Origin of the sequence: Ideonella margarita, assembly GCF_038066635.1 — a bacterium.
GTDB classification, from domain to species: Bacteria; Pseudomonadota; Gammaproteobacteria; order Burkholderiales; family Burkholderiaceae_C; genus Ideonella; species Ideonella margarita.
In genome coordinates, this window is sequence record NZ_JBBUTI010000006.1 from 1 (window position 1) to 55449 (window position 55449).

General features: G+C 68.2%; 55 protein-coding genes and 1 pseudogene (1 of these 56 only partly in view). 16 read left to right on the forward strand and 40 right to left on the reverse strand.

Features of this window, described 5'->3' with window-relative positions:
* Positions 1 to 203: pseudogene (locus AACH00_RS09300) on the reverse strand (energy transducer TonB); the annotation flags it as partial.
* Between the two features lie 312 nt (positions 204 to 515).
* Between AACH00_RS09300 and trhA the strand changes: the two are divergent.
* Positions 516 to 1163: a PAQR family membrane homeostasis protein TrhA gene (gene trhA / locus AACH00_RS09305; protein ID WP_341398838.1), complete on the forward strand. Its 648-nt coding sequence runs from the start codon at positions 516 to 518 to the stop codon at positions 1161 to 1163.
* Positions 1164 to 1218: 55 nt separating this feature from the next.
* Positions 1219 to 1776, forward strand: a complete 558-nt coding sequence (locus tag AACH00_RS09310) for a GNAT family N-acetyltransferase (RefSeq protein WP_341398839.1) — start codon at positions 1219 to 1221, stop codon at positions 1774 to 1776.
* On the opposite strand, the gene AACH00_RS09315 is transcribed toward AACH00_RS09310, so the two are convergent.
* The 10 genes from AACH00_RS09315 to glpD form a co-directional block, all read right to left on the reverse strand.
* A complete protein-coding gene (locus AACH00_RS09315; RefSeq protein ID WP_341398840.1) occupies positions 1746 to 3863 on the reverse strand; it encodes a putative bifunctional diguanylate cyclase/phosphodiesterase in 2118 nt (705 codons plus the stop codon). The genes AACH00_RS09310 and AACH00_RS09315 overlap by 31 nt on opposite strands.
* Positions 3863 to 4438, reverse strand: a complete 576-nt coding sequence (locus tag AACH00_RS09320; protein WP_341398841.1) for a YfiR family protein — start codon at positions 4436 to 4438, stop codon at positions 3863 to 3865. The genes AACH00_RS09315 and AACH00_RS09320 overlap by 1 nt, the downstream gene beginning before the upstream one ends.
* Positions 4435 to 6285 carry a TonB-dependent receptor plug domain-containing protein gene (locus AACH00_RS09325; protein WP_341398842.1) on the reverse strand — a complete coding sequence of 617 codons (1851 nt, stop codon included), beginning with the start codon at positions 6283 to 6285 and terminating at the stop codon, positions 4435 to 4437. The genes AACH00_RS09320 and AACH00_RS09325 overlap by 4 nt, the downstream gene beginning before the upstream one ends.
* Positions 6286 to 6503: 218 nt before the next feature.
* A complete protein-coding gene (locus tag AACH00_RS09330; protein WP_341398843.1) occupies positions 6504 to 8237 on the reverse strand; it encodes an ABC transporter substrate-binding protein in 1734 nt (577 codons plus the stop codon).
* Between the two features lie 104 nt (positions 8238 to 8341).
* Positions 8342 to 8650 carry a DUF2160 domain-containing protein gene (locus AACH00_RS09335; protein ID WP_341398844.1) on the reverse strand — a complete coding sequence of 103 codons (309 nt, stop codon included), beginning with the start codon at positions 8648 to 8650 and terminating at the stop codon, positions 8342 to 8344.
* A gap of 126 nt (positions 8651 to 8776) precedes the next feature.
* On the reverse strand, positions 8777 to 9595 hold the full coding sequence (locus tag AACH00_RS09340) for a carbohydrate ABC transporter permease (RefSeq protein WP_341398845.1): 819 nt from the start codon (positions 9593 to 9595) through the stop codon (positions 8777 to 8779).
* Positions 9588 to 10484 carry a carbohydrate ABC transporter permease gene (locus AACH00_RS09345; protein WP_341398846.1) on the reverse strand — a complete coding sequence of 299 codons (897 nt, stop codon included), beginning with the start codon at positions 10482 to 10484 and terminating at the stop codon, positions 9588 to 9590. Before AACH00_RS09345 ends, AACH00_RS09340 begins: the two co-directional genes overlap by 8 nt.
* Positions 10481 to 11551, reverse strand: a complete 1071-nt coding sequence (locus AACH00_RS09350) for an ABC transporter ATP-binding protein (RefSeq protein ID WP_341398847.1) — start codon at positions 11549 to 11551, stop codon at positions 10481 to 10483. The genes AACH00_RS09345 and AACH00_RS09350 overlap by 4 nt, the downstream gene beginning before the upstream one ends.
* Position 11552: 1 nt before the next feature.
* Positions 11553 to 12656 carry an ABC transporter ATP-binding protein gene (locus AACH00_RS09355; RefSeq protein ID WP_341398848.1) on the reverse strand — a complete coding sequence of 368 codons (1104 nt, stop codon included), beginning with the start codon at positions 12654 to 12656 and terminating at the stop codon, positions 11553 to 11555.
* Positions 12647 to 14260 (reverse strand): glycerol-3-phosphate dehydrogenase, encoded by a 1614-nt coding sequence (gene glpD / locus AACH00_RS09360; RefSeq protein WP_341398849.1) that lies wholly within the window; start codon positions 14258 to 14260, stop codon positions 12647 to 12649. The genes AACH00_RS09355 and glpD overlap by 10 nt, the downstream gene beginning before the upstream one ends.
* Before the next feature lie 160 nt (positions 14261 to 14420).
* On the opposite strand from glpD, the gene AACH00_RS09365 reads away from it, so the two are divergent.
* Both AACH00_RS09365 and glpK read left to right on the forward strand, forming a co-directional pair.
* Positions 14421 to 15185: a DeoR/GlpR family DNA-binding transcription regulator gene (locus tag AACH00_RS09365; RefSeq protein ID WP_341398850.1), complete on the forward strand. Its 765-nt coding sequence runs from the start codon at positions 14421 to 14423 to the stop codon at positions 15183 to 15185.
* Positions 15186 to 15235: 50 nt separating this feature from the next.
* Positions 15236 to 16729, forward strand: coding sequence for a glycerol kinase GlpK (glpK, locus tag AACH00_RS09370; protein WP_341398851.1), 1494 nt, complete (start codon positions 15236 to 15238; stop codon positions 16727 to 16729).
* Here the strand turns inward: glpK and AACH00_RS09375 are convergent.
* Entirely contained in the window at positions 16726 to 17193 is a 468-nt protein-coding gene (locus tag AACH00_RS09375; RefSeq protein WP_341398852.1) for an acyl-CoA thioesterase, read from the reverse strand. The two genes, glpK and AACH00_RS09375, sit on opposite strands and share 4 nt — an antisense overlap.
* Positions 17194 to 17356: 163 nt before the next feature.
* Here AACH00_RS09375 and AACH00_RS09380 point away from each other — a divergent pair, with 163 nt between their 5' ends.
* Positions 17357 to 18064 carry a phosphatase PAP2 family protein gene (locus AACH00_RS09380; protein WP_341398853.1) on the forward strand — a complete coding sequence of 236 codons (708 nt, stop codon included), beginning with the start codon at positions 17357 to 17359 and terminating at the stop codon, positions 18062 to 18064.
* Here AACH00_RS09380 and AACH00_RS09385 read toward each other — a convergent pair.
* A complete protein-coding gene (locus AACH00_RS09385) occupies positions 18039 to 19871 on the reverse strand; it encodes an AMP-dependent synthetase/ligase (RefSeq protein ID WP_341398854.1) in 1833 nt (610 codons plus the stop codon). The two genes, AACH00_RS09380 and AACH00_RS09385, sit on opposite strands and share 26 nt — an antisense overlap.
* 173 nt (positions 19872 to 20044) lie before the next feature.
* Between AACH00_RS09385 and dbpA the strand changes: the two genes are divergently transcribed.
* The 4 genes from dbpA (at position 20045) to AACH00_RS09405 (ending at position 24393) form a co-directional block, all read left to right on the forward strand.
* Positions 20045 to 21505, forward strand: a complete 1461-nt coding sequence (gene dbpA / locus AACH00_RS09390) for an ATP-dependent RNA helicase DbpA (protein WP_341398855.1) — start codon at positions 20045 to 20047, stop codon at positions 21503 to 21505.
* Positions 21506 to 21620: 115 nt separating this feature from the next.
* Positions 21621 to 23165, forward strand: coding sequence for a NosD domain-containing protein (locus AACH00_RS09395; RefSeq protein WP_341398856.1), 1545 nt, complete (start codon positions 21621 to 21623; stop codon positions 23163 to 23165).
* 32 nt (positions 23166 to 23197) lie between these two features.
* Positions 23198 to 24115, forward strand: a complete 918-nt coding sequence (locus AACH00_RS09400) for an EamA family transporter (protein WP_341398857.1) — start codon at positions 23198 to 23200, stop codon at positions 24113 to 24115.
* A complete protein-coding gene (locus AACH00_RS09405; RefSeq protein WP_341398858.1) occupies positions 24112 to 24393 on the forward strand; it encodes a hypothetical protein in 282 nt (93 codons plus the stop codon). Before AACH00_RS09400 ends, AACH00_RS09405 begins: the two co-directional genes overlap by 4 nt.
* 9 nt (positions 24394 to 24402) lie before the next feature.
* On the opposite strand, the gene AACH00_RS09410 is transcribed toward AACH00_RS09405, so the two are convergent.
* Genes AACH00_RS09410 through AACH00_RS09425 form a run of 4 tightly spaced genes read right to left on the reverse strand, consistent with a single transcriptional unit; the run spans position 24403 to position 27782 of the window.
* A complete protein-coding gene (locus AACH00_RS09410; protein WP_341398859.1) occupies positions 24403 to 25773 on the reverse strand; it encodes a tetratricopeptide repeat protein in 1371 nt (456 codons plus the stop codon).
* On the reverse strand, positions 25770 to 27185 hold the full coding sequence (locus AACH00_RS09415) for an amidase (RefSeq protein ID WP_341398860.1): 1416 nt from the start codon (positions 27183 to 27185) through the stop codon (positions 25770 to 25772). The genes AACH00_RS09410 and AACH00_RS09415 overlap by 4 nt, the downstream gene beginning before the upstream one ends.
* A gap of 53 nt (positions 27186 to 27238) precedes the next feature.
* On the reverse strand, positions 27239 to 27508 hold the full coding sequence (locus tag AACH00_RS09420) for a hypothetical protein (RefSeq protein WP_341398861.1): 270 nt from the start codon (positions 27506 to 27508) through the stop codon (positions 27239 to 27241).
* Positions 27509 to 27560: 52 nt separating this feature from the next.
* Positions 27561 to 27782: a hypothetical protein gene (locus AACH00_RS09425; RefSeq protein ID WP_341398862.1), complete on the reverse strand. Its 222-nt coding sequence runs from the start codon at positions 27780 to 27782 to the stop codon at positions 27561 to 27563.
* 136 nt (positions 27783 to 27918) lie between these two features.
* On the opposite strand from AACH00_RS09425, the gene AACH00_RS09430 reads away from it, so the two are divergent.
* Positions 27919 to 28887 (forward strand): LysR family transcriptional regulator, encoded by a 969-nt coding sequence (locus tag AACH00_RS09430; RefSeq protein WP_341398863.1) that lies wholly within the window; start codon positions 27919 to 27921, stop codon positions 28885 to 28887.
* 67 nt (positions 28888 to 28954) lie between these two features.
* On the opposite strand, the gene AACH00_RS09435 is transcribed toward AACH00_RS09430, so the two are convergent.
* The 10 genes from AACH00_RS09435 to AACH00_RS09480 all read right to left on the reverse strand — a co-directional run bounded on the left by AACH00_RS09435 (position 28955) and on the right by AACH00_RS09480 (position 37463).
* Positions 28955 to 30319, reverse strand: a complete 1365-nt coding sequence (locus AACH00_RS09435; protein WP_341398864.1) for a histidine kinase dimerization/phospho-acceptor domain-containing protein — start codon at positions 30317 to 30319, stop codon at positions 28955 to 28957.
* Positions 30316 to 30987, reverse strand: a complete 672-nt coding sequence (locus AACH00_RS09440) for a winged helix-turn-helix domain-containing protein (protein WP_341398865.1) — start codon at positions 30985 to 30987, stop codon at positions 30316 to 30318. Before AACH00_RS09440 ends, AACH00_RS09435 begins: the two co-directional genes overlap by 4 nt.
* Before the next feature lie 11 nt (positions 30988 to 30998).
* On the reverse strand, positions 30999 to 31715 hold the full coding sequence (locus AACH00_RS09445) for a cytochrome b/b6 domain-containing protein (protein WP_341398866.1): 717 nt from the start codon (positions 31713 to 31715) through the stop codon (positions 30999 to 31001).
* Positions 31712 to 32179 (reverse strand): diheme cytochrome c, encoded by a 468-nt coding sequence (locus AACH00_RS09450; RefSeq protein ID WP_341398867.1) that lies wholly within the window; start codon positions 32177 to 32179, stop codon positions 31712 to 31714. The genes AACH00_RS09445 and AACH00_RS09450 overlap by 4 nt, the downstream gene beginning before the upstream one ends.
* On the reverse strand, positions 32176 to 32535 hold the full coding sequence (locus tag AACH00_RS09455; RefSeq protein ID WP_423221922.1) for a DUF1924 domain-containing protein: 360 nt from the start codon (positions 32533 to 32535) through the stop codon (positions 32176 to 32178). Before AACH00_RS09455 ends, AACH00_RS09450 begins: the two co-directional genes overlap by 4 nt.
* A 258-nt stretch (positions 32536 to 32793) precedes the next feature.
* Positions 32794 to 33990 (reverse strand): amino acid aminotransferase, encoded by a 1197-nt coding sequence (locus AACH00_RS09460; RefSeq protein WP_341398869.1) that lies wholly within the window; start codon positions 33988 to 33990, stop codon positions 32794 to 32796.
* 56 nt (positions 33991 to 34046) lie between these two features.
* Positions 34047 to 35312, reverse strand: a complete 1266-nt coding sequence (locus AACH00_RS09465) for a putative Na+/H+ antiporter (RefSeq protein ID WP_341398870.1) — start codon at positions 35310 to 35312, stop codon at positions 34047 to 34049.
* Between the two features lie 60 nt (positions 35313 to 35372).
* The gene (locus AACH00_RS09470) at positions 35373 to 35858 is read right to left on the reverse strand and encodes a glutathione peroxidase (protein WP_341398871.1); all 486 of its coding nucleotides are present in this window, start codon (positions 35856 to 35858) and stop codon (positions 35373 to 35375) included.
* Positions 35859 to 35969: 111 nt separating this feature from the next.
* Positions 35970 to 36833: a DMT family transporter gene (locus AACH00_RS09475; protein ID WP_341398872.1), complete on the reverse strand. Its 864-nt coding sequence runs from the start codon at positions 36831 to 36833 to the stop codon at positions 35970 to 35972.
* Positions 36834 to 36845: 12 nt separating this feature from the next.
* Positions 36846 to 37463, reverse strand: a complete 618-nt coding sequence (locus AACH00_RS09480; RefSeq protein WP_341398873.1) for a DedA family protein — start codon at positions 37461 to 37463, stop codon at positions 36846 to 36848.
* 186 nt (positions 37464 to 37649) lie between these two features.
* Between AACH00_RS09480 and alr the strand changes: the two genes are divergently transcribed.
* From alr to AACH00_RS09505, 5 genes are all read left to right on the forward strand, one after another.
* Positions 37650 to 38756: an alanine racemase gene (gene alr / locus AACH00_RS09485; protein ID WP_341398874.1), complete on the forward strand. Its 1107-nt coding sequence runs from the start codon at positions 37650 to 37652 to the stop codon at positions 38754 to 38756.
* Between the two features lie 60 nt (positions 38757 to 38816).
* Entirely contained in the window at positions 38817 to 39359 is a 543-nt protein-coding gene (locus AACH00_RS09490; RefSeq protein ID WP_341398875.1) for an acyl-CoA thioesterase, read from the forward strand.
* 29 nt (positions 39360 to 39388) lie between these two features.
* Entirely contained in the window at positions 39389 to 39793 is a 405-nt protein-coding gene (gene arfB, locus AACH00_RS09495; RefSeq protein WP_341398876.1) for an alternative ribosome rescue aminoacyl-tRNA hydrolase ArfB, read from the forward strand.
* 273 nt (positions 39794 to 40066) lie between these two features.
* On the forward strand, positions 40067 to 40240 hold the full coding sequence (locus AACH00_RS09500; RefSeq protein WP_341398877.1) for a hypothetical protein: 174 nt from the start codon (positions 40067 to 40069) through the stop codon (positions 40238 to 40240).
* 120 nt (positions 40241 to 40360) lie between these two features.
* Entirely contained in the window at positions 40361 to 40870 is a 510-nt protein-coding gene (locus tag AACH00_RS09505; RefSeq protein WP_341398878.1) for a Dps family protein, read from the forward strand.
* 78 nt (positions 40871 to 40948) lie between these two features.
* Here AACH00_RS09505 and AACH00_RS09510 read toward each other — a convergent pair whose 3' ends face one another.
* Positions 40949 to 42754 (reverse strand): OPT/YSL family transporter, encoded by a 1806-nt coding sequence (locus AACH00_RS09510; RefSeq protein WP_341398879.1) that lies wholly within the window; start codon positions 42752 to 42754, stop codon positions 40949 to 40951.
* A 155-nt stretch (positions 42755 to 42909) separates the two neighbouring features.
* Between AACH00_RS09510 and AACH00_RS09515 the strand changes: the two genes are divergently transcribed.
* Positions 42910 to 44538 (forward strand): peptide chain release factor 3, encoded by a 1629-nt coding sequence (locus tag AACH00_RS09515; RefSeq protein ID WP_341398880.1) that lies wholly within the window; start codon positions 42910 to 42912, stop codon positions 44536 to 44538.
* A 27-nt stretch (positions 44539 to 44565) separates the two neighbouring features.
* Here AACH00_RS09515 and AACH00_RS09520 read toward each other — a convergent pair whose 3' ends face one another.
* The 12 genes from AACH00_RS09520 to AACH00_RS09575 form a co-directional block, all read right to left on the reverse strand.
* The gene (locus AACH00_RS09520; RefSeq protein WP_341398881.1) at positions 44566 to 44907 is read right to left on the reverse strand and encodes a DUF192 domain-containing protein; all 342 of its coding nucleotides are present in this window, start codon (positions 44905 to 44907) and stop codon (positions 44566 to 44568) included.
* Positions 44904 to 45767: a type II secretion system F family protein gene (locus tag AACH00_RS09525; protein ID WP_341398882.1), complete on the reverse strand. Its 864-nt coding sequence runs from the start codon at positions 45765 to 45767 to the stop codon at positions 44904 to 44906. The genes AACH00_RS09520 and AACH00_RS09525 overlap by 4 nt, the downstream gene beginning before the upstream one ends.
* A complete protein-coding gene (locus AACH00_RS09530) occupies positions 45764 to 46606 on the reverse strand; it encodes a type II secretion system F family protein (protein WP_341398883.1) in 843 nt (280 codons plus the stop codon). Before AACH00_RS09530 ends, AACH00_RS09525 begins: the two co-directional genes overlap by 4 nt.
* Positions 46603 to 48435 carry a TadA family conjugal transfer-associated ATPase gene (locus AACH00_RS09535; protein ID WP_341398884.1) on the reverse strand — a complete coding sequence of 611 codons (1833 nt, stop codon included), beginning with the start codon at positions 48433 to 48435 and terminating at the stop codon, positions 46603 to 46605. The genes AACH00_RS09530 and AACH00_RS09535 overlap by 4 nt, the downstream gene beginning before the upstream one ends.
* On the reverse strand, positions 48435 to 49958 hold the full coding sequence (locus AACH00_RS09540) for a type II and III secretion system protein family protein (RefSeq protein WP_341398885.1): 1524 nt from the start codon (positions 49956 to 49958) through the stop codon (positions 48435 to 48437). Before AACH00_RS09540 ends, AACH00_RS09535 begins: the two co-directional genes overlap by 1 nt.
* 129 nt (positions 49959 to 50087) lie before the next feature.
* A complete protein-coding gene (cpaB, locus tag AACH00_RS09545; protein ID WP_341398886.1) occupies positions 50088 to 51071 on the reverse strand; it encodes a Flp pilus assembly protein CpaB in 984 nt (327 codons plus the stop codon).
* A gap of 6 nt (positions 51072 to 51077) precedes the next feature.
* Positions 51078 to 51281, reverse strand: coding sequence for a hypothetical protein (locus tag AACH00_RS09550; RefSeq protein WP_341398887.1), 204 nt, complete (start codon positions 51279 to 51281; stop codon positions 51078 to 51080).
* Entirely contained in the window at positions 51278 to 52003 is a 726-nt protein-coding gene (locus AACH00_RS09555; RefSeq protein ID WP_341398888.1) for a hypothetical protein, read from the reverse strand. Before AACH00_RS09555 ends, AACH00_RS09550 begins: the two co-directional genes overlap by 4 nt.
* The gene (locus AACH00_RS09560) at positions 52000 to 52797 is read right to left on the reverse strand and encodes a TadE family protein (RefSeq protein ID WP_341398889.1); all 798 of its coding nucleotides are present in this window, start codon (positions 52795 to 52797) and stop codon (positions 52000 to 52002) included. Before AACH00_RS09560 ends, AACH00_RS09555 begins: the two co-directional genes overlap by 4 nt.
* Positions 52794 to 53669, reverse strand: coding sequence for a hypothetical protein (locus AACH00_RS09565; RefSeq protein WP_341398890.1), 876 nt, complete (start codon positions 53667 to 53669; stop codon positions 52794 to 52796). The genes AACH00_RS09560 and AACH00_RS09565 overlap by 4 nt, the downstream gene beginning before the upstream one ends.
* Positions 53666 to 55129, reverse strand: coding sequence for a pilus assembly protein TadG-related protein (locus AACH00_RS09570; RefSeq protein WP_341398891.1), 1464 nt, complete (start codon positions 55127 to 55129; stop codon positions 53666 to 53668). The genes AACH00_RS09565 and AACH00_RS09570 overlap by 4 nt, the downstream gene beginning before the upstream one ends.
* 33 nt (positions 55130 to 55162) lie before the next feature.
* Positions 55163 to 55449: the 3' portion of an OmpA family protein gene (locus AACH00_RS09575; RefSeq protein WP_341398892.1), read on the reverse strand. It continues 259 nt past the right edge of the window; the window shows 287 of its 546 coding nt (coding positions 260–546); the start codon falls outside the window, past its right edge — the gene reads right to left on this strand; the stop codon is at positions 55163 to 55165.

Sequence of the window (55449 nt, forward strand, 5' to 3'; positions counted from 1 at the left end):
GGGGGCGGCGGCTTGATCTCTTCGATGATCTTCGTCTCGATCGGCGCCTTCACCACCTCGACGATCTTGCGCGCCAGGCCGTTGACCAGCGCCCAGCCCAGCACCACGTGCAGGCCGGCGACGATGATGAGCCCCACGGGGTGTTTTTTGGGAGAACGCTGGAGTTCAGCGTAGGAAAGTGGTCTGGCCTGATCGGTGGTCATGGTCGCAATGAAACTTCAGGAACAAGAAGAAGGATGAACAGACGTCGTCACCCGATCGCATGGATCGGCATATTCAGGCCGCTACAAACGATTGCAAACAGGGGAAACCCCCAAATCGCATCCGTAATCACGTCGTAATTACCGTCCAAACATGACAAAGGGCACCCCTCGGTGCCCTTTCAGGCGGCAGCATAACGCCCGTAACTTGTTTTCATCAAGCCCACACAGGCCCGCTCGAAGGGGCATCTGTTGGGGAGCGCTCCCTTGAGCAAGGTGCTGCACCACCGGGGTGTTGCGGCGCACAATACCGGCATGAACGCACGCACCGATCGCCCGCAGACCTTCGGCGAAGAGTTGGCCAACGCCATCAGCCACGGGCTGGGTTGCGTGCTGGCCATTGCCGCCTTGCCCATCCTGGTGTGGCAGGCCGCCAGCAACGGCACCACTACCAACGTGGTGGCCGCGAGCATCTTCGCGGGCACGATGATCCTGCTGTACCTGGTTTCCACGCTGTACCACGCGGTGCCGGAAGGCCGCGCCAAGGCCTGGCTGAACCGGCTGGACCATGCCGCCATCTACATCTTCATCGCCGGCAGCTACACGCCGTTTGCGCTGGGCGTGCTGAAGGGCGGCTGGGGCTGGACGCTGTTCATCCTGGTCTGGACCATGGCCGCCGCCGGTGTCACGGTGAAGCTGCTGAACCGCCTCAAGCACCCGTGGGTCTCCACCGGGCTGTACCTGGTGATGGGCTGGGCGGTGGTGCTGGCCGCCGGCCCGCTGCTTGACCGCATGCCCGCGGCCGGCCTGGCCTGGCTGGTGGCCGGCGGGCTGAGCTACACCCTGGGCGCGCTGGTGTTCCTGATGGACCACAAGGTGCGCTACGCCCACTTCGTCTGGCACCTGTTCGTGCTGGGTGGCAGCGTCTGCCACTTCTTTGCGGCGCTCTGGTACGCCTGGTAAGGCGGGGGCAGGTCACGCCCACTGCGGGCCCTCACGGCTTCGGCAGGCTGCAGACATGAGCACACTCACCACCACCAGGCTGACGCTGGTGCCCTTCAGGGACGAGCACCTGCCCGGCCTGCACGCCATGAATGCCGACCCGGCGGTGATGCGCTACCTTTCCGGCCGCGCCGAGACGCTGGAAGAAACCAGGGCCATGGTCGAGCGCGTCAAGCTGCGCTGGCAGGCTGTCGGTCATTCCTGGTGGAGTTTCATCGACACCCACAGCGGTGCCCTCATCGGGGCCGGCGCCATCCAGCATCTGCGCCGCGAAGCGACCGCTGAGCCGGACCTGGGTTGCCCGCTGGAGATCGGCTGGCGCCTTCGACAAGATCATTGGGGACAAGGCTTGGCCACCGAGGCCGCGCGCGCCATGGCCGCGTTTGCATTCGAGCAGCTGCGGGCCCCCACCCTGCTGGCGGTCTGCAAACCCGACAACCTCGCTTCGGCAGCCGTGATGCAACGCCTGGGCATGCACAACCTGGGCTTGCAGCGCTGGTATGGCCAGTCGCTGGCCACCTACCAGCTCAACGCGCCGGCGCGTCAGCCTGCCTGCACCTCGGGCGCGGGCTGAGGCCAGGCGGCAGCCGCCGCTGCGGCGCCTTCATCACCATGGGCCTGCACCCAGGCCAGCGCCGCCGCTTCCTCCAGCGGTTTGGCGAAGAGGTAACCCTGGCCCAGCAGGCAACCCAGCTCACGCAGCACATCGGCTTGCAGAGGGGTTTCGATGCCCTCGGCCACCACGTCCACTTTCAGTGCAACGCCAATGGCCACGATGGCCCGTGCGATGGCCGTGCTGTGCCCCCCCTGCAGCAAAGGCTGCACAAAGGCCCGGTCGATCTTCAGCGTGGTGATCGGGAAGCTGTCGAGATAGGCCAGCGAGGAGTAGCCCACGCCGAAGTCGTCGATCGCCAGGCCAAAACCCGCGGCGCGCAATCGGCGCATCCGCGACAGCATCGCTTCCGAGCGATCCACGAGCAGGCTTTCGGTCAGCTCCAGCTCCACCGCGCCGCAAGGCAGGCCACTGGCGGCCAGCACGGCACACAGGCCATCCAGCGCCGCATCATCCGCCAGCTGCACAGCCGACAGGTTCACGCTCACCCGCAAGCCGGGCTGCACGGTGCGCCAGCTCGACAACTGCGCGCAGGCCTGACGCAGCACCCACTCGCCGATGGCGATGATCTCGCCCTGCGCCTCAGCCAGCGGAATGAACTCCACGGGTGACACCACGCCCAGCGTGGGGTGCGTCCAGCGCAGCAGGGCCTCCATGCCCATGCAGCCGCCGCCCACCAGAGTCACTTGCGGTTGATACACCACCCGCAACTGGCCCGCGGCCAGCGCCTGGCCCAGCGCCTCGCCAAGCAGCTGCTGCCGGCTGGGTGGTGCCGCGGCGCCATCGGGCGACCAGACGCGGAAACAATTCTTGCCCTGCTGCTTGGCCCGGTACATGGCGGCATCGGCCCGCTTGAGCAGGGTCTCGCGGTCCTGCGCCTGCGCGGGGAACAGGCAGACGCCCACACTGGCCGACACCTGCCCGACGCCACCTTCGAGCAGATAGGGCCGCGCCAGCTCATCGACCAGCTTTGTCGTGATGACCTGCACCTGGTCCTGGCTGCCGGCGTGTTCCAGGATCACGGCAAATTCGTCGCCCCCGAGCCGGCAGATCACGTCCGTACCGCGCAAGGCGCCAGTGAGGCGGTTGCCGACCTGGCGCAGCAGCTCGTCACCACTGTCGTGGCCCATGGTGTCGTTGATCTGCTTGAAGCCGTCGAGGTCGATGTAGAGCAGCGCGCTGCCCGCCAGGCCGCGCTGCGTGCGGGCCAGCGCCAGGTCGATGCGCTCCATGAAATGGTGGCGGTTGTTCAGGCCGGTGACGTTGTCCAGGTAGGCCAGGTCATTGAGTCGCAACTCGGCCTGGCGGCGCTGGGCCAGCTCGTCGGTCAGGCGCTCGTCACGTTGCTGCAGCTGCTCCAGCATGCCGTTGAAAGCGGCAGACAAGGCCTGCACCTCGGCGCTGCCACCGGCCACGCTGCGGCGCGAAAAGTCTTCGGTCTCGCGCACATGGCGGGTGATGTCGACCAGCTCATCCAGCGGCCCGGCCAGGCGTGAGGCCACCCGCCGCCACAGCGGCACCGACAACGCAAACGCCAGCGCCGCCGCCAGGCCGCAGAACGCCAGCGTGCCGAGCATCGCGCGGTAGGCACCGCGCAGGCTGGCCTCCATGGCCAGCAGGCCCACGCGCTCGCCGTGACGCATCACCGGGTGATAGATGGCGACGCCGCACCAGCTCACCACCATGCTGCGCTCCACCGGCTTGAGCTCATGGCAGGTGGTATCGGCCGATTCCTGGGTGTAGTGCGCCAGCGCACTGCCGTCGGGCAGGAAGAGCGTGGCCTGCATGATGTCGGGCGAGGCGCGCAGCGGCGCCAGGATGTCGGCGGCGTCACGCTCGTTGCCGAACATCAGCGGCGCCTCGCTGCCGCTGGCGATCATGCCGGCCAGCGAGGTCAGACCGGCCTCCACATCGGTGCGCCGGTTGTTCACCTCGTGCAGCACCATCAGCAGCGCGAACAGGCCCAGCAGCAGCCCGGTCAAGCCCAGGCCGAGGCGGGTGATCTGCTGGTCGATCGGCGCCCTCTGGCGAACCTCGTCGGCGGACATCAGCGCGCCCCACCTGCCACGTAGTTGGCCATCTTCAGCAAGCGCGACGAGAGTGCGATGTTGGCCTTGCGGGCCGCCACCAGGTTCACCTCGAAGCCGAGCTTGAGGTCGCGCTTCTGGATCTCGATGATCACGCCACGCTCGGCCAGGCCGTCACTGTCGGTGACGGTGAGGATGGGCGCGCCGGCCAGCTTGGGCAGCAGCTCTTCGGCCAGCTGCCGCTGGCTGTCATCCACGTACAGCGCATGGCAGCCTTGCAGGCTGTCGCGCAGGGCCACGTGCTTCACTTTCACATGCACACCGTTCTGCACATTCTTGCCTTCGAGACGGGCGAGGTGTTCATCGAGGTTGGTTCGTCCCAGCACGCACAGCAGGAAGGGCTCATCGGGCGGCACCGGCCACTGCGCAAACTGGATGAAGTTGTAGAGGAAAGCCGCCTTCACGGCCCGCTCATCCGCCTGGGCCAAGGCCGGGCCGGCTGGCAGCAGGCAGCACAACGCGAGCAAGGCCTGCGGCAACAGCGCCTGCCAGCGCACAGGCCACAGCGCCTGCTTGAACAGAGCGGCGCGGCTCATCGGAAGTTCCCTCCGAGCTCGACGAAGCCGCTGCGGCTGCGGCGGGCATCCGCTGAGCCATCCTCGAAGTAGCCGTCCTGCTGGTGCTGGCGGTTGTTGCCGACATTGCGCACGCCCACCCGCAGGTCCAGCCCGGCCAGCCAGCGCGTGGCCATCAACGTCACGTCCAGGCGCGTCTCGGACGGCGCACGGAAGCCAGGTTCCAGATCCATCGCCCCGATGCGGCGCAGGCTGGCACTCAGGCGCCAGCGCTCGCTGCCCAGCGGCGCTGACACCTGCAGATTGGCCAGGTGCCGCGGTGAATAGGGGAACGTCCGGCCCAGGTTGTCACTGAGCTGCTGCCAGGCCTGGCTGCCGCGCACGCGCCAGCCATCAGCCTGCCATTCGCCTTCCAGCTCCAGGCCCCGTCCCCGGAAGCGCTGGGTGTCCGGATCGACCCAGATCAGGTCGGTCATGCGGTAGTGGTAGGCCGTGGCCTGCCAGCGGGTGGTGTTGCGTCGATATTCAGCGCCCAGCTCGCGGCTGTGCACCCGCTCGCTCTTCGTTTGGCCCAGCTGGCCGAAGCCGTCTTCGGCCGCCGAGGCGAACCGGTGCGACATGCCCTGCGACCACTTCACGGCCCAGCCCTGCGCGGGTGTCCAGACCACCGCATTGCGCGGGCTGCTGACCCAGCCGGCGTTCGGCCGATGATCCAGGCGCAGCCCCAGCGTCACATGCAGATCGTCACGCAGACGGATGCGGTCTTCGGCCGACACGCCGCCCGACTCGCGCTGGGTACCCAGTTGCGCACTGCCCGCAAAACTGCTGTCGTAGCTCGTCGACAGCAGCGGGTCCTGCCGCCAGCGCAGGCCAAGCACCAGCTCATGGCCGTCCAGCGCGCCATAACTGGCCTGGCCATCGAGGCCCCACCACGTGCCCTTGACGCGGCCCCGCTCGAAGTCCTCGCCGTAGATCGTGTCGACCCAGTAGCGGTGCACGCCGCCCTGCATCTTCAGCGTCGTGCGCCAGCCGGCGTCCCAGCTCGCGTCATGGCCCACGGACCAGAAGCCGCTGCCGTCGATCCAGGACTGGCTCACGCCGCCGCCGTAGTCGTGTGCCACGCTGCGGGCCATGCCCAGCGTCTGTGCGCTCCAGCCTTGCCACTGGCCCTTGAGCAGCCATTGCCAGGCGCGGCCCACGCCGGGCACGGGCCAGTCGCCCAGGTCCACGCTGGGCGTTCCGTCATTGCGGTGCACGGTGACTGACGCGAGCCACTCCGCACCGTTGTCCAGGCGCTCGCCGCCCGTCACGCGCCACTGGTGGCCACGGTTCGAGGCCTTCGCCACGGTGGTCTCCCAGCCGTTCACGTCCCGGCCGCGGCGGGTCAGCACATTCACCACGCCCAGGAACGCGTTGTTGCCATACATGGCCGAGCCACCGCCGGGCGCGTATTCGATGCGCTCGATCAGGGCCACATCCACCATGCTGTCGTGGCCGAGGAAGAGCTGGTCGTAGAGGTTGTCGACCGCCGGAATGCCGTCGACCAGCAGCAGCACGCGGCCGGCCAGGTTGCGCGGGCCGCCAAAACCGCGCGCGGTCAGGTAGGTGTACTGACCGTCACTGGTCATGTTCAGGCCGCGCATCTGCTCCAGGCATTCGCCCAGCGTGCGCAGGCCCAGCGCCTGGATGTCCCGGGAGGTCAATACCGAGACGGCCGATGCGGCGTCGGTGATCTGGCGGGCGAACCGCGCCGCGCTGACGACCTCGGTGGCCATCAGGTTTTCCAGCGACAAGGCCGACAGGTCGTCGTCCGCGGCGGTGGCGGACAGCGGAAAGGCAGCCGCCAGCGCGCCGGCGATGCAGCACATCCAACGCAGCAGTGAGGGGCAACGGTTCCCGGGCATGAAGGCAGACCAGCAGAGTTTCACGACGCGAATTGCGCCATCTCCCTTATCGGCAGGTCGGGCTGCAAATGAACCGGGCCCATGAAAAAGGCCACCGCCGGCGTGAACCGGGGGTGGCCTGTGGTGACATTTTCAACACACCGGGGCGATGGGCCCCAGCGGTCAAAGGTCAGCGTGGAAGGTCAACGAACCTTCCCTTCCTTCCAGGCGCCGAGCAGCTTGTCATAGGCGATGGTCTCGCCCTTCGGCTTCTCGTTGGCCAGCTTGGCCCACGGTGCGCCCTTGTCGGACAGCCACTTCGCAGCGGTTTCCTTCTTGTTCAGCTTCGGTGCGCAGTGGGCCATGCCGGCGCGCTCGAGGCGGGCCATCACGTCGTCCATTTCCTTGGCCAGGTTGTCCATCGCGCCTTGCGGGGTCTTTTCACCCGTCACGGCCTGGGCCACGTTCTTCCACCAGAGCTGGGCCAGCTTCGGATAGTCGGGCACGTTGGTACCGGTCGGCGTCCAGGCCACGCGAGCCGGGCTGCGATAGAACTCGACCAGGCCACCGAGCTTCGGCGCCATGTCGGTCATCGCCTTGGAGCGGATGTCGGATTCGCGGATCGGCGTCAGGCCCACCAGCGTCTTCTTCAGCGAGGCCGTCTTGGCGGTCACGAACTGGGCATACAGCCAGGCCGCGGCCGTCTTGTTGGCATCGTGGTCCTTGAAGAAGGTCCAGGAACCCACGTCCTGGTAGCCGTTCTGCATGCCCTGCTTCCAGTACGGGCCGTTCGGGCCGGGGGCCATGCGCCACTTCGGCGTGCCGTCCTCGTTCACCACCGGCAGGCCCTTCTTGGTCATGTCCGCGGTGAAGGCGGTGTACCAGAAGATCTGCTGGGCGATCTGGCCCTGGGCCGGCACGGGGCCGGCTTCGCCGAAGGTCATACCCGAAGCTTCCTTCGGTGCGTACTTCTTCATCCAGTCCACGTACTTCGTCAGCGCGTAGACGGCTGCCGGCGAGTTGGTCGCGCCACCACGTTCGACCGAGGCACCGACCGGCGTGCACTTGTCAGCGCCGACACGGATGCCCCATTCGTCGACCGGCATGCCGTTCGGGATGCCGATGTCGGCGGTGCCGGCCATCGACAGCCAGGCGTCGGTGAAGCGCCAGCCCAGCGACGGGTCCTTCTTGCCGTAGTCCATGTGGCCATAGATCGGCTTGCCGTCGATGTTCTTCACGTCGTTGGTGAAGAACTCGGCGATGTCTTCGTAGGCCGACCAGTTGAGCGGCACGCCCAGGTCATAGCCGTACTTGGCCTTGAACTTGTCCTTCAGGTCCTTGCGGTCGAACAGGTCGGCGCGGAACCAGTACAGGTTGGCGAACTGCTGGTCGGGCAGCTGATAGAGCTTGCCATCGGGCGCGGTGGTGAAGCTGGTGCCGATGAAGTCCTTCAGGTCGAGGCCGGGGTTGGTGAACTCCTTGCCTGCGCCGGCCATGTAGTCGGTCAGGTTCATGATCTTGCCGTAGCGGTAGTGGGTACCGATCAGGTCAGAGTCAGAAATCCAGCCGTCATAGATCGACTTGCCCGACTGCATCGAGGTCTGCAGCTTCTCGACCACGTCGCCTTCCTGGATCAGGTCGTGCTTGACGGTGATGCCGGTGATTTCGCTGAAGGCCTTGGCCAGCGTCTTCGACTCGTATTCGTGGGTGGTGATCGTCTCCGACACCACCGAGATTTCCTTCACGCCCTTGGCCTTCAGCTTGGCTGCGGCGTCGATGAACCACTTCATCTCGGCAGCTTGCTGGTCCTTGGTCAGCGTGGAGGGCTGGAACTCGGCATCGATCCACTTCTTGGCCTCGGCCTCACCGGCCCAGGCCCCGTGGGCCGCAACCGCACACACGGCCGCAACGGCCAACGCGGTGTAACGCATCTTCATGGTTTGTCTCCTCGATTCAGTCGTCAATTGCTGCTGCCCCGATCTGCGGTCGGGTCACCACGGCCCCGGGGCAGCGCCGGGCCGGATTCCCTTTTGAATTGCTCTCAGCCCTTGCGCATCACCCAGCCCAGGCAGGCCATCGACAGCACGAAGCTGATCCAGATGCTGGGCTCTTCGCTCAGCGACATCCACTCGGCCAGCTTGCCCGCCAGGCCCGCAAAGGCCAGGTTGATGTAGGCCGCGCTCAGCAGCCCGATGAACAGCCGATCACCCCGGGTGGTGGCCATGGGCAGGAAGCCCTTGCGCATCACCGTGGGCGAGCGAATCTCCCAGATCGTCATGCCGATCAGCATCAGCACGATGCAGGTGAAAAACACCGCCACCGGCGTCGTCCAAACCATCCAATCAAACATCTTCCATCTCCTGAGCACTCGAACCCGAGCACTGTAAAAACCCGTCAAGCTGCCGCCGCGGAACCGGCTTTGCCGGGCCGCTGGTGGCGCCCCCTGGGGGGTGACGCCGAAGGCGGCGCGGGGGGGTCAAACTCTCCCCATCGCGAAACCCTTGGCGATGTAGTGGCGCACGAACCAGATCACGATGGCGCCGGGCACGATGGTCAGCACACCGGCCGCGGCCAGCGTCGCCCAGTCCATGCCGGAGGCGCTCACCGTGCGCGTCATCGTCGCCACGATCGGCTTGGCGTTCACGCTCGTCAGGGTGCGGGCCAGCAGCAGCTCCACCCAGCTGAACATGAAGCAGAAGAACGCCGCCACACCCACGCCAGCCTTGATCAGCGGCAGGAAGATCGTGACGAAGAAACGCGGGAAGGAATAGCCGTCGATGTAGGCGGTTTCATCAATCTCGCGCGGGATGCCCGACATGAAACCTTCCAGGATCCACACCGCCAGCGGCACGTTGAACAGCAGGTGGGCCAGCGCCACCGCGATGTGCGTGTCCATCAGCCCCACCGTGGTGTAGAGCTGGAAGAACGGCAGCAGAAACACGGCCGGCGGCGTCATCCGGTTGGTCAGCAGCCAGAAGAACACATGCTTGTCGCCGAGGAAGCTGTAGCGGCTGAAGGCATAGGCCGCGGGCAGCGCCACGGTGATCGAGATCACCGAGTTGATGGCCACATAGATCAGGCTGTTGATGTAGCCCGAGTACCAGCTTTCGTCGGTGAAGATCGTGGCGTAGTTGGCCCAGGTGAAGTGCTGGGGCCAGAGGCTGAACGACGACAGGATCTCCTCGTTCGTCTTGAAGCTCATGTTGAGCATCCAGTAGATCGGCAGCAGCGCGAAGACGATGTAGAGAACGAGGAAGATCGTGCGCTTCTGGAAACGCGGGCTCATGTCATTCATGGCCGGCTCCTTCCTGTTGTGCCTGGCCCAGGCGCTGCATCCAGTTGTAGAGCACGAAGCAGAACAGCAGGATGATGAGGAAATAGATCAGCGAGAAAGCCGCCGCCGGGCCGAGGTCGAACTGGCCCACTGCCTTCTGCGTCAGGTACTGCGAGAGGAAGGTCGTGGCATTGCCCGGCCCGCCGCCCGTCAGCACGAAGGGCTCGGTGTAGATCATGAAGCTGTCCATGAAGCGCAGCAGCACCGCGATCATCAGCACGCCGCGCATCTTGGGCAGCTGGATGTAGCGGAACACCGCGAACTTGCTGGCGCCGTCAATGCGGGCCGCCTGGTAATACGCATCCGGGATCGAGCGCAGTCCGGCAAAGGCCAGCAGCGCCACCAGCGGCGTCCAGTGCCACACGTCCATCAGCAGCACGGTGAGCCAGGCCTGCGTGGCATCACCGGTGTAGCTGTACTCGATGCCGAGCTTGGCCAGCGTCGCGCCCATCAGGCCGATGTCGGTGCGGCCGAAGATCTGCCAGATGGTGCCGACCACGTTCCATGGAATCAGCAGCGACAAGGCCACCACCACCAGCGTGGCCGACGACTTCCAGCCCGCCGCCGGCATCGACAGCGCCAGCGCGATGCCCAGCGGCAACTCCACCGCCAGCACCGCGCAAGAGAACCGCAGCTGGTTCCACAAGGCGGCGTGCAGGTCTTCGTCGCGCATCACGGCGGCGAACCACTCGGTACCGACAAACACCCGGCGCTCCGGGCTGATGATGTCCTGCACCGAATAGTTCACCACGGTCATCAGCGGCAGGATGGCCGAAAACGCCACGCAGATGAACACCGGCAGGATCAGGAACCAGGCCTTCTGGTTCACGGGTTTGTTGGTCTGGCTCATGCGATGAGCTCCTCGTCTCGGTAGTGGCAGCTGTGGGCGTTCGCCACATTCAGCGCCACCGGGGTGCCCACCTCTGGCGGCAGGCTGTCAGGCGACAGCCGGGCCTTGAGGGTGTGGCCGGCCGCGTCCAGCGTGACCAGCAGGTAGGTGCCGATGTCCTGCACCTGGCGCACCGTGGCGGGCAGGCAGCCCGGCGTTCCGGCGGCCTGCAGCGTCAGGTATTCAGGGCGGATGCCGAGCTTGAATTCGCCCGGCGCCATGGCCCCGGCCGGCACCAGTGCATGGCCCGCCACGTTGACCATGCCACCCGCCACATTCGCCGGCAGGAAGTTCATGCCGGGTGAGCCGATGAAGTGGCCCACGAAGGTGTGCGCCGGTCGCTCGAACAGCGCCTCGGGCGTGCCCAGCTGCACCACCTTGCCGCGGGTCATCACCACCACCTGGTCGGCGAAGGTGAGCGCCTCGACCTGGTCGTGCGTCACGTAGATCAGCGTGAGCTTGAGCTCATGGTGGATCTGCTTGAGCTTGCGGCGCAGCTGCCACTTCAGGTGCGGGTCGATCACCGTCAGCGGCTCGTCGAACAGCACGGCGGCCACATCGGGGCGCACCAGGCCACGGCCCAGCGAAATCTTCTGCTTCTGGTCGGCGCTCAGGCCGGCCGCGCGCATGTCGAGCTGGTGGCTCATCTCCAGCATCTCGGCGATCTGGCCGACACGCTGGCTGATCTGCGCCGCCGGCACGCCGCGGTTCTTCAGCGGGAAGGCGAGGTTTTCCGCCACGGTCATCGTGTCGTAGATGACCGGGAACTGGAACACCTGGGCGATGTTGCGCTGCTGCGGCGTGGCGCGGGTCATGTCGCGCTGATCAAACAGCACACGGCCATGCGACGGCACCAGCAGGCCCGACATGATGTTGAGCATGGTCGTCTTGCCGCAGCCCGACGGGCCCAGCAGCGCATAGGCGCCGCCGTCCTCGAAGGTCATCTTCAGCGGCAGCAAGGCGTAGTCGCCGTCCTCGGTCGGATTCGGCTTGTACGAATGCGCGAGGTCAAGTTCGATGCGGGCCATCTCAGCGGCCTCCTTGTCGAGCCGGGGCCAGCAGCAAGCCGCCGGCCTGGTCAAACACATACACCTGCGCGGGGTCGAGGTGCAGGGTGATGGCCGTGCCGATGGCGAAGTCATGCACCCCGGTCAGCTGCGCCACCACATCACCCACGGCCGTGTGCACGTGCACGAAGGTGTCGGAGCCCGACATCTCGGCCAGCTCCACCGTGCCGTTCAGGGCCACGTCGCCGGGCCGGGCATGTACCCGCACGGCGCTGGCGCGCACGCCCACACTCACCTGCCTGGAGGCGCCTGAGGGAAACTGTGCCGGCAGCACCAGGCCACCCGGCAGACGCAGGCCGGTGCCGGCGGCGTGGGCCACGTGCTCGGTCACCACCTCGGCCTCGATCAGGTTCATCGGCGGATCACTGAAGGCCCGCGCCACCCGCAGCGATGCGGGGCGGTGGAACACCTCGGCGGTCGGGCCGTATTGCAGCAATTCACCGGCGTCCATCACCGCCGTGTAGCCGCCCAGCAGCAGCGCTTCCGCCGGCTCGGTGGTGGCATAGATGACGGTGGAATCGCCCGCGGCGAAGAGCTGGCTGAGCTCGTCACGCAGCTCTTCGCGCAGCTTGTAGTCGAGGTTCACCAGCGGCTCGTCGAGCAGCATCAGCGGTGCGTTCTTGGCCAGCGCGCGCGCCAGGGCCACCCGCTGCTGCTGGCCGCCTGACAAGGCCGCCGGCAGCCGGTCCAGGAAGATCTCGATGTGCAGCTTGGCCGCCAGCTCGCGCACGCGCTGGTCGATCTGCGCCGCGCTCTTGCCGCTGAGCTTCAGCGGCGAGGCGATGTTGTCGTACACCGTCATCGACGGGTAGTTGATGAACTGCTGGTAGACCATGGCCACGTCGCGTTCGCGCACCGGCATGCCGGTCACGTCGGCGCCGTCCACCTTCACGCGGCCGGCACTCGGCACGTCCAGGCCGGCCATGATGCGCATCAGGCTGGTCTTGCCGGCCTGGGTGGCGCCCAGCAGCACCGTCACGGCGCCCGGCTTCGGGGCCAGGCTCATCTCGTAGAGCCAGGGCGCTGCCCCGACGCGCTTGCTGATGCCTTCGAGCGTCAGCTGCATGGTGTCTCCGTCATGCGGTTCATGTCATTTGTTGGTGTTGTGGTCTTCATCCAGTCGTCCACCTGCTGGCGCTGTGCTGCGGTGTAGTGCAGCCCCAGCTTGCTGCGGCGCCAGAGCACGTCGTCGGCCGTGGTGGCCCACTCGTGCTGCTGCAGGTAGCGCAATTCGGCTTCGAACAGGCCGGGCGCCACTTCTGCACCCAGGTCGGTCAAGGCCGCGGCGGTGCCCAGCACCTCGCTGATTCGACTGCCATAAGCGCGGGCCAGTCGGTGCGCCAGCGCACGCGGCAGCCACGGGTGGCGTTGCTGCACGGCCTGCACCAGGCGCTCGAAGTCGGTGTCAGGGCGCCGTGCCGGGCCGATCCAGGCTTGCAGGTCGCCGCCGGGCAGGCTGGCGTCGTGTGTCCAGTGCGGGCGCTGGTCGCCGAGCATCAAGCCGACCTGGTCCGCCGCCTCTTCGGCCAGCTTGCGGAAGGTGGTGATCTTGCCGCCCCACACGCTCAGCAGCGGCGCGGCGGTGGTGTTCGATTCCAGCAGGTAGTCGCGGGTGACGGCGGACGGGTCGCCCGATTCGTCGTCCAGCAGCGGGCGCACGCCGGCGTAGGTCCACACCACATCGGCCGGGGTGATGGCGCGCTTGAAGTAGCGGCTGGCCTGCTCGCACAGGTAGGCCACTTCATCGGGGGCGATCTTGGCCCCGCGCGGATCGCCGTGGATCTCCTGGTCGGTGGTGCCGATCAGGGTGTAGTCCTGCTCGTAGGGAATGGCGAAGATGATCCGCTTGTCGGGGTTCTGGAAGATGTAGGCGTGGTCATGCTCGAAGCAGCGCGGCACCACGATGTGCGAGCCCTTGACCAGCCGCAGCTGCTTGGTGGCCAGGGCCTCCGCCGCCGCCGGCTTGGCCGTGCCCCGCAGGAAGCTTTCGGCCCACGGGCCCGCGGCGTTCACCAGGGCGCGGGCGCGCACCACGCGGCTCGTGCCATCGGCGCCTTCGAGCACGGCGTTCCAGCCGGTGGCCGTGCGCTGTGCACTGGCGCAGCGGGTGCGGGTGAACAGCTGCGCGCCACGCTGGCGCGCATCGATGGCGTTGAGCACGACGAGGCGGGCGTCGTCCACCCAGCCGTCGGAATAGATGAAGCCGCGGCGGTAGCGGTCGTGCAGCGGCTGGCCCACCGGGTGGGTGCGCAGGTTCACGCCTTGCGAGCCCGGCAAGACTTCACGGCGCGCCAGGTGGTCGTACAGGAAGATGCCCAGGCGGATCATCCAGGCCGGGCGCATCGACGGGTCGTGCGGCATCACGAAGCGCAGCGGCCACATGATGTGCGGGGCGCTCTTCAGCAGCACTTCGCGTTCCTGCAGCGCCTTGCGCACCAGCGAGAACTCGTAGTACTCGAGGTAGCGCAGGCCACCGTGGATCAGCTTCGTCGACGAGGACGAGGTGTGGGCCGCCAGATCGTCCTGCTCGGCCAGCACCACGCGCCAGCCTCGGCCGGCCAGGTCACGCGCAATGCCGGCGCCATTGATGCCGCCACCGACGACGAGCACGTCGCAGTCAAGGTCGGGCAAAGGCTGGGGCGCAGCCGTGTGGGGCGCTTCGGTGTGCAAGCGGGTCTCCTGGGTTGAATCGAGCCGGAATTGTCTCGGCTCTTGATCTTCTTTTTTCGTTTTATCCCAATAAATGTTCGTTTGCAATGGGTGTTTCGATCATTCGTTTTCGTTTTGATTCGGATTAGGCTGCATCCAGCGCCAGCCACAATCACGTCCCATGACCCCGAACCCCCGCCAATCCGAACTGCTTGATGCCGTGCGCGCACAGGGTGCGCAGAGCGTGGAAGCCCTGGCCGAGCGATTCGGCGTGACGCTGCAAACCGTGCGGCGCGACGTGAAGCTGCTGGCCGAGGCCGGCCTGCTGGCGCGCTTTCACGGCGGCGTGCGGGTGCCCACCTCCACCACCGAGAACATCGCCTACCGCCAGCGCGAAGCGCTGAACGCCGAGGGCAAGCAGCGCATCGCCAAGGCCATCGCGGCGCAGGTGCCCGACGGCTCCTCGCTCCTGATCAACCTGGGCACCACCACCGAGGCCGTGGCCCGTGAGCTGCTGCAGCACAAGGGCCTGCGCGTCATCACGAACAACCTGAACGTGGCCGCCATCCTGGCCGACAACCCCGAGTGCGAAGTCATCGTGACCGGCGGCGTGGTGCGCCACCGCGACCGCGGCATCGTCGGGGAGGCCGCGGTCGAGTTCATCCGCCAGTTCAAGGTCGACATCGGCATCATCGGCATCTCGGGCATCGAAGCCGACGGCACCCTGCGCGACTATGACTACCGCGAGGTGCAGGTGGCCCGCGCCATCATCGAGCAGAGCCGTCAGACCTGGCTGGCCACCGACCACGGCAAGTTCAACCGGCCGGCGATGGTGGAGGTGGCGCACATCGCCCAGATCGACGTGCTGTTCACCGACGCCGCACCGCCCGCCCCCTTCCCAGGCCTGCTGGTGGATGCCGGCGTGCAGCTCGAAGTGAGCGCATAAGTTCCGATCCTCGATCCTCGATTCCCGTCTGACGTCTTTGCGGAGTCCGCATGTCCTACCTTCTTGCCCTTGACCAGGGCACCTCCAGCTCGCGCAGCATCGTCTTCAACGCCCAGGGCCGCGTGGTGGCCATGGCCCAGCGTGAATTCCCGCAGATCTACCCGCAGCCCGGCTGGGTGGAGCACGACCCGATGGCGCTGTGGCAAACCCAGCTCGCCACCGCCCGCGAAGCGCTCACCAAGGCCGGGCTCACCGCGCGTGAGGTGAGCGCCATCGGCATCACCAACCAGCGCGAAACCACCGTGGTCTGGAACCGCCTGACCGGCCAGCCGGTGCACAACGCCATCGTCTGGCAAGACCGCCGGGCCGAGCCGCTGTGCGCCCAGCTGCGTGAGCAGGGCCACGCCCCGCAGGTGCGTGAAGCCACCGGGCTGATCATCGACGCGTATTTCTCGGGCACGAAGATCCGCTGGATCCTCGACAACGTGCCCGGCGCACGCGGCGCTGCCGAGCGCGGCGAGCTGGCCTTCGGCACGGTCGACAGCTGGCTGCTGTGGCAGCTGACCGACGGACGCGTGCATGCGACCGACGTCAGCAATGCAGCGCGCACCATGCTGTTCAACGTGCGCGAAAACCGCTGGGACGAGCGCCTGCTGGATCTGCTGCAAGTGCCCGCCAGCATGCTGCCGGCCGTGCACCCCAGCAGCCATGTGTTCGGCGAAACCAATGCTGACCTGCTCGGTGCATCCATCCCCGTGGGCGGCATGGCGGGTGACCAGCAGAGCGCGCTGTTTGGCCAGGCCTGCTTCAAGGCCGGCATGGCGAAGAACACCTACGGCACCGGCTGCTTCATGCTGATGCACACCGGCGAGAAGTTCCAGACCAGCGCCAACGGCCTGATCACCACCAGCGCGTCACAGCCCTCGGCCACGCCCGAATTTGCGTTGGAAGGCAGCGTGTTCATCGGCGGCGCGGTGGTGCAGTGGCTGCGCGACGGCCTGCAGGCCATCAAGGGCAGCGGCGAAGTGCAGCAACTCGCCGAGAGCGTGCCCGACGCGGGCGGCGTGATGTTCGTGCCGGCCTTCACCGGCCTGGGCGCGCCCTACTGGGACGCCGACGCGCGCGGCGCCATTGTCGGCTTGACACGCGGCTCCACCGTGGCCCACATCGCGCGCGCGGCGCTGGAGTCAATCGCCTTCCAGAGCGCCGCCCTGCTGCAGGCGATGAGCCGCGACGCGGTGGCCGCCGGCAGCGCGCCGGTCAGTGAATTGCGGGTGGACGGCGGCGCCTGCGTGAACGACTTGCTGATGCAGTTCCAGGCTGACCTGCTGGGCATTCCGGTGGTGCGGCCCGAGGTGATCGAAACCACGGCCTTGGGCGCGGCCTACCTGGCCGGCCTGAGCACCGGCGTATGGGGCGGGCTGGATGAGCTCTCGCAGCAGTGGCGCGCCCAGCGCGTGTTCACGCCCACGCTGCCCCGCGACCGCGCCGCCGAGCGCATGGCGCGCTGGGAGCATGCAGTGCGGCAGACCGTGGCGCTTTAAACCGCGCCGGGTTCCACGGGCGCCGCCGGCAGCGCCGCGCTGAGATAAGCCTGCAGGAACTCCGGCGGCATGCGGCGCGCCCGCCCGCTGCCCAGCTCGATGCAGACCAGGTCCCAGCGGCCGCGCAGCACGGTGGCGCCGTCGCTGCGGCGCAGCAGCTGGAAGCAGCGCTCCATGCGCAGCTTGCCGTCGCCCGGCAGCAGCCAGGTGCCCAGCGTCAGCGCCTCGCCCAGCAGCGCAGGCAGCAGATGGTCGTAGTGCGCCTGCCGGATCGCCATCGCGCGGTCCAGCCGCTGGTAGTCCGCCAGCGTCAGCCCGAGCGCCGCTGAATGCGCCCAGGCCACGCGCTCGCACCACTGCACATACACCGCGTTGTTGGTGTGGTTCAGGCCGTCGATGTGCGCCGGCTCGGGCGTCACGTCCAGCGTAAAGGGGTCGGGGTGGTCCCAGGGGAGTGTGGTCACGGCAAAGGGGTCCTTGGCTTGAGCCGCGATGTTAGTGGCCCGGCCAGCGGCGATAGACTGCTGCGCTGCCACCTCAGCTGTTGTCGACCGCTGTTCTCCCGAGTCGCACTTCCGCGTCGTTCTTCCGCGTCGTTCTTCCGAATTCCACTCCACGTTGTCTGTCATGCCCGCTGCCCTGCCCACCTCCCCCGCCCGGCTCACCCTGTGGCATGCCGTGCTCATTCCGGGGGCGATGGTGGCCGTGGCCCAGTGGGCGGCCAGCAGCGGCACTGACATGAATCTGGCTGCGCGCTACTTCGACGTGGCCTCCGGCGGGTTTCCGGTTCGTGACGCCTGGTGGGCCGAGCAGTTCGTGCACAAGTTCTGCAAGAACGTGCTGCTGCTGCTCTGGCTGGGCCTGATGGTGGCCGCACTCGCGGCACCGAAGGTGGCCCGGCTGAAGCCGCACCGCCGCACCCTGTGGCTGACGGTGGCGGCCATGGGCCTGGGGCCGACGCTGGTGACGCTGCTGAAGGATATCAACACCCACGTCTGCCCCTGGGACCTGAAGCAATTTGGGGGTGAGGCCGAGTTCAGCGCCCGCTGGTGGGTGTCCCGGGCCGAGGCGGGCCGTTGCTTCCCCGGTGGCCATGCGGCCGGCGGCTTCAGCCTGATCGCCCTGTTTTTTGGCGCCCGCCTGATGGGCTGGCCGCGCGCGGCCTGGGCGGCCCTGGTGCTCACGCTGCTGGTGGGCGGTCTGTTCAGCCAGGTACGCATGATGCAGGGGGCTCACTTCCTGAGCCACAACCTGTGGTCGGCCGCCATCGACTGGTGGGCAGCCTTTGCCGTGTTCGCGCCAGCGCTGTTCAGCGCGGCCCGTACATCGCGCTGAGTTCCGCCTCGAAGCGCGCCTGCAGGTTCAGACGCTTGAGCTTCAGCGTCGGCGTCATCATCGTGTTTTCGATGGTCCACGGCTCCAGGCTCAACACCACCGCACGCGGCTGCGCATACCGCGGAAAGTGCGTGGTGGCTGCGGCCATGCGGGCCAGCGCCGCCTGCCGCGCCTTCGGGTGCGCCAGGTTGGTTTCGTCCAGCGGGTTCAGGTCGAGGCTGGCGGCCATCCGCTGCCACTCGGCGCGGTTGAGCACCACGACCGCGCCGATGAAGGGCTTGTTCTCGCCGACCACGAAGGCCTGCTCGAACAGGCCGTCGCTGCAGATGGCCAGTTCCAGGTCCACCGGCGGAATCTTTTCGCCCGTGGAGGTGACGATGATTTCCTTGATGCGGCCGCGGATGTAGATGCGCCCGTCGATGATCTCGGCCTGGTCGCCGGTCGACATCCAGCCGTCGGCGCTGAGCACCCTGGCGGTGTCTTCCGGCCGCGCCCAGTAGCCCTTCATCACGCTGGGGCCGGCCACCTGCAGTTCGCGGTTCTCGCCGATGCGCACCCGCACGCCGTCCAGCGCGCGGCCGACGCAGGCGGGGTCGTTGTCATCGAGTCCGTTCACCGCCACCACGGGCGAGGTTTCGGTCATGCCGTAGCCCTGCAGCAGCGGCAGGCCCAGGCCCAGAAACGCCCGGGCGATGGCTGGCGGCAAGGGCGCACCACCGCTCACCGCCACCCGCACCTGGCCGCCGAAGCGGGCCAGCACCGGCCGAGCCAGCACGGCTTGCAGCACGGGCCACAACGCACGGTCGTACCAGCGGTGGGCATCACCCGGCTCCAGCGGCAAGTCCTGGGCCGCGCGGAAGCGGCGCCAGCCGATCGACTGCGTCAGCGCCATCAGCCGCGCCTTGAGGCCGGTGGTGCCCAGCGCCTCCTGCAGCTTGGCGTGCACCCGCTCATAGATGCGCGGCACGGAGATCAGCACCGTCGGGCGCTGGGTCAGCAGGTCTTCCGACAACTCGGCCACCGAACGCGCATAGGCCACGCAGCTGCCCGATGCAATCGGCAGGTAGTAGCCCGCCGTGCGCTCGAAGGTGTGCGAGAGCGGCAGGAAAGACAGGAAGCGGTCTTCCGGTGTCGGGCGCACGCGCGCCATCACCTGCATCACGTTCGCCACCACGTTCGCGTGGGTCAGCATCACGCCCTTGGGCTTGCCGGTGGTGCCGCTGGTGTAGACGATGGCGGCCAGGTCATCCCCCGACGGCCCGGAGAGGTGCGCCGACGGCATCGACACCGCCAGCCACATGGCCAGTGGCACGACCGGCACGCCTTCGGTGGGCAGCCCGGCCACGGCGTCGGGGCCTTGCCAGTTGCCCACCACCACCACGGCACGCAGGGCCGGCAGCGTGGCGCCGGTGGCGGCAATCGCCTCCCACTGGCTGCGCTGCTGCACCACCAGCACCGAGGCCTGGCAATCGGCCAGGATGTAGGCGATGCTGGCCGGGTTGTCGATGGCGTGCAGTGGCACCGGCACACCACCCAGCGCCAGCGTGGCCTGGTCCATGGTCATCGCATCAATGCCGTTGGGCAGGAGGATGGCGACGCGGGCGCCACGCGGCAGCTGCTGCGCCGCCAAGCCATCGCGCCAGCGCATCACGCGCTGGCCCACCTCGGACCAGGTCATCGACAACCAGCGGCCCGACGAGACGTCGAACTGCCGATACGCCTCGGCGTCGGGGGTGAGCGAAATGCGCGCTGCCAGCAACTCGGGCAGGGTGTGCACTTCGGAAAACGGCGCGGGAGGCGAGAACATGGACGCAATCAGCAAGGGGCTCGGGAGCGGCATCATGCCCGCCGAAGCTGCGCAAGCCCATCCTGCGCGCTAGGGCGCGGCCTCTAACGCAAAAAGCCCGCTGACCAAGCGTGCGCAACTGCACATCTGCACGTGGCGCTGGCTCCTGAGAGCCACACCCCGGATAATCCCGCATGACCTCAGAGACCCGCTCCACGCCGAACACGGCCTTTTCTTCCCTGCCGATCAGCCCGGCCGCCCTCGAAAACCTCGAGCGCCTGGGCTATGCGCAGATGACGCCGGTGCAGGCCGCCAGCCTGCCGTCCGCGCTGGCCGGCGGTGACCTGATCGTGCAGGCGCCCACCGGCAGCGGCAAGACCACCGCCTTCGGCCTGTCGCTGCTGGCCCGGCTGGACGCCGCCGTGTGGCAGGTGCAAGCCATGGTGCTGTGCCCCACGCGTGAGCTGGCCGACCAGGTCGCCGAAGAGCTGCGCAAGCTCGCCCGCGCCACCGGCAACGTCAAGGTGCTCAGCCTGTGCGGTGGCTCGCCGATGAAGCCGCAGCGCGAAAGCCTGTCGCACGGCGCGCACCTGGTGGTGGGCACCCCGGGCCGGCTGCTGGACCACCTGGAACGCGGCACGCTCGACCTGACCGGCCTGAACACCCTGGTGTTCGACGAAGCCGACCGCATGCTCGACATGGGCTTCATCGACGACATGGTGCAACTGGCCAAGTACTGCCCGCCCAAGCGCCAGACCCTGCTGTTCTCGGCCACCTTCCCCGAAGGCATCGCCGCGCTGGCGAGCCGCTTCCTGAAGGCGCCGCAGCGCATCACCGTGGGCGCCGCCCCGACCAAGGCCGCGGTCGTGGCCGGAGACACGGGTGAAGCCGCTGCCACCGGCCACATCCGCCAGATCGCCTACGAAGTTGAAGAAAGCCAGCGGCTGCATGCCGTGACGCAGCTGCTGGCGCATTTCCGCCCCGACAGCACCATCGCCTTCTGCAACACCAAGCAGCAGTGCCGCGACCTCGTCGATGTGCTGGCGGCGCAGGGTTATGTGGCCCTGGCCCTGCACGGTGATCTGGAGCAGCGCGAGCGCGACCAGGTGCTGATCCGCTTCGCCAACCGCAGCGTCAGCGTGCTGGTGGCCACCGACGTGGCGGCCCGCGGCCTCGACATCGACGACCTCTCGGCCGTCATCAACGTCGACATCACGCCCGAATCGGAGCAGCATTTGCACCGCATCGGCCGCACCGGGCGTGCGGGGCGTGACGGCCTGGCCCTGAGCCTGGCCAGCATGGACGAGATGGGCCGCATCGGCCGCATCGAAGTGGCGCAGAAGAGCGAGTTCACCTGGGCCAAGCTGTCGTCCCTGACACCGAGCCAGCCCGGCGTGCCCCTGCGCCCGGCGATGGTGACGCTGCAACTGCTGGGCGGCAAGAAGGAAAAGATCCGCCCGGGCGACGTGCTCGGCGCCTTCACCGGCACGGCCGGCTTCACCGCCAGCCAGATCGGCAAGATCAAGGTCACCGAGTTCCACACCTGGGTCGCCGTGGCCACCGACATCGCCGAAGAAGCGGTGAAGCGCCTGGGCGCAGGCACCCTCAAGGGCAAGCGCGTGAAGCTTCGACGCATCGATGAAGTGATCCGCTGACGCCTTTTTCAAGCGCTCACATTTGGCGGGGCCGGAGACACTGCGAAGCACAGATACTGTGATTTCGCAGCCAGCCCGCCCTTGCGGCGGCATCGTCCCTCACGCGGCCAGCCCCATGATCCGATCCAACGCGCTCCCCCGGCGTCTGAAGCAGCGGCTGTCCGCGCTGTGTCTGCACACCCGATTCACCCGCCTGCTGCAGGCCACGGCCTTGGCCGCGCTCACCGGCCTGGCGGCTTGTGGCGGCGGTGGTGGTGGCAGCACCAGCACCGCCACGGCGGGTGAAACCACCAACCAGCCTGCGCCCACGACGCCGGACACGGGCTCAGGCTCCAGCTCGGGTTCCGGTTCAGGCTCCAGCACCACCGGCGCCACCTATGTGGTGGGCGGCAGTGCCGATCTGCCCACGGGCGCCACCCGCGTGGCCCAACTCACCGATGTGCCCTGGGCCAGCCTGCCCGTGGGCAGCCTGGTCATCGTCTCGGCCGGTACCTATGCGGGGCCCGTCACCATCAATGCACAAGGCAGCGCCAGCGCGCCCATCGTGGTGCGGGCCGCCGACAGCGCGAATCTGCCAATCGTCACCAACAGCGTCGATGTGCAAGGCGCCGGCTGGGTGCAGATCAGCGGGCTGAGCGTGCGCGCCCCGACCTGGGCGGGTTTTGTCGTCCGCCGAGGCAGCCACGACATCCGCATCAGTGATTCGATCGTGCGCAACGCACCGATCGGCTTCGATGTTTCCGATGGCGCCGGCACCGGCCTGGTCATTGCCAACAACCTCGTCGAGGACACGGCCACGCAGGGCATCGGCGTGAGCACCAATGCCGTGGCCGGCAACCCGAACATCATCAGCGGCAACACCGTGCGGCGCAGCGGCCAGCACGGCATGGAGATCCGCGGCAACTGGTGGTTGATCGAGCACAACAATGTCAGCCGCAGCGGCCTGGCCATCGGCGGCGCCTCGGGCATTCATTTGTGGGCGTCGTCGGCCACCGACGATGCGGGTGACCACAACACGATCCGCTACAACCTGAGCTTCGACAACGTCGACACGCTGGCCCACGACGGCAACGGCATCCAGATCGACCAATGGTGCGACGGCAATACCGTGGCCTGGAACATGGCCTGGGGCAATGACGGCGCCGGCATCATCATCTACGACGGCAACGACAACCGCGTGATGGGCAACACCTTGCGCGGCAACGGCCTGGACAGCGGCGGCACGCACGGCGGCCTGGGTGAATTGATCATCGCCGGCTCGCCCGCGCTGGACCGCACCAGCGGCAACCAGGTGTGGAACAACATCGCCGTGTCCACCCGCAGCGCGGTGCCTGCGATGTGGGTCGACGGCCGTGCCTGGAACAACAGCAATGTGCTCGGCCCGAACTGGCTGCACCACACCGCCGGCGGCACCCACCTGCGCTGGGCCGACAACGCCAATCACAACAGCGCGGCGGCCATCAACAGCGTCACCGGCACCAGCGGCAACCTCGTGGAGGCGCCGCAATTCAGCAACGCGGCGGCACCAGCCAGCGGCGGCTGGCGGCTCACCACGGCGCCCACCTTGAGCGGCACCGCCATGGTGGGTGACTCCGACTTCGGTGGCACCGTGGGCGTGGCCGGCATGCGCTGGTTCGGCGCCTACTTCAGCACGCCCTGAACACGCAGGGGTGTGGCACCTACACTGGTGCCATGCCCTTGTCGCACCTCCTGCTCGCCTTGGCCGTGGTGGCCGTCTGGGGCACCAACTTCGTCGTGATCAAGTGGGGGCTGGCCGAGTTGCCGCCCTTCGCACTGGCCACGCTGCGCTTTGCGCTCTCCGCCCTGCCCTGGGTGTTTTTCATTGCCCGTCCGCGCGTGGCGTGGTGGCGCCTGGCGGCCTTTGGCGTGTTGCTCGGCTGCGGCCAGTTCGGCCTGCTGTTCCAGGCGATGCGCAGCGACATTTCTCCCGGTCTGGCCTCGCTGGTGGTGCAGACCCAGGTGTTCTTCACCATCGGCATCGCGATGCTGGCCACGCGGGAACGTGTGCGGCCGCTGCAGGTGCTGGCGGCCTCGCTGGCGGTGGCCGGCATGGTGCTGATCGGCTGGGCGGGCCAGGCCCGACACGGCACGGCCGCGGCCGACGTGACCCCGCTGGGCCTGGCGCTGGTGCTGTGCGCCGCCCTGAGCTGGGCGCTGGCCAACAGCGTGGTGCGGGGCGCCGGCAAGGTGGACGCGCTGGGCTTCATGGTGTGGTCCAGCCTGTTCGCGGTGCTGCCGCTGGCCGGCCTCAGTGCCGTGGTGGAAGGCGTCGAGCCGGTGCGTGAGGCCGTGTTGCGGGCCTCGCCCATGGCCTGGGCCGCGGTGCTCTGGCAGGCCGTGGGCAATACCTTGTTCGGTTATGGCACCTGGAACTGGCTGCTGGCGCGCCACCCGGCTGCCACCGTCACGCCGATGGCGCTGCTGGTGCCGGTGTTCGGCATGGGCGCCGCAGCGGCGGTGCTGCACGAAGCCCTGCCCGGCTGGAAACTCGCTGCCGCCGCCCTGGTGATGGGCGGGCTGGCACTGAACCTGCTCGCCAGTCGGGCCAACGTTCCCAACACATCGACCGCCGGAGACAAACAACCATGAACAGCAGCATCGACAGCACCGTGCACCACCTGCGGCAAACGCTGGACGCCCTGCGCGACGGGCAACTGCAGCCCGAGGTGGTGTGCGCGCGCTTCCGCATGGCCTCGCTGCAATGGCCGGGCTTGCCAGCGCGCTATGGCGACGTGCTGGAGCGCCTGCTGCAGCCGCTGGACACGGCCACCATGATTGGCGAGGAAAGCTGCTCGTTCAGCCGCAGCGACATGCTCGATGCGCTGCACCAGTGGCTCGACCACGCGGCGCAGTTGCCACGCAGCTGACGGCCGCGCTCACAGCGCCAGGCCCAGGCGCGCGGCCCAGTGCCGGGTGAGCGGCGTCAGCGGGCGTGACATGCGCCGCTCGTTCAGCAAGGCCCGGCCGATGTCGGCAGCGCCCACCTCACAGGCCGCGCTCAGCAGCGTGTGATCCAGCCATTCGCGGCGCACCGCCGTGCCGCCCAGCCGATGGCCGCTGTTGCGCATCGCATGCAGGCTGGCCAGGGCACGCGGGCCCTCGCCGCGCGACAGCGCCAGCAGGCTGCGCATCAAGGGCAGGCCCAGCTCACGGGCCACCGCATGGTTGCTGCGGCGCGCCTCTTCAGGCTGCAGTGCGCGCTCGGCACAGCGGGCCACCCAGCGCTCGGCGCGCGACAGCTCACCCGCGCCCAGCAGCGCCAGCAACACATGCAGATCGCTGCGCGCATGTTCCCCGGCCGCCACGTCGGGCGCATCCGGTGGCGATACCTGCAGCACCTCGGCAAAACGGCCGCCCACGTCCACGCCCACGCACTGCATGCGCCACAGCAAAGACACGGCATCGATGCGCGCCTGCGCCGAGCCAAGTGCCGCGCCACTGAGGTGCGCATCCACCAAGCGCTGCAGGCCGGGCACGTCCATCGCCTCCAGCCGGAACAGGCCCATCAACCACCAGCCGTGCGAGGCCTGCACCGCGTCGTCAGCCCAGGCGGGCTGGTGCTGGCGCAACCAGGCCGTGCCGTCCTCGAAGCGGCCTTGCGACTGCATCACCTGCGCGACGGCCACCACCGCGGCGGGCACGCGCGCCTGCAGGGCCAGCGCACGCCGGCCCATGTCCTCGGCTTGTGGATACAGCTGATTCTCCGACAGGCCGGCGGCATACAAACCCATCACCTGCGCAAAGCGGGGGTCGGTCTCGTCCCAGTCGGGCAGCACGGCCGCCGGGCGCTGTCGCAGGCGCAGGGCCTCGCCGCGTTGCACGTCCCAGTGGTGGGCCAGCAGCAGCGCCAGCACGTCGTGTGGCGAGCCAAGCAGCAGGTCGTCCCAGAGCCGGCAGGCCTCGTGCCAGCGGCCGTCGAGCACGGCCACCGCCGCGTGGGCGTGTTGCAGTTCCTGCGGCGGTGCGCCGGGCAGCCAGGCCGCAGCCTGGTTCAGCCAGGCGCGCGCACGGGCCGGCGAACCGGCCTCGGCCTGGCCCAGGCACCACAGCGCCTGCAGCACGAGCGGATAAGCCCACTGCGGATCCGCTTCCTGCGCCTGCTGCAAGAAGCCAGGCACGGACGGCCGGCCTTCGAGCCAAGCCTGCTGCGCGTCCAGCAGCGCTTGCTGCGCACAACTCGACACGCTGCCGCCGCGCCCGGCAGCGGGCACGCTCAACACACGCTGGGGCTCAGGTGGCAGGCTCATGCCCGCGACTGTACGGCAGGAATCGAGACCTCCGGCCAGGGCCGCTGGGCCGGGCGGAGTTGCTCCCAGGCGCGGGCCATCTGCAGCACACCGAGGTCGTCATGCCGCCGCCCGATGATCTGCAGCCCGATGGGCAGGCCCGCCGCGTCGAAGCCGGCATTCACGCTGATCGCCGGCTGCTCACTCATGTTGTACGGCAAGGTGTAAGCGATGTGCTCGAACGGCCGCTCCGGGTCATTCAAGGGGCTGGCCTGCTCGGCGGGGAAGGCCGTCTCGGGGCTGACGGGCGACAGCACAAAATCAAAGGGCTGGCAGGCGGCGATGGCCGAATCACGCAGCGCAGCGATCTGGCTGTAGCCGCGAAACACCTGCTCGGCCGTGAGGTGCTGGCCGGCGGCAATCCAGTCGCGGATGTAGGGCAGCACCTTGGCCTGGCGCTCGGGCGGCATCGCGGCGTAATCGAGCCACGAGCGCATGCGCCAGAAATGGTCCAGGCCCTGCACCATCGCCCGTGTCGACAGCGGGCCGATGGGCTCCACCACCGCACCGGCGGCCTCGAAGGCGCGGGCCGCGTCGCTCACGGCCAGGGCCACTTCCGGGTTCAGGGCGTCGCCCCAGCCGGCGTCCAGCAACAAGCCGAAACGCAGGCCGCGCACGTCACGCTCCAGCTGCTGCCATTCGATCGGCTGCGGCGGCAGGCTCATGCCGTCGCGCCAGTCGGGGCGTGAGAGCACGCTCATCGCCAGCGCGGCGTCGGCCACGGTGCGGGTCATCGGGCCCGCCACACGGCCGGCGAACGGGGGTTTGATCGGGATGCGGCCCAGGCTGGGCTTGAAGCCCACCACGCCGCACCAGCTGGCGGGCAGGCGGATGGAACCACCGATGTCGGTGCCCAGGTGCAACGGGCCATAACCGGCCGCAGCAGCGGCGCCAGCCCCGGCGCTGGAGCCACCGGGGTTCAGCCGGGTGTCCCAGGGGTTGCGGGCAAGCGCATGAAAGCTCGACAGGCCCGACGACAACATGCCCCAGTCGGGCATGGTGGTGCGCGCCACGAACACGGCGCCGGCTTCACGCAGACGGGCTGCGGGCGGCGCATCGTCCAGCGCGCGGCTCAACACCGTGGCGGCGCAGCCCAGGGGCATCGGCACACCGCGGGTGGCGATGTTTTCCTTCAGGGTGACGGGCACGCCGTCGAGCGCGCTGAAGGGCTGGCCGTGCCGCCACCGGGCTTCCGAGGCCTGCGCCATGTGCAGCGCCTCGGCTTCGTCCTGCGCCCAGGTGGCATGCAGAACAGGCTCGCAGGCGTCGATGTGGGCCAGCACGGCCCGGGTCACCTCGACCGGCGAGAGCGCACCGCTGGCGTAGGCAGCGCCCAGCTCGGTGGCGCTCAGCGCGTGCAGTGCTTCGGTCATCTCCGGCTCCTCATGGCGTGACGTGGTCACGCCATGATGCCGGAGAACCTGTGTCAGTCGGCCTGGCCTTCGTGGCGGGCAGCGGCGGCGTACAGGTCAGCAGCGAAACCGGGGTCGGTGCGCTCCCAGGTGCGGGCCAGGCGACGCACGTCTTCGGCTTCGGCGGCGCGGCTGCGCAGGGTGCTGGCCACCGACGGGGCGGCGCTGAAGGCACGAGCCGTCAGGCGAGCAGCAGCGATGAACAACTCGGCGACGACACGCGCGCCACGCGGCACGGTGAAGGCAGGAGCGTGGTGGAAGGTTTGCGAGGTGATGGCGGTCATGGTGATCTCCTGGAAACAGAGCCTAGGAACAAAGGGGGCGCGGCGTGAAAGCTCAGCGCTTGGAGGTCGCGGCGTTGCGCAGGGCAGCGGCCAGTTCGGGTTGGCCGGCGGCCACGCGTTCAGCGGTGTGCAGCATCTGCACCGCGGCGCGGCGGCGACCGGCTTCTTCCAGCGCCACCCACACGGCATGGCCCACGGCACGGGCCCGGCCAGCCCAGACCTGCTTCAGGGAAGCGGCGCGATAGGAACCGGAAGGCAGTGCAAAAGTGGTCATGGTGGGAACCTCGGTGGAAGTCAGGTTGCAGGGGGACGTTGTGCGTCGATGGGGTGGACTGTACGGGTTTCCCCTATTGCCGCCCACTGAATATTATTCAGATACGATATTCACCAATCGCATAACAAAGCCGTCCGTGAACTTCCGCACACTTGACCTGAACCTGCTCCGCGTGTTCGACGCCGTGATGGCCGAAGGCAGCCTGACGCGCAGTGCGGGCGTGCTGGCGATGACCCAGCCCGCCGTCAGCCATGCCCTGAAGCGCCTGCATGACGCCGTGGGCGAAGCGCTGTTCGTGCGCACTGCCCACGGCATGTCACCCACCCCGCGTGCGCAGGCCCTGTGGCCGCAGGTGCGGGCCGCGCTGTCGGGCTTGCAGCAGGCGCTGGCCCCAAGCGAGTTCGACCCCAGCGCCGACGAAGTGAACTTCCGGCTCGCGATGGTGGACGCCACCGCCGTGCTGCTGATGCCGCTGCTGGTGCGGGCGACCGAGCAGCAGCGTGCGCTGGCCAACTTCCGCGTGCTGCCGCTGGCCACCCGTGACCCGCGCGCCATGATCGAGCGCGGCGAGGCCGATCTGGCCGTGGGCCACTTCCCCGATGCAGTAGCGGCCATCACCGCAGCCGGCGAGGAAACGCCGCTGCGCCACCTGCGGCTCTACGACACCCGCTATGTGTGCGTGATGCGCCCGGGCCACCCGCTGGCGCGTGGCCCGTTGACCCTGGACGCCTTCTGCGACGCGCACCACCTGCTGGTGAGCTTTTCCGGGCGGCCGCAGGGCTTTGTCGACCAGGCCCTGTCCAACCTCGGGCGCACACGGCGCATCGTGCTGACGGTGAACCAGTTCTACACGGCCGGCCAGGTGGTGACGCGGTCCGATTTGCTGACCGTGCTGCCGCTGTCGTTCATCTCGGCCACCGGCAACCAGGACCATCTCGTGGTGCGCGAGTTGCCGTTCGACTTGAACCGGGTGCGGGTGGAGATGGTCTGGCACATGCGCAAGGACAGCGACCCCGCCCACCGCTGGCTGCGGGGTCTCGTGGCCGCCGGGCGACAGGACACACCCGACCAGCCGCCGGCTGCGGCGCCGGCCTCGGCACGCTGAGGCGGGCGGGCTTGCTCAGCTGGGCAGCTCAACTGGGTAGCTCAGTTGGGCCGCTCAGGTGGACCTCTCAGACCACGGGCCCGCTGACCTCGACACGCAAGCCGCCCAAGGTGCTGGAGCGCGCCAGCTGGATGCTGCAGCCCGTCACGGCCGCGATGCGCCGCACGATGGACCAGCCCAGGCCGCTGCCCGGCGCCGCCGTGCCCAGCACCCGGAAGAAGCGCTCACCGAGCCGCGCCATGTCGGCCTCGGCCAGGCCCGGCCCGCTGTCGTTGATGCACCAGTGCCACCGGCTACCACCCATCGGGCCATCGCCCACCAACCCGGCCGACACCACCACCGTCGCACCATCAGGCGCGTAACGCAGGGCGTTGTCGATCAGGTTGCGCAGCAGCACCCCGAGCAGAGCTTCGTCGGCGCTGCAGATCACCGGCGTATCGGCCAGCACCTCCAGCTGCTGCCCACGCGCCAGCGCTGCCGGGGCCAGCTCAGCGGCGACACGCCGGGTCAGCGCCGCCAGATCCGGTGTCTGCCGCGGCTGCGTGGCCCCTGCTTCCAGCCGCGCCAGCGTCAGCAACTGCTGCACCAGGTGGCTGGCCCGGTCACACCCGGCGAGCGTGGCCTGCAGCGCATGCCGGCGATCGGGCTCGTCCTGCGCACCCAGCGCCACCTGGGCCTGCGCGCGGATGGCCGCGATGGGCGTGCGCAGCTCATGCGCCGCATCGGCCGTGAAGCGGCGCTCGCTGTCCAGCAGGTGTGCAATGCGCTCGAAAAGGCCATTCAGCGTGGCCTGCAGCGGCGCGATCTCACTGGGCGTGCCCGGCGTGAGCGGCAAGGGCGTGAGCGCCAGCGGCGCCCGCCCGGCCAGTTGCTGCTGCAACTCATGCAAGGGCTTCAGGCCCCGGCGAAGGATCCACCAGATCAGCAACAGGATGAGCGGCAACGCCACCAGCATCGGCATCAGCAAACCGCGCATCACGGCCATGAGAATGGCGTCGCGGGCTTCAAGCTGCTCGCCCACGTAGACCTGGATGTCGTTCTCGATGCCGCGCGTGGCGAACAGGCGCCAGCGCTGGCCGTCGATGTCGCGGGTCTCGAAGCCGTCAGCGCGCACCATCAAGGGCGTGGCCGGCGCGTTCGACGAGCGCAGGATGAGCTCGCCCTCGTGCCAGACCTGGAAAGAAACCTGTCGCGAATAACGGTGCAGCGTCGGTGCATCAACCAGACCGTCGTCATCGTCGTTGTCATGGCCGGGGGCCTGCCGCGCCACCAGCAGCGCCGCCGCCTGGGTCAGGTGGGCGTCCAGCAATTCATCCAGCTCGTGCCGCGCATCCAGCCCCAGCAGCAGGCCGGTCAGCAGCCACAGGCCTCCCAGCGCACAGGCCAGGCCCACCAGCAGCCGGCGCTGCAGGGACGGCACGCCGCGGCTCATGCCGGGCCTTCCGCACGGGCCAGCATGTAGCCCACGCCGCGCACGGTGGTGATGAGCTCGGGCCGCAGCTTGCGACGCAGGTGGTGGATGTGCACCTCCACCGCATTGCTCTCCACTTCCTGGCCCCAGCTGTAGAGGTGCTGCTCCAGCTGATCGCGCGACAGCACGCGACCGGCATTCAGCATCAGTGCCTGCAGCAGATCAAACTCGCGCGTCGACAAGGCCACCGGCGCGCCGTCCAGCAGCACCTGTCGCGCGGCGGGGTCCAGGGTCACGCCACCGGCCGTCAGGCACTCCTGCGGCTGGCCGGCAGAGCGGCGCACCAGCGCGCGCAGGCGGGCCGCCAGCTCATGCAGATCGACCGGCTTGAGCACGTAGTCATCCGCACCGCCGTCCAGTCCGCGGATGCGGTCGGCCACGGCGTCGCGGGCCGTGAGCACCAGCACCGGCGTGGTGATGCCGGCTGCGCGCACCTGCTGCAGCACGTCCATGCCGTCCATCAAGGGCAGGCCGAGGTCAAGCACCACGGCGGCGTACACGGCCGTGCGCATCTCGCGCTGCGCGGCCAGGCCATCACGCACCCAATCCACCACCAGGCCTTGCTGGCGCAAGCCCGCACGCAGGCCGTCGCCCAGCAGGGCGTCGTCTTCAACCAGCAAGATGCGCATGTGGCCGCTCCTCAGTCATCATCACCATCATCGTCCTTGTCGTGGCTTGCGACTTGGCTTGGGTCATGCGGATTTGCCGGCGCCTGTTGCCACTGCCAGCCCCAGAAGGCCAGCACCGCCGCGAGCATCAGGGCCCCCAGCCACCACCAGCTGCGCGCAATCGCATCCTGCGGCCGGCCGCGGCCGAAGCCCGTCAGCATCGCCCGCACCAGATTGTCACGGTGCACCAGGCTGCCCACCACCACGCCCGCCACATGCAGCCCCACCAGCGCCAGCAAGGCGGTGGCGGCGGCTTCATGGGCCTCATCAAGGAAGGCCGGCAGGCGTTCGGTTTCCGTGGCCCAACCGAGGCCCACGGTGGTGGCGATCAGCACCAGCAAACCGACGATGGCCCAGGCGCCGGCGGGGTTGTGGCCCACACCCACCGGTGCGTCGCTGCCGGCCTCCCGGGGCGCCTGGCCGAGGGCCACCGCCTTGAGGTGCTGCAGGTAGGCCAGCGCGGCGCGCGGGCTGCGCACGAACGAGGTGAACCGCGCCGTGCGGCTGCCCACCACGCCCCACACCAGGCGGAACGCCACCAGGCCGCCCAGCGTGTAGCCCAGCGTGATGTGCACCAGGTGCCAGGCCTCGCTTTCGGCCGTCAACCACGCACCGGCGAAACACGCCACCACCAGCCAGTGAAAAACGCGCACGGGCCAGTCCCAGACAAGCACTCGGGGTTGGGTCATCTGGGAATCCTCACATCGTGTTCACTGAACCGGCCTTGCGCGGCCTGGGTGTGGCAAGCCGCGCAGTTGCTGGCCTTGCCGATCGAGGCGCGCCGCCACACGGCGGGCGATATCTCATCGTGCTCGCGGACAAACCAGCGGGTGCGGGTGATGCGGTCGTCGGCGGGCTGATCATTGGCGCGCTGACCGGTGGCGGCATGCGTTTGCAGCCAGCCGCAAATCTCACGCAGGGAGGCTGCATCGAGCGACGCATCGGTGCCGAAATGCCGTGGCAGGTTGCCCATCAGGCGCTGCCACGACGCGGCCGGCAAACCGCGCGCCGGGTAGGCCACATGGCAGGCGCTGCACTCTTGCTGGTACAGCGGCAACACCGGCACCCGGGCGCCGCCTTCATCGGCCTGCACGCGGGGTGCGCAGGCCAGCAGCAGGGCAGCGAAAAGCCCGGAGTAGACAGCGGCCCTCATCGCAGGCTCACCAGGCAGGCCAGCACGTCGGCCTTTTCAGCAGCGGTGCAGGTGCGCCCGACTACGTCCTGGCAATTGCGGCGGAACCACTTGTCGGCCTTGCCCGCGTCCGTGAAGCGTTGCGGGTTGAAGGCCGGCGCCAGCGGGCCGATGACCTTGCCGGTGGCGGCATGTTTGCCGTCTTGCACCGGCTTGACGCCATGGCAGGACGCACACGCCCATTCACGGCCGTGCCGGCTGGTGAAAAACGCCTCGCCCCGCACCGCGCTGGCCGGGGCACCCGCCTCGGCCGTGTAGGCCGCCAGCAGCTCAGCCGGCGAGGCCGCAACGGCCAGCGAGCCCGTCAGCGCCAGCAGCAAGGCAGCACAGAGGGCAGGCCAGCGTGGAAGCGCAGCGAGAAGCCATCCACGCGGTCGCGCGGTGGACAAGGCCAACAGGTCAGGGAACATGGCAACTCCGATCAAACGTGTTGCCATGGTGGGCCGGCGGCATGAAGCCCGCCTTAACGACAACGGCCCGCATCGGTGGCGATGCGGGCCGTTGTGAGGGCCGGGGCAGATACCGTTGTGGGTACCGCCGTTGCGACTAGTTCATGCAGCGAGACCGGCGCAGCATCAGGCCAGCAGCACCGCCGCCATCGCGCTGGCGGTGCGCTCCACGTTGCCGCTGTTCAGGCCGGCCACGCACATGCGGCCCGAGCGCAGGATGTACACGCCGAACTCGTCACGCAGGCGGTCGACCTGCGCAGGCGTCAGGCCGGTGTAGCTGAACATGCCGCGCTGGGTCAGGAAGTAATCGAAGTTGCGGCCGGGCACCTTGGCGCTGACCACCGCATGCAGCTGCTCGCGCATCGCCTGGATGCGCACTCGCATCGCGTCGAGTTCGGTTTCCCACAGCGCGCGCAGCTCAGGCGTGCCCAGCAAGGTGGCCACCAGCTGGCCGCCGTGCATCGGCGGGTTCGAGTAGTTGCGGCGCACGGTGGCCTTCAACTGCCCCAGCACCAGCTGGGCTTCGACCGCATTCGGGCACAGCACGCTGAGCGCGCCGCAACGCTCGCCGTACACGCTCATGCTCTTCGAGAACGAGTTGGCCAGGAAGCCCGCCAGGCCCGAGGCGCCCAGCGCGCGCACGGCGTAGGCGTCTTGCTCGATGCCATCACCGAAGCCCTGATAGGCCAGGTCCAGGAAGGGCAGCAATTCGCGCTCACGCAGCACCGGGATCAGCGCGTCCCACTGGGCCGCGGTCAGGTCGACGCCGGTGGGGTTGTGGCAGCAGGCGTGCAGCAGCACCACGCTGCGTGCGGGCAGCGTGCGCAGCTTCTCGAGCATCGCGTCAAAGCGCAGGCCACCCGTGGTCTCGTCGTAGTACGGGTAGGTGTTCACCGTCAGGCCTGCGCCTTCGAACACGGCCTTGTGGTTGTCCCAGGTGGGGTCGCTCACCCAGATGGCGCTGTCGGGGAACCAGCGCTTGATGAAGTCGGCACCAACCTTCAGGCCGCCGCTGGAGCCCACCGACTGGATCGTGGCCACGCGGCCTTCGGCCAGTGCCGGTGCATCGGCGCCGAACAGCAGCTTCTGCACCTCGGTGCGGAATGCCGCCAGGCCTTCCATCGGCAGGTAGGGCTTGGGGCCCGTCTGCTGGGCGATGCGGGCCTCGGCCTGACGCACGGCGTCCATCACCGGAATGCGCCCGGCATCGTCGAAGTAGATGCCGATCGACAGGTTGATCTTGTCGCTGCGCGGATCCTTCTGGAAGTTCTCGTTCAACGTGAGGATGGGGTCGCCAGCATAGGCGTCGATGTGCGCGAACATGGGTGCAGTGCCTCCGGTGGGGAAGCGGCCATTATCGACCGCCTGCAACCCACCTTTCAGAGCAGCAGGAACGCCGCCGCCGCCACGGCGGTGGGCGCCAGCGCCCCGAGCAGCAAGGCACCGGCACCGATGGACTCATCGGCAAAGCCGCGCCTCAGCAGCGACACACCAGCCGGGTTCGGCGCATTGGCGATCACCGTGAGGCCACCACCAGCCACCGCACCGGCCACCAGCATGTACTGCGTGGGCGCCGAGATGCCCTGGATGAGCGAGCCGAGGTAGGTGAGCGCCGCGTTGTCGGTGATGGCCGTCAGGCCGAGGGCACCGAAGAACATCGCCGTCGGGCTGAGAGCCGACACGATCGGCTGCAGCCACCACTGCTGCAGGCCGCCCAGCACCACCAGGCCCGCCAGGAAAAAGCCCACGAGGAACGCTTCCTTCAGGATCAATGGGGTCTGGTGACGGGCATAGGCCTGGGTGAAGCCGAGGAAGAACATGAAGATGCCGATGAAGATCACCGGGTGGTGCGCAAACACCACCGCCGCGGCCAGGAAGGCCAGGTGCACCAGTTGCACCGTCAGCGGCGCCGAGGGCGGCTGATCCGCCGCTCCGGCGTCACCGCCCTGGCCCACCTCACCTCGCAGCAGCCAGGTCAGCACGCTGGCATTGATGAGCACGGCCAGCACGGCCTTCCAGCCGAACTGGGCGGCCATGAAGGCGGTGTCCCATTGCCAGGCAGCCGCCACCATCAGCACCGGCGGTGCGGCATAAGCCGTGAGCGTGCCACCGATCGAGATGTTCACGAACAGCACGCCCAGCGCGGCGTACTTGCGCCACTCGGTGACACCAGCGCGAAACACCAGCGGGCGCAGCATCAGCGCGGCCAGCGTCATCGCGGCGGGTTCGGTGACGAGCGAGCCCAGCACCGGCACGGCCGCCAGCGCCAGCCAGACGCGCGCCAGCGCATCGGGCAGCGGCAGCAGGCGGGCCAGCGCCGCCACGGCCGATGACACCGCCGCCAGCACCGGGCCCGACGCCGCGATCACCATCACCACGAAGACGAACAGCGGCTCGGTGTACTGGCGCGACTCCATGTAGCTCACCGCCTGGTGGCTGCCCGCCATGCCGGCGGTGATCAGCATCAACACCGCGGCCCAGAAACCGAACACCACTTCCACCTCACCCAGCAGGTGGAACAGACCTTCATGGCGCGGGTGGCGATGCGCCAGCGCCTCGAAGTACTTGGCGGTGAAGGTGTGGATCAGCGCCAGCGCGAAGACGATGGCGGCGGCCCACTCAAGAGGCGTGGCGGTGTGCTGCATGAAGATGGATTTCAGGTCGGCGAGGTCTCAGGCCGGGGTCAAGCCGAACAGAGGCGAAGCTCAGGCGGCCAGTGCGGCCTCGATGTCGGCGCGGATCTTCTCCGGCGAATCCTGGGGCGCATAACGCTTGAGCACGCGGCCGTCCTTGCCGACCAGGAACTTGGTGAAGTTCCACTTGATGCCTTCGCTGCCCAGCAGGCCGGGCTTCTCGCTCTTCAGCCACTGATACAGCGGGTGCGCGCCTTTGCCGTTGACTTCGATCTTGGCCATCATCGGGAAGTTGACGCCGAAGTTCAGCTCGCAGAACGAGGAGATCTCGTCGTTGCTGCCGGGGTCCTGGCTGCCGAACTCGTTGCTGGGAAAGCCCAGCACCGTCAGGCCCTGGGTCTGGTAGCTGTCCCACAGCGCCTGCAGGCCCTTGAACTGCGGCGTGAACCCGCACTGGCTGGCAGTGTTGACGATCAACAGGACGCGGCCCTGGAAGTCCTTCAGCGGCACGTTCTGGCCGGTGATCGACTGGGCTTCAAAATCGTAGATGCTGGACATGGCGATGCGCGGGCGAGCGCCCCGGTGGGTTGCAACAGCTTGGATGGTAGCCCGGCGCCCGGAGGCGCGTATCAAGGCCGCAGAACGTCCATCAAGGCCACAAAGCAACCGTCAAGGCCGCAGGGCAGCCAGCGCCGCCGCGCCCACGATCAGCGCGCCGCCTATGGCCAGCTGCGGCGTCAGCACGCCAGCGCCCAGCAGCAGCGCCGAGCCGGCGGCCCACAGCACCTCGGTGAGCATGATCACGGCCGTGACGTTGGCCGGCAGCCGCGACACGCCATATTGCAGCGCCAGGTTGCTGACGAGGAAGAAGCCGCCCATGGCCACGGCGCCCAGCAACCAGCCCGGCGCCACCGCCGGGGGCGGCGGCACGTCGAGCACCTGCGTCAGGGCCAGCGACACCAGGCAGCCGCCCAGGAACATGGCCAGGCCGCGCCCGCCGTCGCCCCGGTGCGATTCGCGCTTGAGCATCACGTTGTTCAGCGCAAAGCTGAAGCCGCCGATCAGGCCCAGCAGGTCCATCGGGTTGAACGCGCCCAGGCCCTGGCCCTCGGCCGGCCACAGCACCACGGCGGCCCCGCCCAGCGCCAGCGTCAGCCGCATCACGGCCGCGCCGGTGATGGGCTCCTTCAGCAGCCAGCGCGCCAGCAGCACGGCCCACAGCGGCATCAGATAAAACAGCAGCACCACGCGCACCACATCGCCGGCGGTCACGCCCCAGTTGAAGCTGGCATTGGTGGTACCGGCGGCCAGCAAGATCCACCACAACGGTGGCTGGGTCAGCAGCTCACGCCAGGCGGCAGGCTTGCGCAGGGTGATGGCCGCAACAGAGATGGCAAAGATGATGGCCGTGGCCCAGAGCGGGTGCAGGCCGGCAGCGTTCAGCTGGCGCATCGGCCACCACGACAGGCCCCAGACCATGGCATTGGTCAACAGGCCAGCCACCGCGGGCAGCGGTGAGGTTCGCAAGGTCATGAAGCGGCAGGCTCAGTCGGCGCGCGGGCCGCAGTTGCGGCGGCGCCACCACAGCACCCCGCCAACCACCAGGCCAATGCCGAGCAGGCCGAAGATGCCGTACTGGAAGCTGTGCACCATGCGCCACATCCAGTCCCAGTTGCGGGCGCCGAAGTAGCCGAGGTAAACCCAGATGGGCACGCTGATCAGGGCGGCCACGCCGTCCATCAGGAACCAGGTACCGACGCTGACGCGGCGGCTCATGCCAGCAGTGAAGAACACCGGGGTGCGCAGACCGGGCAGGAAGCGGGCGACGAACATCACCCAGCGGCCGTATTTTTCAAAGGCGCCCTGGGCGCTGGCATAACGCTCGGGCGTGAGCACCTTGCGGAAGATGCGCCAGCGCATCACCTTTTCGCCCTGGAAGCGGCCGATGGCAAACACCATGCCGTCGCCGATCAGCACGCCGGCCATGCCGACGGCGAACATCGTGTGCGGGTCGGCATAGCCCAGGCCGGCGATCACGCCGCCGGTCACGAGGGTGACGTCTTCGGGCACGGGAATGCCGAAGCCGCAGATCAGCAACATGGTGAAAACCGCCAGGTAGCCGTACTCGGTGAAGATGGGAAGCAGTGCGTTGAAGACGTCCATGTCGGCGATTTCCGCGGTGCCGGCCTCCCCACCCCGAGGTCTCGGGATGGACGGCCAGCCTGTCGGCGGCCCGCATTTATAGCAGCAACGCCAGCCACCGCCTGACAAGGCCATGCAGGACCGAAGAATTCTCGGTGGGGCCTCTGGCACACTGACCAGCCCCCCGGCCCCCGCATTTGCTGAACCATGCCCCGCCCGATCGAAGCCCTGATCCATGTCGACGCCCTGGCCCACAACCTCGAACGCGCCCGGGCCTGTGCCCCCGACGCCCGGGTCTGGGCGGTGGTGAAAGCCAACGCCTACGGCCACGGCATCGAGCGGGCGTTCGAGGGTTTGCGGGGCGCCGACGGCTTCGCGCTGCTGGATTTCGCCGAGGCCCAGCGCCTGCGGGCCCTCGACTGGCGCGGCCCGATCCTGATGCTGGAAGGCGCGTTCGAGCCCCGCGATCTGGAACTCTGCTCACGGCTGGGCCTGTGGCACGCGGTGCACAACGAAGCCCAGATCGACTGGCTGGCCGCGCACAAGACCCACACGCCGCACCGCGTTTTCCTCAAAATGAACAGCGGCATGAACCGCCTGGGCTTCACGCCGCGCGCCTTCCGGGCGGCCTGGACGCGCCTGAACGCGCTGCCGCAGGTGGATGAAATTTCGCTGGTCACGCACTTTTCCGATGCCGATGGCGACCGCTTCGGCCAGAACGGCATCGCCCACCAGGTGGCCGCCTGGACGGCTGCCACGCATGATCTGCCAGGTGAGCGCTCACTCGCCAACAGTGCCGCCACCTTGCGACATGCCGCCGATGCCGGCGTGCGTGCCGACTGGGTGCGCGCCGGCATCATGAGCTACGGCGGGGTGCCTGATTTCCCTGAACACGACGCCGCACACTGGCAACTGCGCCCGGGCATGACGCTGCGCTCGAAGATCATCGCCACCCAGCAGGTGCCGGCCGGCGAGAGCGTGGGTTATGGCTCCAGCTTCGTGGCGGATGCCCCGCTGCGCATCGGCGTGGTGGCCTGCGGTTATGCCGACGGCTACCCGCGCCACTGCCCCACCGGCACACCGGTGCTGGTGGACGGCGTGCGCACCCGCACCATCGGCCGGGTGTCGATGGACATGCTGGCCGTTGACCTGACCCCCGTGCCCGCCGCCCAGCTGGGCAGCGAAGTGACGCTGTGGGGCCAGGGGCCGGGCGGCAGCCTGCTGGGCATCGACGAGATCGCCCGGGCGGCCGGTACCATCGGCTATGAACTGATGTGCGCCCTGGCGCCCCGGGTGCCCGTCACCGTGGCCTGAGGCCCCGGGCCCCGACCTTGCTTGCCCTCGGGGCACCCACCCACTTTCTGAACACCCCCGATGGATCTTCCTTCCCACCAGCTGTCGATGACCGTGCTGATGACGCCCGACATGGCGAACTTCAGCGGCAATGTCCACGGCGGCACCATCCTCAAGTTCCTCGACCAGGTGGCTTACGCCTGCGCCAGCCGCTACGCCGGCCGCTATGTGGTGACCTTGAGCGTGGACCAGGTCATGTTCCGCCAGCCCATCCACGTGGGTGAGCTGGTCACCTTCCTCGCGGCGGTGAACCACACGGGCACCTCGTCGATGGAGATCGGCATCAAGGTGGTGGCCGAGAACATCCGCACCCAGGTGGTTCGGCACGCCAACAGCTGCTTCTTCACGATGGTGGCGGTGGACGACGGCGGCAAGCCGGTGCCCGTGCCGGCCCTGCGTCCGTTTTCACCGGACGAGAAGCGACGCTGGGACAACGCCCGCATCCGCCGCCAGCTGCGCACCGAGATGGAGCAGCGCCAGCGCGAGATGCGCGCCGGTGGCCAGGTCGGCAATTCGTCCACGTCGCCCGCTTCGCCGCCCGACGCCCCGACGGCTGCGGCCTGAGCGCTGCGGCGCCATCGGGCAGACAGCGCATGGCCTCGGTGCCCAACGTCCGCGCGGACGAGGTGGAGTTCAGTGCCATCCGCGCGCAGGGGGCTGGCGGCCAGAACGTCAACAAAGTGTCGAACGCCGTGCACCTGCGTTTCGACATCCGCGCGTCCTCGCTGCCCGAGCCGGTGAAAGAGCGCCTGCTGGCCCTGGCCGATCAGCGCATCACCGCCGAAGGCGTGGTGGTCATCAAGGCGCAGGAGCACCGGAGCCTGCCCATGAACCAGGCCGATGCGCTCGCCCGCCTGCAGGCCATGGTGGCGCAGGCCGCCCATGTGCCCAAGGCCCGGCGGGCCACCAAACCGACGCGCGGCTCACAGCGGCGACGGCTGGATGGCAAATCACGGCGGTCGGACATCAAGGCGGGCCGCGGCAAGCCGGTGGACTGACGCACCCGGGTATCGAGCACAGCGCGCCACCCTGCCGCCGCCCCGGCTATGGCCGCGATAAAGCTATTGCATTGGATGATTCAATAGCGAATCCCTAAACTCTCGCCATGCCCGGTACCCCGGTCAACAGAGCGCTCCGGCGGCCACACACCCCGTGATTGGCTGGCGCGCTTCAGCATCGCTGCGGATTGGCCGAAAAACCGGTCAGGCGCGGCGGGCAACCCCGGCACCTTGCGCGCCCCGAGCCGCCCCACCGCCTTGCAGGAGAGTTCCATGCCCCGCATCCCCCGCCCCGTCGACCGCGGCACTGCCGCCATCACTGCCGCCACCACCGCCTCAGCCCCCACGCTGCGCCTGCGCTGGCAACAGCAGATCGGCTTCGGTCTGGTTGCGGCAGGTGCGCTGCTGTGGCTGGGACAGTGGAGCCACCACCTGGCGGCGAGCTGAAGCCCCCACGCCGCGCACAGACGCGGCCCGATCCGTCACAACAAAATACGTCGGGCGTTCTACAGTCGGAGCATCTGTTTCAAGATGCCCGAAACGAACCCTGACACCAAGGAGCGAACCATGGCCAAGAGCCCCAAGTCCGTCGGCAAAGCCGGCCCCGCCATCAACATCGGCATCAGCGAGAAAGACCGCGCCGCCGTGGCCGATGGCCTGTCGCGCCTGCTGGCCGACACCTACACGCTGTACCTGACCACCCACAACTTCCACTGGAACGTGACGGGGCCGATGTTCAATTCGCTGCATGCGATGTTCATGGGCCAGTACACCGAGCTGTGGAACGCCGTGGACCCGATCGCCGAGCGCATCCGCGCGCTGGGCCACATCGCCCCGGGCAGCTACGCCGATTACGCCAAGCTGAGTTCGGTGGCCGATGCCCCGAGCACGCCGCCCAAGGCACTGGAAATGGTCCGCATCCTGGTGGAAGGCCATGAAACCGTGGCGCGCACCGCCCGCAGCCTGTACCCGCTGGTGGAAAAGGCCGGCGACGAGCCCACGGCCGACGTGCTGACCCAGCGCCTGACGGTGCATGAGCAGACCGCCTGGATGCTGCGCTCGCTGCTGGAAGACTGAACCCCCGGCCACCGCGCCATGAAAAAAAGGCTGCCCGCGGGCAGCCCTTTTTGTTGATGCTTGGGCAACGTCAGTGCATCAAACCAGCGCAGCCAAACCCGCCAGGCCCAGGCCCAGCGCCGCCAGCGCGTCACCGGCAATCAAGCCGCCACCCACCAGCGAGGTGCTGCTCATGTCCGACGGCAGGCCATCGTCCTGCTGGCCCTGACGTGCATTCCAGGTGTTGAGTGCACTCGACACCACGCCGCCCGCACCCAGCCACAGCGAGGTGCCCAGGGTGACAAAGCCGCCGAAGCTGCTGGCGTACGGAGACGGCAGCACGACCGCGTCCAGCATGAAGTCGGTGGCGAAACCATTCTTGCTGCGGGCGACAAACGCCTGATAGCCCGCGCGGCTCTTGATGAACTTGCGCAGGAACTCGGTGATGAAGCCGATGCCCACGCCCAGCACGATGGCCGTCATCTGGAACGGCTTCGGGTCGGTCAGGCTGCGCAGCACGCCCACGAACTTGTAGGTCATCGCCGACGTCCACTGCGCCGGCACTTCGTCGGCGCGCATCACGGTCTGATCGAGCAGCAGCACCGGGTAGGCCGTCATGAAGAGCTTGGCCAGCACCACCGCCATCACGGCGCCCATCACCAGGCCCGCCACCTGGAAGCGGAACTGCAGGGCGCGGTTCGAGCCCAGGCGCCAGCCGGTCGAGCGGTCCTGCTGCATGTCGCAGGCCACGCTGGTGGCCACCAGCAGCACGGCCGCCGCCATCAGGCCCAGCAGCGGGTCTTGCAGGCCAAACGCCGCCAGCACCAGCACGGTGACGACAAACGCCGAGGAGATCGGGTTGGAATCGCTCACGCCCAGCGAGATGCCGTTGACCATGGCGAACACCATCACCAGGCCCAGCGACAGCAGCATGTAGCTGACCGGCTCATTGAAGAACTGCACGCCCGCCACCACGGTGGCCGCGCCCCAGAACAGCACCCACAGCACCAGGCGCCAGATGCTGGCGCGCGGACCGGTGGTGGTTTCTTCGGGCATCGCTTCGGTCACGCCCACACCCACGCGGGAGGCAAACGTGCGCCAGAAAATCAGCGACAGATCGACCACCGCCGCGCCCAGGATCATGCCCAGCGCGATCAGGAAGGTGATCTTGCGGAAGGGATCGCCGTCCTTCAGCCAGCCGATGCTGATGAAGTAAGGTACCAGCGCCCAGCCCAGCACACCGGCCAGCACCGCCGGGATGCCGATGCGCGCGCCCACCACCAGGCCAGCGCCGAAGGTGGAGGTGGAGATTTCGAGTGCGCCCAGCGCCGCCACCTTGGCCGAGGCGATGCCGCCCAGCAGGCCGGCGCCCACGCCGCCAAACAGGCGCGACACCGACTGGCGCAGCAGCACCGGGTCGGTCAGGGCCCGCAGGATGTTGGCCACCGCCAGGCCCGACGGAAACACCAGCCGCAGCCGGTCAACCAGCACCGGCGTGTAGAGCATGCCCACGCCAGCGCCCAGCATGCCCACGCACAGCAGGTACACCACCATCTGCCAGTCGGGGATCGGCGGCATGCCCATCCAGGCCTGGGCCTGGATCAACACGCCCATGCCGCCCAGGCTGGCCACCGAGGCCGCCGTGGTCTGCATGTAGTTGGCGCCGTGCTTGCCTTCCACGCCGTAACCGAAGGTGATGACCGAGCCGAGGATGCCGGCCAGCACCTGCCCGCCCACCAGGAAACCCAGCGAAAAGTTCATGAAGGCCGCGGTGACGGCGCCCAGCGGGCCCAGCACCAGCATGCCCACCAGGGCCAGCAGCGTGTAATAACCCGGGCTGCCGACAGGGGGCAGCCAGGCCCAGCGGCGCGGATCAGCGCCATGTGTGGAAAGAGTCTGTTGCATGCGAGGAATCAGCAAGTTTCACGCCGCCACCCGGCTCGTGACCATGGGCGGAAAAGCCGGGACTGTACCCGCGGCCCTGCCCGGCGATAATGGCGGGTTCCCCTCCCTCGCCGGGTTGCTGCTGCCAGCGCCCGCATCACCGGGCCGCTCTTGCCATGTCTGCCGAACTCGCCGATCAGGTGCGCCGCCGCCGCACCTTTGCCATCATTTCCCACCCTGACGCGGGCAAGACCACGCTGACGGAAAAGCTTCTGCTGTTCTCGGGCGCGATCCAGATCGCCGGCTCGGTGAAGGCGCGCAAGGCGTCGCGCCACGCCACGTCCGACTGGATGGAGATCGAAAAGCAGCGGGGCATTTCGGTGGCGTCGTCGGTGATGCAGATGGAATACCGCGACTGCACCATCAACCTGCTGGACACCCCGGGCCACCAGGACTTCTCGGAAGACACCTACCGCGTGCTGACCGCCGTGGACGCCGCGCTGATGGTGATCGACGCGGCCAACGGCGTCGAGCCACAGACCCGCCGCCTGCTGCAGGTTTGCCGCGCCCGCAACACGCCCATCCTGACCTTCGTCAACAAGATGGACCGCGAGGTGAAAGACCCGCTGGCCCTGATGGACGAGATCGAGGCCGAGCTGGGCATGACGGTGGTGCCGTTCACCTGGCCGGTGGGCATGGGCAAGTTCTTCCACGGCGTGATGGACCTGCGCAAGCAGCAGATGCGCGTCTTCAGCCCCGGTGAAGACCGCGTGGCGGGCGGCGAGGAAGTCATTGACGGTCTCGACAACCCGCTGTACGCCGAGCGCTTCGGCATGCAGTACGACCAGGCGCAGGGCGAGGTGGAGCTGGTGCGCGAAGCCGCGCCCGAGTTCGTGCTGGAAGACTTCCTGGCCGGCAAGCAGACGCCGATGTTCTTCGGCTCGGCCGTGAACAACTTCGGCGTGCAGGAAGTGCTGGACGCTCTCGTGGGCCTGGCCCCGGCCCCCGGCCCGCGCCCGGCCATCCAGCGCACCGTGACGCCGGAAGAGCCCAAGTTCACCGGCGTGGTCTTCAAGATCCAGGCCAACATGGACCCGGCCCACCGCGACCGCATCGCCTTCCTGCGCGTGGCCTCCGGCCGCTTCGAGCGCGGCATGCGCCTGAAGGTGGTGCGCTCCGGCAAGGAGCTGCGCCCGAACACCGTGGTGACCTTCATGAGCCAGAAGCGCGAGCTGCTGGACGAGGCGTTTGCCGGCGACATCATCGGCATTCCGAACCACGGCGTGCTGCAGCTCGGCGACACCATCACCGAAGGTGAAACCCTGCAGTTCACCGGCCTGCCCTTCTTCGCGCCTGAGCTGTTCCGCTCGGTGGAAGTGGCCGACCCGCTGCGCACCAAGCAGCTGCGCGCCGGCCTGACACAGCTGGGTGAGGAAGGCGCCATCCAGGTCTTCCGCCCGATGCTGGGCAGCGTGCTGCTGCTCGGCGCCGTGGGCCAGCTGCAGTTCGAAGTGGTGGCCCACCGCCTGGAGCATGAGTACGGCGTGAAGGCGCGCATCATGCCGGCCCGCTTCAACGTGGCCCGCTGGGTGACCTGCGATGCCGCCGATGGTGGCGAGGCCGAACTCAAGCGCTTCATCGACAACAACAGCCACCGCATGGCCCTCGACGCCGTCGATGCACCGACGCTGCTGCTGGAATACGCCGGCGAGCTGCGCGCCATCCAAGAGAACTGGCCGAAGATCAAGTTCCACGCGCTGCGCGAGCACGCGGGTCTGGTGTTTCAGCAGCGGATGGGCGACTGATCGCCCGGTGCAGGTGGGCCGACAGGCTCAGGGGAACAGCGCCACCCGCTGCCCCACCTGCACATCCAGCTCTTCAGCCAGCCCGGCGCGCAACTCCAGCGTGGCGCGGGCGCGCAGGCAGCTGCTGGCGCGCCAGGGGCGCAGGTGGTCGACCCGCTTGATCACGCGGCCGTCTGCGTCCAGAAACAGCACGTCGATGGCGTAGCGCATGCCCAGCGTGTGCACTGAGTTGCAGGGCGTGATCCACAGCCCCGAGGGGTGGTCGAGGTCGGGCGTGGTCAGCAGCCCCACCAGGCGCTGCCACCAGCGGTTGGCCATCCGGATGCCCACATGCGCGGCCCGGCCGTTGACGTAGAGACCGCGCGTCACAGGCCGGACGCCATGAATTTCATGACGATCGGAAACCCCAGCACGATGAAGGTGCAGGGAAAGATGAACATGATCAGCGGGCCGAGCATCTTCACCGGCGCCTCCATGGCCAGCTTCTCGGCGCGCTGGAAGCGCTCGGTGCGGCGCTGATCGCTCTGCGCCCGCAGCACCGGCCCCAGGCTGGAGCCCATCAACTCGCCCTGCACCAGCGCACTCACCAGGCTCGATACCGGCGCGAAGTCCAGGCGATCGGCCAGATCACGCAGCGCCTCCACCCGCGGCTTGCCGGCGCGCACGTCGCGCAGCACGCGGTTGATCTCCAGCATCAGCGGGCCGGGCTTGGTGCGCTCCACCGCCTTCTGCATGCCCCCGGTGAGGTTCATGCCGGCCTCGATGGAGAGCGTGACGATGTCGAGGAAGAACGGCATCGCCTTGAGGATGGCCAGGTTGCGCGCCTTGGTGTGGTCGTTCAGCCAGATGTCGGGGTACATGAAGCCCAGCGTGGCGGCCAGCAACAGGCCCAGCAAGCTGAGCTCACCCGCAAGCAGCCACACCACCGACGAGGCCACCAGCATGCTGACAAGCTTGCCGGCGAAGAACTGGCGCGGCGTCAGCGCGTATTCCTGCCCGCCCTTGCGCAGCCGGGCCAGCAGCGCGGCTTCACGGGCCGCCGACAGCAGCGGGCCGAAGGTATTGGCGAACACATTGATGACCGGCCAGAGCAGGCGGAAGCCGGGTGGCGGACGGTCGCGGTAAATGGTCTCGGCCTTGCCCAGCTCCTGGTAGAGACGCCAGACGGAGAAGGCGGCCAGCGCCAGCGCGGCGCCCAGCATCAGTGAAATCAGCAGCGGCGTGCTCATATGTCGATGGTCACGATTTTCTTGATGAAGATGCCGCCCAGCAGCAGCATCACGAAGATCACGGCCATCACGCCCCAGCCGTACACGGTGGTGAACAAGGGCGTCATTGCCACCGGGTCCATCGTGTAGAGCGCAGCGGCCAGGAACAGCGGCAGTGCGCCCACCACGATGCCCTGCAGCTTGCCCTGCGAGGTCAGCGCCTTGATCTTGCCTTCCATGGTGGCCTTGGCGCGCAAGGTGGTGGCCAGTCGCTCGAGGATCTCGGACAGGTTGCCGCCCACTTCCTTGGCGATGGTGAGCGCCGAGACGAACAGGTCGATGTCTTCGAGCTTGAGCCGCTCGGACATGCCGCGCAGCGAATCCTCCAGCGCCAGGCCCAGGCGCTGTTCACGCAGCAGCAGCGAAAACTCCTGCGAGATCGGCGCGGGGCTTTCCTTCACCAGCATGTCGAGCGCGCCCTGCAGGCTGGCACCGGCCTTCAGTGAGCCCGCCATCATCGTGAGACCGTCAGGCAGCTGCACGAGGAGCTTGGCGGCGCGCCGGTTGCGCATCACGATCCACATCACGCGTGGAAACACCGCGCCCACCAGGGCCGCCAGCGCGGCCAGCGCCACCGTGCCGGTGACCACCCACACCACCACCGGCAACAGCAGGAACATCGCCACGTTCACGCGGAACAACTGGCGCGGGTCGATGAACAGGAACATGTCTTCCAGCGACAGCTTGGCACTGGAGGTGAAGCTGGTGCGCCACTGCCCGAAGGCCGAGCGCGCCAGCAGCACCACGGCCAGCAAGGCGCCGAGGGCCAGCAGTCCGATCAAGGCAACCTGGGCGTTCATGAGCGCAGTCTCTGCACGTCTTCCGGCGACATGCCGTCGTAGAAGATCTCGGAATCCAGCGAGATGCCGATGCGGGTGAGCTCTTCATAGAACTCCGGCACGAAACCGCGCCCGGTGAAGTAGCCCTTGGTCTTGCCATTGGCGTCCAGGCCGGTCTGCACGAAGGCGAACACCTCCTGCAGCTGGATCTTGCCGCTCTCGACGCCCGTCACTTCCACCGCGCTGGTGATCTTGCGGGTGCCGCAGGCGAATCGGGTCTGCTGCACGATGATGTCGACCGCCGAGGCGATCTGCTCCCGGATGGCCGTCACCGGCAGGTCCATGCCCGCCATCAGCACCATCACCTCCAGACGCGCCAGCATGTCGCGCGGGCTGTTGGCGTGGGCCGTGGTCAGCGAGCCGTCGTGGCCGGTGTTCATGGCCTGCAGCATGTCGAGCGCTTCACCGCCCCGGCACTCGCCCACCACCACGCGGTCCGGCCGCATCCGCAGCGAGTTCTTCACCAGCTCACGGATGCTGATGGCGCCCTTGCCTTCGATGTTGGCGGGCCGCGCTTCCAGCGACACGATGTTCGAATGGTGCAGCTGCAACTCGGCCGCGTCTTCGATGGTCACGATGCGCTCGCCGTCGGGGATGAAGTTCGACAGGATGTTGAGCAGCGTCGTCTTGCCCGAGCCCGTGCCGCCGGAGATCAGCATGTTCTTGCGCTGCTCGACGCAGACGCGCAGGAACTCGATCATCGCCGGGCTGGCCGAGCCGAACTTCTGCAGGTCTTCTGCCCCCAGCTTGCGCTTGGAGAACTTCCGGATCGTGATCGACGGCCCCTTCAGGGCCAGCGGCGGGATGACGGCGTTCACCCGCGAGCCGTCTTTCAGGCGCGCATCGACCATCGGCGAGCTCTCGTCGATGCGGCGACCGATGGGCGCCACGATGCGCTCGATGATGCCCTGCACCGCCCGGTCGCTGGTGAAGTTGACCGGCCAGCGCGAGAGCTTGCCGGCCCGCTCGACAAACACCTCGTCCGAGCGGTTGACCATGATTTCAGTGACCGACGGATCGGCCAGCAGCGGCTCCAGCGGGCCGAGGCCGATGGCTTCGTCGCGCACCTCTTCCAGCAGCCGCACGCGGTCGACCTCGGGCGGCAGATCAGCCGACATGCGGGCGATCTGGTCGCGGATCAGGTTCTCGGTGAGCTCGCGCAGGTCGGCGTCGGCCATGCGGTGCGTGTCGGTGCGGCGCACGTCGAACGCTTCCAGCAACTTCTCGTGCAGCATGCGCCGGTAGCGGAAGGTGTCGTCCTGCACTGGCGCAGGTGCGGGTGCCGCGGCCGGCTGTGCCACCTCAGCGATGGGTGCAGCGGCTGCGGCAGGGCTGGCAGTCTGCGGTGCCACGGTGGGCACGGCGGGTCGATCAGCGCGCGGCACCGGCCGCTGGGGCGGCTGCGCAGGCCGCGCCGAGGCGGTTGCAGCCGTGGCGGATGTGGCCGTGGGTGCCTGCGCAGGGGCAGCAGCCGGCACCAGCGCCACGTCATCGGTGTGGCGCTGCCAGCGCACTTTCAGGCAGTGCGTGCCGATGCGGATCTCGTCGCCATCGGCCAGCGCATGGGCCTGGTGCACGCGGGCCTCGTTCACCAGCGTGCCGAAGGTCGAATCCAGATCACGCACGAAGATGCGGTCGTTCGAGACAAAGACCTCGGCATGGCGGCGGCTCACCCGCCACCCCGGCAGCGACACCTCGCACTCCAGGTCCTTGCCGATGACGCAGCGGTGGCCCTCCACCTGCACCGGCCCCACCGCATTGGCCTGGCCCTGCACTTCGATCGTCAGCATCACGGCTCCTGGGGTTCGTGGGTGATGACCGCCGGGCGATTCAGCCGCTCCGAGGTCATCTCGCCGACGCGGGTCGCGTGCTTGCGCGCGTTCTCCAGGCCCTGGCGATTCAGTGCCGAGTCTGGCGTGCTCACACGCGGCGTGGCGATCACGAACAGCTCGGTCTGCTCGGCCGTGTTTTCGCGGGCCTTGAACAGGTGGCTGATGATGGGCAGGCGCGACAGGCCGGGCACGCCGTCGCTCGACACTTCCGAGCGTTGGCGCAGCAGGCCGGCGATGACCAGCGGCTCGCCCTCCTTCATGGCCACCTGGGTCTGGGTGCGGTTGGTCGAGAAGGCCACGAAGCCGCCGTTCGAATTGCGCGTGTCGGGCTCGGACACTTCGATCAGCAACTGCGAATCGATGTTGCCGTTGCCGTCGGCCAGCGGCTTGAATTCGATGCGCACACCGTACTGCTTGTACTCCACGCCGATCACGCCGTTGCCCTGCGGCACCGGGATCGGAATCTCGCCACCGGCCAGGAAGTTCGCTTCGCCGCCGCTGCGGCAACTCAGGCGCGGCTCGGCCAGCGTCCAGGCATCGCCGTTCTGCTCCAGCATGTTGATCGCCGAGGTGATCTGCGTGGCCAGCCCGAAATAGGTGGCCACCGGGTTGGAGGTGTTCACCGACGGGAAGGTGGCCGATGCCGCCGGGCGCCACGGCGTGTTGCTGTAGCCCAGCGCGCTGGTTGCCAGGGTCGGGCCATTGGCCGACGAGGCCCACTTCACGCCGATCTGGTCGAGTGCCTTCTTCTTCACCTCCACCACGCGCAGGTCGATCTGCACCATGCGGTCGAGCATCAGCGGGTCGGCATCAGCCGGCCGGTCCGGCACGAGGTTCAGCACTTGCGGAAAGCTCTCGCCCAGCCGCTTCAGGCGAACGCCGCTTTCCGAATCGGGATAGCGCCCTTCCATCACCACGCGAGAACCCACCAGACGGGCGGTGATGCCCGGCACTTCACGCATCAGGCTCTGCAGATCCGACAGCACCGTGTTGGCACCCACGCTGTCGATGTTGATCGCGTAGGTCAGCTGCCGGCCGTTTTTCAGCCAGACATGCATGGTGGTCTGGCCGGCGGCCTCGGCCAGCAGCACGATCTGGCGGTCATCCACCACCGTGGCCTTCAGCAAGGCCCCGTTGCCGATGGCGATGCGGGCCACGCTCTGCAGCTCGATGGTCGAGACCTCGCCGACCACCATGCTGCGGGCCGGGCCACGCTCCAGCACCGGGGGCATCGGCGTGGTGGCAGCACGTGGCCGGAACACGGGCGCCGGCTTGGCGGCCGTGCCCGCCGGCTCGATCAAGGCGCTGGCGGCCGCGGTGGTAGGCGCGGTGGTGACAGGTGCATTGCGCGGAGCCGCGACCGGAGGGGCCACCGGCGTCGACGCGACCGTCGGGGCCTTGAGCGACGGGTTGGTAGGTGGGGGGCTCGTCTGCGCCTGGGCCCACAAGGCCACCGGCAACATCCAGAGGGTGGCTGCCACCCCGGTGCGGGCGCTCCGCTTGGTTCGCGCGCGATACAACTGCAAGGTCTTCTCCCTGTTCATGAATCTGTGAGGTCGGCCACCAGGGCCGCCGGGTGCATGGGTGTGTGTTGGGGGGGCTGGCGCGCGTCAGCGCTGGCCAGACAGGGCCGACGTGGCGTTGGCCGTGGCCGCCGTGGTGGCCTTGATGACGTTGGCCGCCTGGGCCGCTGCAGGCCCCGCTGCCGTCGGCGGCAGGCTGGCAAGGCCAGGGCGCGGTGCGGGCACGGTGCTGCCCAGTTTGGCGAGCTGCAGCTCAGCAGCACCGGTGCCGCTGCCACCCACCAGGTATTCCACCGTGCGCTCGGCGGCGGCCACCGCCTTGCGGCCGCCCATCAACGAAGCGGCATTCATCGCCGCCACGCCGTTGGGCTGTGCATCGTCCGGGTGGCGCAACACGGCCGTCAGGCTGCCAGCGCGCTTGGCCTGGATGATGCGGGAGGCCTCTTCCGGCGTCACTTCCAGCGTCACCGTGGCGAAGCCGCGTTCGGCCTCGGTGCCTTCCGCGCGCTTGCTCAAGACCTGGTCGGTGGCCAGCACCTGCACCTGCGACAGCAGCGGCAAGGTGAATTCCGTTTCGTTGCCGTCGCCGGATTTGCCGGAATAGATCAGGTCGATGAAGTCGCCCGGGCGCAGCAGGCCGGACACCGAATTCACCGCGTCCACCTCAAACGTCAGGGCCCGATGTCCCTTCTTCAACGTGCTCGAGAACACGCCGTTGCCCAGGCCTTCGGTGTGCACTGGCAGCAGCACCTCGCCACGCTTGAGCGGCGCCACCAGACGCTGCTTCAGGTAGGTGCCGAACTCGTCCGGATGCACGGCAGTGGCGTGCACGTATTCCTGCGGCATGGGCCGCACGGCCAGCAGCTCTTCGGTCAGGGCTTCGCCACGTTCCAGATCACGCTTGGCCACCACCACATTGACCATGCGCTGGCCGCGTTTCACCTCGTCCTCCAGCTGCGCCATCTTGTCGGTGATGACGGCGTTGCTGAGGTACACGGCGCCACCACCCAGGGTGAGCGCGCCGCCCAGCAACAGCCAGTTGGAGTTGATCTTGAGTTTCGGAAACTGCATGGTGACTCAGGGCAAGGAGATGAAGAAAGAGAAGTTGCGGAAGAACGCCCGCACCATGTCGGCCAGGTGCTGGGCCATCGTGCGGCCACCCACATCGACCATGAACAGCGCGGCCACGAGGGCGGCGCTGACCACCAGGTACTCGATGCTGGCCTGCCCGTGCAGGCGGCCGCGGTGCAGGGAGGCCAGGGAGCGGCGAATCAGGGTCATGGCGGCGGGCTCAGCAGGTTCACGGTCAGGTAGACGGCACGGCCGGACGGGTCACGGCCCGCGACGATGTCGAGCGACTGCGGTGGCTTGTCGAAACTTGCCAGCCAGGTGGTGTCACCGTCCTTCGAGGTGGAGGTGCGGTCGAAGGTCAACTGCCAACCCCGGCGCAGCCACTCGGACCGCCAACGCTGGATGGACACCTCCAGGCTCGCGTTGCTGCTCAGGCTGATGAGCTGGCTGCGGCGCGGGCCGTCGCGTGACTCGGTCACCTGCATCACGCGGGTGTCCGGAAAGCTGGGCAGGAAGGCCGGCACCACCGGCGCGCTGCCGTCCTTGAAGTTGATGATGCTCAGCATGCCGGTGCTGCCACCACCCGGTGTGCGCGACTTGGCCTGCACCATCATCTGGTGGCCATCACGCAGCATCGACACGGTCTGCCAGCCGGCCACTTCCAGGCTGCGCGGCTCACCCAGGCGGCGGTCGTGCCAGGCGCGGCGATAAAACGCCAGCACCTCGTCAACGGTGAGTTCCGACTGGAACTCCTCGATGCGGGTGGGGCGGCCGTTCACCACCGAGTCACCCGCCACCAGCTGCGTGGTGGTGCGCGGCGGCAGGCCCAGCTCGGGCCAGGCGGCGGCCAGCGCCGGCGTGGCCAGGGCGGCGGCAGCAGCGGCGACAGCGCTCAAGGCCAGCGCATGGCCAGAGCGGCGGGGCAGGCTCACCAGCATTTGCCGTTGTCCGCGGCGCCGTCGAGGCGGCCGTTGTAGACCACGTCGGGCTTGATGCAGCCGAGCTGCGGGCCATGGGGCTCGAAGAGACCAATCGCCGCGGCCAGCAGGCCGGACAGCGCCTTGGGAATCTTGGAGGTGGGCACCAGGGTCGAGGCGGCGTCGCGCGTGGCCTTGGAGCCGCTGCTGCCCAGGCCGTCACCCACGGCGGCGGTGGCTGCGGCAATGGTCAGCAGGCCGGGGGTGTCGGTGGACTGGTCGTAGCGGTTCAGCAAAGACACCTCGACCTGGGCGGTGTGGGTGCCGCCATAACTCTTGCCGGCCGTCTTGGTCATGAAGCCCAGCGACTTGGCTACAGTGCCGCTGCCCAGGCTGCCCGAGGCCCAGGTCAACTTCGCATCGGTGTGCTTCTGCAGCAGGGCTTCGCCACTCACGCTTTGCCACATCCAGGGCTGGCCCTCGCCATCCGCCAGCTTGGTGGCGGTGTCGTCGGTCTGCAGGTGGCCATCGGCTTGCAGCTGCTTCCAGCTGGTGAAGTAGCGCGCCCGCATCTGGTCTTCGATCTTGGCGTCGGAGAGCACCTTGCTGTCGGGCTGCATCACGCGCTGGAAGGCGGCGTAACGGCTGGCCTGCGTGGCGGTTTGGTGGATCTCGCCATAGCGGCCGGCATACGCCACCGCGAGGAACAGCGGCAACATCACCAGCAGCGCGATGAGGAATTCGGTGGCCGACTGGCCGGCCTGAGTGGCCCTTGCTGCGCCCGTGCGGACGATCATGTTCGAGTTCATCGTGTGCCCCCCAGCGGCTGCTTGGCCACCTGCTGGATGAAGCGCTCGGCACCTGCGCGGCCAAAGCGTTCAGCCGCGATGGGCTGGCCTTCTTCCAGCGTCTTGAGCTGGGTACGGCCACCGACGTACAGCATCGCTTCCATCAGGCCACCCGCCGGGTGGCGCGTCATCACGGTCACGTTGCGCCACGGGCCGCGGTGCTGGTAGACCGGGCGCGAAGCCAGCAGGCAGACGTCGAGGTCGTCGTCCGCGCTGTCAGCCACCGGCATGCCGGCCTTGCGCATGTCACGGGCCAGCAGATCGGCATTCCAGACACAGTCGCCGTTGCCCGTGGCTTGTCGTTTCAGGCCTTGCAGGTTCAAGGCCGGGGCCGGCTTGGCCGGGCAACCCGGGCCGGCGGTGCCCGCCTTGTAGCCGCGGTCGCCGGCGCTGGGTGCAGCGCCCGAGGCCAGCACCGACGTTGGTGCCGAGTAGCCCACCCACTCGGCCTCACAGCCCTTCTGCTGGCGCACATGGAACTCCCGGTAGACCACCGGTGCGCAGCCCCGTGCGGCATCCGCGCCGACGGTGGACTGGGTCACGTACTCAGCCCAGAACTCACCATCAAACAGGGCCTCACGCTCGAAGGTCACCAGACGAGCCAGCTCGGCCGGCTGCGGCATCGCCGGTCGTTTGGCCTGCGCCGGCTTGTCGCTCATGCAGGCTTCCACCGCCATCTCCAGGCGGTCTTCAAGGGCCTGCGCCGGGCTGTAACCCACCTCCACCACACGCAGCGTGGGTGGGCGCTCAGCCGTGGCAGCATGGCCGGGTGTGGCCAGGCCAGCAGCAAGCAGACCCGCCGTCAAAACGGTCAAAGCGGTGATGTGCATCATTTCTGCCCCCCGGGGGTGTACAGCGCTTCATCCGGGATGATCATGCCCATCGCCATCAGCAGGGCGGCCTTCTGTTTGAGCGTCATGTCAGTCAGGCGAGCCTGCCAGTAGGGGCTGTAGAGCGAGCCATATTCCTTGGCGTTGTCGCTGCGCCAGAGGCTGCTGCCCGTGATGTCGTTCAGCAGGCCGCGCCGGGGACGCTCGAACGACACCCGGGCCCGCGCAATGGCCGTCAGCTGGTTGTCGTTCAGGCGCTGCGGCATCTCGGAGGAGCCAGTGGCGGCCTCGGTCGCCACGCCCATGGCGAGCGATTCGGAGGTCGTCGTGTTGGCCTGCGGGCGGCGCACCACCACCGTGAAATCAAGCCCGAGCGGATCGGTCTTGGGGGCCTTCTTCAGCTTCGGCGCGATGTCGTAGAGCTCGGGCACGCCAGACCAGTTGCTGTGCTTGGTGGCATCCGAGCGGGCCAGGCTTTGCGCGCTGCGGCCCGGGCTCCACTTGGTGCCTGCGGTCGAGCCGTTCTTGTCGGCGTTCGAGCGGCCCCAGCCGATCGGGATGTAGTCTTTGCACATGCCCTTCTTGCAGGGGTGCTTCTCCCAGATTTCCAGCGTGTCCTGGGTTTCCCAGCGCTCGAAGTTGTGGAGTTGCGAGCCGCCGTTTTTCTCGGTGCCGATCAACCCGAAGTTCGCATTCATCCAGCCGCGCCCCGGCCGGCTGGCCGAGAAGTCATCGCGCGAGGCCAGCAGCACATTGGCCGCATCCCCCCGGTCACCCGCCTTGTACTGCGAGGTGAAGTTGGAAAACGCGGTGATGTTCAGGCCCAGCGTCAGGGCCCGCACCGGCACGCTGTTCTCCATCGTCATGCCGGCGTCGGCATGGGTCTTGAAGGCGGCGCGGTTCTGGTTGACGACTCCGATGGCGGCATTTTCGGCCAACGCCCCACCAGCGGCCAGCACCGCCTTGTGGGCCACGGCCGCCGACTCCTTCAACACCTTCAGGGCCGGCAGCACGGCGTTGTTGTCGACATTCACCAGCTGGCCGTGCACCTTCTCGGCCACGCTGGCCGACTGGTGCAGGAACTTGGCCACCGCCGCCACCGGGGGCACGAAGACGCTCAGCACGTCCACCACGTAGCCCATGTTGTCGGCCGTGCGGCGCAGGTATTGCAGCCAGCTCTCCAGGCTGATCATCTGGATCAGGAAGGCCTCGTTGGCCATGATGGAGCGGTTGTTGTAGGCCACCAGGTTCAGCAGGCGGGCCTCCACCGTGGCGCCCGCAATCGCGGCTGCGTCCGCCGCATTCACGGTGCGCTGCTTGCCCACCAGCAGCTGCGAGGTGTTGAACACCGCATACAGCACGGCCGCGCTGGCCGCCATCGTGCCCAGCATCCAGATCAGGGCCTGGCCGTGGCTGCGGGCCTGGCGCGATGGGCGCTGGCCGCGGGGGGTGCGAATCTGCATGCGGGTCTCCTGTCCTGTCGTCCGGGCCTGGCGTCAGCCCGCCTTGCGCTTCACCAGCTCCACCCGGCGGTTGCGGGCGCGGCCGTCTTCGGTGCGGTTGTCAGCCACCGGCACATCGGCGCCATGGCCCACGGCCTGCACGCGCTTCGGGTCACCCAGGCCCTGCGCCACGGCCGCGGCCACGTTCTGGGCGCGCGTCAGCGAGAGCTTCCGGTTGTCAGCGGCCTGGCCAACGTTGTCGGTGTGGCCTTCGATCGACAGCTGCAATTGGCGGTCGGCCTTCAGCAGGGCCACGATTTCACGAATCAGGGGGGCGGCAT

Excerpts from the sequence above, each read along its gene's own strand:
- trhA (WP_341398838.1), top strand. The coding sequence starts at position 516 with ATGAACGCACGCACCGATCGCCCGCAGACCTTCGGCGAAGAGTTGGCC.
- AACH00_RS09310 (WP_341398839.1), top strand. The coding sequence starts at position 1,219 with ATGAGCACACTCACCACCACCAGGCTGACGCTGGTGCCCTTCAGGGAC.
- AACH00_RS09315 (WP_341398840.1), bottom strand. The coding sequence starts at position 3,863 with ATGTCCGCCGACGAGGTTCGCCAGAGGGCGCCGATCGACCAGCAGATC.
- AACH00_RS09320 (WP_341398841.1), bottom strand. The coding sequence starts at position 4,438 with ATGAGCCGCGCCGCTCTGTTCAAGCAGGCGCTGTGGCCTGTGCGCTGG.
- AACH00_RS09325 (WP_341398842.1), bottom strand. The coding sequence starts at position 6,285 with ATGTGCTGCATCGCCGGCGCGCTGGCGGCTGCCTTTCCGCTGTCCGCC.
- AACH00_RS09330 (WP_341398843.1), bottom strand. The coding sequence starts at position 8,237 with ATGAAGATGCGTTACACCGCGTTGGCCGTTGCGGCCGTGTGTGCGGTT.
- AACH00_RS09335 (WP_341398844.1), bottom strand. The coding sequence starts at position 8,650 with ATGTTTGATTGGATGGTTTGGACGACGCCGGTGGCGGTGTTTTTCACC.
- AACH00_RS09340 (WP_341398845.1), bottom strand. The coding sequence starts at position 9,595 with ATGAATGACATGAGCCCGCGTTTCCAGAAGCGCACGATCTTCCTCGTT.
- AACH00_RS09345 (WP_341398846.1), bottom strand. The coding sequence starts at position 10,484 with ATGAGCCAGACCAACAAACCCGTGAACCAGAAGGCCTGGTTCCTGATC.
- AACH00_RS09350 (WP_341398847.1), bottom strand. The coding sequence starts at position 11,551 with ATGGCCCGCATCGAACTTGACCTCGCGCATTCGTACAAGCCGAATCCG.
- AACH00_RS09355 (WP_341398848.1), bottom strand. The coding sequence starts at position 12,656 with ATGCAGCTGACGCTCGAAGGCATCAGCAAGCGCGTCGGGGCAGCGCCC.
- AACH00_RS09365 (WP_341398850.1), top strand. The coding sequence starts at position 14,421 with ATGACCCCGAACCCCCGCCAATCCGAACTGCTTGATGCCGTGCGCGCA.
- glpK (WP_341398851.1), top strand. The coding sequence starts at position 15,236 with ATGTCCTACCTTCTTGCCCTTGACCAGGGCACCTCCAGCTCGCGCAGC.
- AACH00_RS09380 (WP_341398853.1), top strand. The coding sequence starts at position 17,357 with ATGCCCGCTGCCCTGCCCACCTCCCCCGCCCGGCTCACCCTGTGGCAT.
- AACH00_RS09385 (WP_341398854.1), bottom strand. The coding sequence starts at position 19,871 with ATGTTCTCGCCTCCCGCGCCGTTTTCCGAAGTGCACACCCTGCCCGAG.
- dbpA (WP_341398855.1), top strand. The coding sequence starts at position 20,045 with ATGACCTCAGAGACCCGCTCCACGCCGAACACGGCCTTTTCTTCCCTG.
- AACH00_RS09395 (WP_341398856.1), top strand. The coding sequence starts at position 21,621 with ATGATCCGATCCAACGCGCTCCCCCGGCGTCTGAAGCAGCGGCTGTCC.
- AACH00_RS09400 (WP_341398857.1), top strand. The coding sequence starts at position 23,198 with ATGCCCTTGTCGCACCTCCTGCTCGCCTTGGCCGTGGTGGCCGTCTGG.
- AACH00_RS09405 (WP_341398858.1), top strand. The coding sequence starts at position 24,112 with ATGAACAGCAGCATCGACAGCACCGTGCACCACCTGCGGCAAACGCTG.
- AACH00_RS09410 (WP_341398859.1), bottom strand. The coding sequence starts at position 25,773 with ATGAGCCTGCCACCTGAGCCCCAGCGTGTGTTGAGCGTGCCCGCTGCC.
- AACH00_RS09415 (WP_341398860.1), bottom strand. The coding sequence starts at position 27,185 with ATGACCGAAGCACTGCACGCGCTGAGCGCCACCGAGCTGGGCGCTGCC.
- AACH00_RS09420 (WP_341398861.1), bottom strand. The coding sequence starts at position 27,508 with ATGACCGCCATCACCTCGCAAACCTTCCACCACGCTCCTGCCTTCACC.
- AACH00_RS09425 (WP_341398862.1), bottom strand. The coding sequence starts at position 27,782 with ATGACCACTTTTGCACTGCCTTCCGGTTCCTATCGCGCCGCTTCCCTG.
- AACH00_RS09435 (WP_341398864.1), bottom strand. The coding sequence starts at position 30,319 with ATGAGCCGCGGCGTGCCGTCCCTGCAGCGCCGGCTGCTGGTGGGCCTG.
- AACH00_RS09440 (WP_341398865.1), bottom strand. The coding sequence starts at position 30,987 with ATGCGCATCTTGCTGGTTGAAGACGACGCCCTGCTGGGCGACGGCCTG.
- AACH00_RS09445 (WP_341398866.1), bottom strand. The coding sequence starts at position 31,715 with ATGACCCAACCCCGAGTGCTTGTCTGGGACTGGCCCGTGCGCGTTTTT.
- AACH00_RS09450 (WP_341398867.1), bottom strand. The coding sequence starts at position 32,179 with ATGAGGGCCGCTGTCTACTCCGGGCTTTTCGCTGCCCTGCTGCTGGCC.
- AACH00_RS09460 (WP_341398869.1), bottom strand. The coding sequence starts at position 33,990 with ATGTTCGCGCACATCGACGCCTATGCTGGCGACCCCATCCTCACGTTG.
- AACH00_RS09465 (WP_341398870.1), bottom strand. The coding sequence starts at position 35,312 with ATGCAGCACACCGCCACGCCTCTTGAGTGGGCCGCCGCCATCGTCTTC.
- AACH00_RS09470 (WP_341398871.1), bottom strand. The coding sequence starts at position 35,858 with ATGTCCAGCATCTACGATTTTGAAGCCCAGTCGATCACCGGCCAGAAC.
- AACH00_RS09475 (WP_341398872.1), bottom strand. The coding sequence starts at position 36,833 with ATGACCTTGCGAACCTCACCGCTGCCCGCGGTGGCTGGCCTGTTGACC.
- AACH00_RS09480 (WP_341398873.1), bottom strand. The coding sequence starts at position 37,463 with ATGGACGTCTTCAACGCACTGCTTCCCATCTTCACCGAGTACGGCTAC.
- alr (WP_341398874.1), top strand. The coding sequence starts at position 37,650 with ATGCCCCGCCCGATCGAAGCCCTGATCCATGTCGACGCCCTGGCCCAC.
- AACH00_RS09490 (WP_341398875.1), top strand. The coding sequence starts at position 38,817 with ATGGATCTTCCTTCCCACCAGCTGTCGATGACCGTGCTGATGACGCCC.
- arfB (WP_341398876.1), top strand. The coding sequence starts at position 39,389 with ATGGCCTCGGTGCCCAACGTCCGCGCGGACGAGGTGGAGTTCAGTGCC.
- AACH00_RS09500 (WP_341398877.1), top strand. The coding sequence starts at position 40,067 with ATGCCCCGCATCCCCCGCCCCGTCGACCGCGGCACTGCCGCCATCACT.
- AACH00_RS09505 (WP_341398878.1), top strand. The coding sequence starts at position 40,361 with ATGGCCAAGAGCCCCAAGTCCGTCGGCAAAGCCGGCCCCGCCATCAAC.
- AACH00_RS09510 (WP_341398879.1), bottom strand. The coding sequence starts at position 42,754 with ATGCAACAGACTCTTTCCACACATGGCGCTGATCCGCGCCGCTGGGCC.
- AACH00_RS09515 (WP_341398880.1), top strand. The coding sequence starts at position 42,910 with ATGTCTGCCGAACTCGCCGATCAGGTGCGCCGCCGCCGCACCTTTGCC.
- AACH00_RS09525 (WP_341398882.1), bottom strand. The coding sequence starts at position 45,767 with ATGAGCACGCCGCTGCTGATTTCACTGATGCTGGGCGCCGCGCTGGCG.
- AACH00_RS09530 (WP_341398883.1), bottom strand. The coding sequence starts at position 46,606 with ATGAACGCCCAGGTTGCCTTGATCGGACTGCTGGCCCTCGGCGCCTTG.
- AACH00_RS09535 (WP_341398884.1), bottom strand. The coding sequence starts at position 48,435 with ATGCTGACGATCGAAGTGCAGGGCCAGGCCAATGCGGTGGGGCCGGTG.
- cpaB (WP_341398886.1), bottom strand. The coding sequence starts at position 51,071 with ATGCAGTTTCCGAAACTCAAGATCAACTCCAACTGGCTGTTGCTGGGC.
- AACH00_RS09550 (WP_341398887.1), bottom strand. The coding sequence starts at position 51,281 with ATGACCCTGATTCGCCGCTCCCTGGCCTCCCTGCACCGCGGCCGCCTG.
- AACH00_RS09560 (WP_341398889.1), bottom strand. The coding sequence starts at position 52,797 with ATGAACTCGAACATGATCGTCCGCACGGGCGCAGCAAGGGCCACTCAG.
- AACH00_RS09565 (WP_341398890.1), bottom strand. The coding sequence starts at position 53,669 with ATGATGCACATCACCGCTTTGACCGTTTTGACGGCGGGTCTGCTTGCT.
- AACH00_RS09570 (WP_341398891.1), bottom strand. The coding sequence starts at position 55,129 with ATGCAGATTCGCACCCCCCGCGGCCAGCGCCCATCGCGCCAGGCCCGC.